The organism is Streptomyces sp. NPDC058231, from assembly GCF_042882275.1.
In the GTDB taxonomy this organism is placed as follows: domain Bacteria; phylum Actinomycetota; class Actinomycetes; order Streptomycetales; family Streptomycetaceae; genus Streptomyces.
Genome location: NZ_JBHVWN010000044.1, coordinates 1 through 55,925, shown reverse-complemented (window position 1 = coordinate 55,925; position 55,925 = coordinate 1). Strand labels below are relative to the sequence as shown.

Sequence of the window (55,925 nt, the reverse complement as noted above, 5' to 3'; positions counted from 1 at the left end):
CGACCGCACCGCACCCCTGCTGAGGAAACTCATCCAGGTGCAGGGCGCGCAGCAGACCAGCAGTGACGCGCCGTTCCGGGACTTCATCAGCGGGGTCGGCAATCCACTGGTCCTGGTGTACGAGTCACAGGTCGCCTCGCTGCTGCTGCAGAAGCAGCAGCAGGAGCTCGGGGACCTGGTCGTCCTCTACCCCGACACCACCGTCTCCAGCGACCACACCCTCGTACCGCTGACCGCCCCGGGCCTGGCCTTCGGTGAGCTGCTCTCCACCGACCCCGCGCTGCGCAGGCTGGCCGTACGGCACGGCTTCCGGCCCCAGGGCGCGGCCGCCGAGTTCACCGCCGCCACCGCCGGCCACAGCGACTACATCGACCGACAGCTGACCGGGATCCGCCAGGCGCCCGTGCCCACCGCCACGGTGCTGCGCGCGATGGCCCGCCGGACCCGCGGCTGACGACACACACCTCCCGGGAGACCTCACCATGACCGGAGCCGAGCCCCAGCCGCTCGTCCTCACCCCGCCCGAGCCCGTCGCCCCCGTCCGTACCGAGCAGGCCGCCGGGCTCGTCCCGGTCGACGACTCCGTACGGGCGGAGATGACCCGGCGGGCCGCCGAGTACGTCGGCGGCCTCGCCGGACTCGACGCCCGCTCGCCCGAATTCACCACCAGGATCGGCGAGATCGCCGCCCTCGGACAGGGCGACATCCGCAGCGCCGCCCAGCAGTCCAACCGGATGCTGGACCGGACCCTCCGCGAGCTCTCGGCCGGGTCCGGGGACGGCGACGCGCAGTCGAGGGTCGGTGCCTCGCTCGTCGAGCTGCGCCGTACAGTCGAGGACCTCGATCCGCGCGACACCCCCGGCCGCGGCGCCCGCCGGCTGCTGGCGAGACTTCCCGGCGGCAACAGGCTGCGCGACCATGTCGCGAAGTACGCCTCCGCGCAGTCCACCCTCAACAGGATCGTGGGCTCGCTCCGCGGCGGCCAGGACGAACTGCGCCGCGACAACGCCGCCCTGCACACCGAGCGCACCCGGCTCTGGGAGACGATGGGCAAGCTCCAGGAGTACGTGGTCCTCACCGAGTCCCTGGACGGCGCGGTCGAGGAGCGCATCCGGGCGGCGGAGGCCGCCGACCCCGCGCAGGCGGACGCCCTGCGGGCCGATGTGCTGTTCCCGGTACGGCAGAAGCACCAGGACCTGCTGACCCAGCTGGCGGTCTGCGCGCAGGGGTACCTGGCGATGGACGTGGTCCGGCGCAACAACGAGGAGCTGATCAGGGGCGTCGACCGGGCCGCCACCACGACCGTGTCGGCGCTGCGGATCGCCGTGATGCTGGCATCGGCGCTGGAGAGCCAGCGCAAGGTGACGGAGCAGGTGCAGGTGCTGCGTTCCACGACGGAGGAGCTGATCCGCGGCAATGCGGAGATGCTCGCCACGCAGAGCGGGGAGGTCCAGCGGATCGCCGCCGACCCGGCGGTGGGCGCGGAGACGCTGCGGACGGCGTTCCAGCAGATCTACCGGACGCTGGACGCGATCGACACGTACAAGGTGCAGGCGACCGAGTCGATGGCGGCGACCGTCGAGTCGCTGACCGCCGAACTCCAGCAGGCGAGCGTGCACCTGGAGCGCAGCCGGTCCGTGGGGGCACTCGACGGCGGTGGTCTCGGATGACGGCCCGGCTGAGACGGCTGCGGCGGCGGATGACGCGCACGCTCGCGGGGCTGCTGGCCACCGCAGTGCTCGTACCGGCTGCGGCATGTTCGGCGGACCGTCCCGCCGCACCCGGCGCGAAGGACGGCGGCGCCCCGCGCGCCGGGACGCTGCGTGTGCTCGCGTCCAGTGAACTCGCCGACATGGAACCGCTGCTGGAGCAGGCGCGGAAGGCGACCGGGGTCACCGTGCGGCCCACCTGGACCGGGACGCTCGACGCCGTCGAGGAGCTCGGGTCCGGGAAGGCGGACGGGGCGTACGACGCGGTGTGGCTGTCGTCCGACGACTATCTGCGGCTCCGCCCCGACGCAGCACGGCGGATCACGTCCGAGACCCCGCTGATGACCTCGCCGGTCGCCCTCGGTGTGAAGCCCGCGGTGGTGGAGCGGCTGGGCTGGGACCCGGCGGACGTCACCTGGGCGCAGGTGCACCGGGCGGTCGCGGACGGACGGCTGACCTATGGCATGACGGACCCGGCACGCTCCAACTCCGGTTTCTCCGCACTGGTTTCGGTCGCCTCCGCACTGTCCGGCGCCCAGTCCGCGCTGACCGACGCGGATGTCCGCAGGGCGAGCGGGAAACTGCGGGAGTTCTTCGCGGGGCAGCGACTGACCTCCGGTTCGTCCGGGTGGCTGGCCACCGCGTACGCCCGTCGCGGCTCCGTCGACGCGCTGATCAACTACGAGTCCGTGCTGCTCTCCCTCAACCGCGACAGCCGCACCGGGCTGACGGTGATCCGGCCGCGGGACGGCGTGGTGACGGCCGACTACCCGCTGAGCCTGCTCGCGACCGCCTCGCCGGCCGCGAAGGACTCGGCGCGCGTCCTGACCACGTACCTCCGTTCACCCGCCGTGCAGCGGCAGCTGACCCGGGAGACGTTCCGCCGTCCGGTCGTGGCCTCCGTCCGTCCCGCGGCGCCGCTCTCCGCCGAGGCGCGGCGTGAACTGCCCTTCCCCGGCTCGCGGTCCGTCGCGGACGGGCTGCTCGACAGCTACGAGAACAAGCTGCGGCGGCCCTCGCGCACCGTGTACGTCCTGGACACCTCCGGGTCGATGAAAGGCGAGCGGCTGCGCAGGCTCAAGGCGGCGCTCACCGGGCTGACCGGGGATTTCCGGGAACGGGAGGAGGTCACCCTGCTGCCGTTCGGGTCATCCGTGAAGCAGGTGCGCACGCACACGGTCGACCCCGCCGGTCCGCAGGCCGGGCTCGCGGCGATCAAGGCGGACACCGCAGCACTGACCGCGAGCGGCGAGACGGCGATCTTCTCCAGTCTGGAATCCGCGTACGAGCGGCTGGGGCCGGACACCGAGTCGGCGTTCACCTCGATCGTCCTGATGACGGACGGTGAGAACACGACGGGCGACACGGCCGGGGAGTTCGCCGCCTTCTACCGCGCGCTCCCGGCGGCGCGGCGTGCCACCCCCGTCTTCCCGGTCGTCTTCGGCGACGCGGACCGGGCGGAGCTGGACCGGATCGCCGCCCTGACCGGCGGCCGGCTCTTCGACGCGACGAAGGACCGGGGACCGGGTTCCCTGGACGGGGCGTTCGAGGAGATCCGTGGCTACCAGTAGAGCGCCCGGCCGGGTCATGGCGTACATCGAGTCCCGGAAGAACCTCACCGGGAGCGCGTGCGGGATCGCCGGGCTCGCGCTCACCTTCACCGGGATCGCGGGCGTGTACTGGCCGGTGGTGATCGCCGGGCTGTACGGGGCCGGTGCGCTGATCGCCCCGCCGGAACGGCCGCCCGCCCCGGACTTCCCCGACCCCTCGTCCCAACTGGAGTCACTGCGCGCCGACTTCGCGACGCTGCGGGAGTACCTGGGCGAGGTGGAGCTGCCGCCCGCCGCGTCCGGGCGGCTCGTCGAGCTCACGGAGCTGCTGGAGGGGCTGCTCACGACCGGCTGGGTCTCGGAGGCGCTGGGCGCCGACCCGGAGGGCATCCACGCCCTGTCGCGCGCCGTGCACCAGGACATCCCGGAGTCCGTCGACACGTATCTGCGGACCCGCTGGTGGACGCGGCTCGCTCCGGGCACGGAGCCGCCCGAGCGCCATCTCGAACAGCAGCTGTCGCTGCTGCACCGGGAGGCGGAGGAGCTGGCCGCGGGGCTGCGGGAGGCCGAGGCGCGCAGGCAGCAGACCCACACGCGGTACCTGGAGGACCGGGGGCGGTCGAACTGAGCTCCGTGCGGGCCGGGTTGACCGTCCCACGGCGGCCCTGCCGGCGCACACGCAGAGGGCGCAGCAGCCTGCCGGCACACATGCACAGGAACGATGGAGCCATGTGAAGGTTTCGTGCACAAGCGTAGGGAGATGCTCGGGCGTTCCTTATAAATGGGGCGGGAAAGGGCGGCCCCCGGAACCGTATCGGGGTTCCGGGGGCCGTTCCGCAGCCGGTCGTTGACGCCACAGGTCAGGGCGGATGTCGAGAGACCCGGCCGCGGGGCAGCGGGGGCGCGCCGTGGAGGCGCACCCGGGCGGGCGACGCCCCTGAAGGCGCCGCCCGGCACGCATCAGCCCAGGCGCCGGACGAGCGCGCGGTACTCGTCCCACAGCTCCTTCGGCGTGTGGTCACCGAAGGTGTTGAGGTGCTCGGGAACCAGCGCCGCCTCCTCGCGCCAGACCTCCTTGTCGACCGTCAGCAGGAAGTCCAGCTCGGCCTCGGACAGGCCCAGGCCGTCGGTGTCCAGGGCGCCCTTGGCGGGCAGGATGCCGATCGGCGTCTCGACGCCCTCGGCCTTGCCCTCCAGGCGCTCGACGATCCACTTCAGGACGCGGGCGTTCTCCCCGAAGCCCGGCCACACGAACTTGCCCGCGTCGTTCTTGCGGAACCAGTTCACGTAGTAGATCTTCGGCAGCTTGGACTGGTCGGGCTTGTCGGCGCCGACCTTGATCCAGTGGTTCATGTAGTCGCCCATGTTGTAGCCGCAGAACGGCAGCATGGCGAACGGGTCGCGGCGCAGCTCGCCGACCTTGCCCTCGGCGGCGGCGGTCTTCTCGGAGGCCACGTTGGCGCCGAGGAAGACACCGTGCTGCCAGTCGAAGGACTCGGTGACCAGCGGTACGGCCGAGGCGCGACGGCCGCCGAAGAGTATGGCCGAGATCGGCACGCCCTTCGGGTCCTCCCACTCCGGCGCGATGATCGGGCACTGGCCGGCCGGCACGGTGAAGCGGGCGTTGGGGTGGGCTGCGGGCGTGCCGGACTCGGGGGTCCAGTCGTTGCCCTTCCAGTCCGTGAGGTGCGCGGGGAGCTCCTCCGTCATGCCCTCCCACCAGACGTCGTTGTCGTCGGTGAGCGCGACGTTCGTGAAGACGGAGTTGCCCCACATGGTCTTCATGGCGTTGGCGTTGGTGTGCTCGCCGGTGCCGGGCGCGACGCCGAAGAAGCCGGCCTCGGGGTTGATCGCGTAGAGCCGGCCGTCCGCGCCGAACCGCATCCAGGCGATGTCGTCACCGATGGTCTCGACGGTCCAGCCGGAGATCGTGGGCTCCAGCATGGCGAGGTTGGTCTTGCCGCAGGCGCTCGGGAACGCGGCGGCCACGTACTTCGGCTCGCCGTGCGGCGGCGTGAGCTTGAGGATCAGCATGTGCTCGGCGAGCCAGCCCTCGTCGCGGGCCATGACGGAGGCGATGCGGAGCGCGTAGCACTTCTTGCCGAGCAGGGCGTTGCCGCCGTAGCCGGAGCCGTACGACCAGATCTCACGGTCCTCGGGGAAGTGCGAGATGTACTTGGTGGAGTTGCACGGCCACGGAACGTCCTCCTGGCCCTCCTCCAGGGGTGCGCCCAGGGTGTGGACGGCCTTCACGAAGAACCCGTCGGTGCCGAGCTCGTCGAGGACCGCCTGCCCCATGCGCGTCATCGTGCGCATCGAGACGGCCACGTACGCGGAGTCGGTGATCTCGACGCCGATCGCGGAGAGCGGGGAGCCGACGGGTCCCATGCAGAACGGCACGACGTACATCGTGCGGCCGCGCATCGAGCCGCGGAAGACACCCTTCTCACCGGTGAAGATCTCCCGCATCTCGGCGGGCGCCTTCCAGTGGTTCGTCGGGCCCGCGTCCTCCTCCTTCTCGGAGCAGATGAAGGTGCGGTCCTCGACGCGGGCGACATCGCTCGGGTCGGAGGCGGCGTAGTACGAGTTCGGTCGCTTGATCTCGTCGAGCTTGGTGAACGTGCCCTTGGCCACGAGCTCCCCGCACAGGCGCTCGTACTCGGCCTCGGAGCCGTCGCACCAGACCACACGGTCCGGCTCGGTGATGGCTGCGATCTCGTTCACCCAGGAAACGAGCTCCTGGTGACGGGTGGGAACAGTGAGGGGAGCCGCGATGGTGCGCGCCACGATCGCTCCTTGTCGAGGGGTCTTTTGGACAGGTGCCCCGTGGGGGCTGCGACCCGGATGCTTCGTAGCCGCTCATCCGGTGCCGACCGCACTCATTTGATCATCCGACCGATTCGCCCATATGTCCAGAGGGCCGCCCACGTGAGCATCGCCACTCGAATTCGCTACCTACGGTTGCGTAGGTAGCATGCGGACATGACTGCTGCTGCCGCCGCACCCGAACCCGCCGAGGCCGAACCAGCCGCGCCCGGCCCCGCCGAGGCAGCACCCCTCCCGGTCAAGCCACGGCTGCGCGGCTGGCTGCACGCGGGGATGTTCCCCGCGGTGCTGATCGCGGGGATCGCCCTGATCGCCCTGACGGACAGCGCCCGCGGCCGGATCGCCTGCGGCATCTACGTCCTGACCGCGTGTCTGCTCTTCGGCGTGAGCGCGGTCTACCACCGCGGCACGTGGGGCCCCCGCGGCGAGGCGGTGCTGCGCAGGCTCGACCACGCCAACATCTTCCTGATCATCGCGGGGACCTACACCCCGCTGACCCTGCTGCTGCTCCCGGAGTCCACCGGACGCCCGCTCCTCTGGGCGGTCTGGGGGGCGGCGGCGGCCGGCATCGCCTTCCGGGTGTTCTGGGTCGGCGCCCCGCGCTGGCTCTACACGCCCTGCTACATCGCGATGGGCTGGGCGGCGGTCTTCTTCCTGCCCGACTTCATGCACACCGGCGGGATCGCGGTGCTCGTCCTGGTCGTCGTCGGCGGGCTGCTGTACAGCGCCGGGGGCGTCATCTACGGCATCAAGCGGCCCAATCCGTCGCCGCGATGGTTCGGCTTCCACGAGGTCTTCCACTCGCTGACCCTGGCGGCGTTCGCCGTGCACTACGTGGGCATCTCGCTGGTGGCGTACAACCACAGCTGAGCGAGGCCCCAGCTCGCCCTCCTCCCGTCCCCCGATGGCCGTGGCCCGCATGCCGCGGCCATTCGGCATTCCCGGGCGCCGACGGCCGCCCGCATCCCGCACCGGGTCACCTCACCACACCCACCTCCGGACACGGAGCGTGCTGGATACACCACCATCCGCCATGACTGCCGTGTCGACGCGCGTGCATATTGACAGCTTCAATCTTTTGAGAGTTACTTTCATTTGACTTAAACTCTCAAAGGAGTGAACCGTGAACCGACGCTGGTGGGCCCTGGGCGCACTGGTCACGAGCATGCTCGTGCTCGGATTCGACATGACGATCCTCAGCGTGGCGCTGCCCACCATGGCCGAGCAGCTCGGCGCCACCATCGGACAGCAGCAGTGGATGACCGACGTGTACGTCATCGTCCTCGCCGCGCTGATGCTCCCGGCCGGACTGCTGGGCGACCGCTTCGGCCGCCGGCGGATGCTCATCGCCGGCCTGGCCGTCTTCCTGACCGGCTCGGTCATCGGCTCCCTCGCCACGAGCGTCGCGCCGGTGATCGCCGCCCGCGCGGTCATGGGCATGGGCGCCGCACTCGTCATGCCGCTCGCCCTCGCCGTCCTGCCCTCGCTCTTCGGCGCGCCCCGGGACCGGGCCAGGGCCGTCGGCATCATCACCGCCGCCTCGGCACTCGGCATGCCGCTCGGCCCGATCATCGGAGGCTGGCTGCTCAACCACTTCTGGTGGGGCTCGATCTTCCTGATCAACATCCCCATGGCCGCGATCGGGATCACCGCCTGCGTCCTGCTGCTGCCCGAGACCCGCGACCCGGCCTCGCCAGAGGTCGACACGGTGTCCACGGTGCTCACCGCGGCCGGTCTCGGCGCCTTGATCTACGGCATCATCGAGGCCCCCGGGCGCGGCTGGGGCGATCCGCTCGTGATCGGCACACAGGCCGGCGCCGTCGCGCTGATCGGCGCACTCGTCGTGCGCGAACGCCGCACCGCACGCCCCATGCTGGACATGGGCCTGCTGCGCCACCGCCCCTTCGTCCTGAACACGCTCGCGGCGACCCTGGGCATGTTCGTGTTCTCCGGCCTGATGTTCGTACTGCCGCCCTATCTGCAGGCCGTGCTGGGCAACGACGCCTTCGGCACCGGCCTGCGGCTGCTTCCGCTGATGGGCGGACTGCTGGTCGCGGCAAAGGCGACCGGGCCCGTCGTGGAGCGCTTCGGCTCACGTGCGGCGATCACCGCGGGGCTCGTGGTGCTCGCTCTCGCGGCGGCGCTCGGCAGCCGTACGAACGCCGGCAGCGGCTACGGCTTCACGGCCCTGTGGCTCCCCGTCGTCGGCCTCGGATTCGGTTTCGCCATGGTGCCGGCGATGTCGGCGGCGCTCGGCGCCCTCCCCGCCGACCGGGCAGGGAGCGGATCCGGGCTGCTGTCCACCGTCCGGCAGACCGGCTCGGCGATCGGCATCGCCCTGCTCGGTTCACTGCTGGCCGCCGCGTACACCGGCCGGCTGCCCGGCGGAGCCCCGCCCGCCGCCTCCGACTCCGTCGTCGCGGCCCACCTGGTCGCCGCCGCACGGGGCGACCACCGCCTCGCGGACGCCGCGGACACCGCGTACCTGCACGGCATGGACGTGATCCTGCTGGTCTGCGCGGGCGCCGCACTGGCCACCGCGCTGCTGGCCGCCACCCTGCTGCCGGGCCGGGACGCGCCCGCGGCCGACCCGGAAACGGCCGCGCTGCCCGGAACGGAGGGCTTGGCTCCGTCACCGGCCGATGCGTGACAATGGCGCACATGGCCGCCACCTCGCACCACACCCCCGCCGGCACCGCGCAGCCCCCGCTCGGGCTGCGCGAGCGCAAGAAGATCAAGACCCGGAGCGCGATCCGCAGCGCCATGTACCGGCTGGTGGCCGAGCAGGGTTACGAGGCGACCACCGTCGAGCAGATCGCCGAGGCCGCCGAGGTCTCACCGTCCACGGTCTTCCGGTACTTCCCGACGAAGGAGGACATCGTCCTCACCGACGAACTCGACCCGGTCCTGGCCCAGGAGATGCGCGCCCGACCGGCGGGCGAGTCGCCGATCGACTCCCTGCGCCATGTGCTCGCCCTGGCAGCGGAGACCGCCCGGGGCGAGGAACGCGAGGAAGCGATCCTCCGGAGCCGGCTGATGGTCGAGGTGCCGGCGATCCGGGCGCGGATGGCGGAGAGCATGTCGGTCACCAGCCGCATGCTCTCCGAGATCCTCGCCGAACGCGGCGGCCGTGACCCCCGGGACCTGGAGGTCAGGGTCTTCGCGACGGCGCTGCTCGGGGCCCTCCAGGAGACCACGCTCTACTGGGCGGAGCGCGGTCACCGCGACGACCTGACGGTCCTGGTGAACCGCACCTTCGACGCCCTGCTGGACGGGTTCGCGCGCTGAGAGGACGCCGGCCGGGACGCCGTGCCCGGCCTGTACGGGGCGCGCGGCCACGACCGTCACGCGGCAGACCGGTGCGCGGGGACGCACCGGTCTCGCGCCGACCTCAGCCGCCGAGTTTCCGGGCCAGCTCCTCCGCGTCCGTCGTCGGCGCGTCACAGACGAAGTGCCGGCAGACGTACGCCGTCGGCCGCCCCTCCGCCTGCGGCCGGTCCATCAGCAGCGGGAACTCCGCACCGCCCGTCTCCCCCGCGGCGACCACCGCGCCCGGCGCCCGCCCCAGCAGCGCCGTACGGTGCAGCTCGCCGCCGACCGGACCGGCGACCGCCACCTCACGCGGGCCGTCGAGCTGCGCCTCGGCGACCGCGAGCCCCCACCCGATGAACCGCGGAACGCGTGGCCCGAGCGCCTTCACCACCCCCAACGCCCCTTCCGCAGCGGTGCGATGGGCCTGCGAACCGGTGTGCGCCGCGTACGAGAGAAGCGCCCCGGCCGCCGCCGTCCAGCCCGCCGGGGTGGCGCTGTCGGTCGGGTCCTGCGGGCGGCGGATCAGCCGTTCGGCGTCGTCCGCGGTGTCGTACAGCTGGCCGCCCTCGCCCGAGAAGTGCTGGAGCACGATGTCGAGCAGGAAGCCGGCGAACTCCAGCCAGGCGCCCTCTCCGGTGACGGCGGCGAGCGCGACGAAGCCCTCCGCCACATCGCCGTAGTCCTCCAGGACGCCCGCGTTGGATCCCGCCCGGCCGTCCCTGGACGTCCGGACCAGCCGGGCCACCTCGCCCATGTGGAGCCGGACCAGCAGGTCCGCCGCCTCGGTGGCGCGTTCGATCAGGTCCGGCCGGCCGAAGTACGCGCCGGTCTCGGCGAGCGCGGCGATGGCCAGTCCGTTCCAGGCCGCCACCACCTTGTCGTCCCTCCCCGGGCGGGGACGCTCCTCGCGCGCCGCGAACAGCCGGGCCCGCACCCCGGCGGCCCGGTCCGCGTCCACCCCCGCGCCGCCACCGGGCAGTTGCAGCACCGACGCGCCCTCCTCGAAGGTGCCTTCCTCGGTCACCCCGAAGTACTCCGCGGCGAACGCGGCGTCCTCCTCGCCCAGCACCTCCCGCAGCTGACCGGGCGTCCACACGTAGAACGCGCCCTCGACGTGCCTGCCGCTGCCGTCGTCGCTGTCGGCGTCGAGCGCCGAGGCGAACCCGCCCTCCGCCGTCCGCAGCTCGCGCACCAGGAAGTCGGCGGTCTCCAGCGCCACCCGGCGGGCCGTTTCCGAGCCCGTCGCCCGCCACAGGTGGGCGTAGACCCGGCAGAGCAACGCATTGTCGTACAACATCTTCTCGAAGTGCGGAACGATCCACTCCCGGTCCACCGAGTAGCGGGCGAACCCACCGCCGAGCTGGTCGTACATCCCGCCCCTGGCCATCGCCCCACAGGTGTCGGCGGCCATCTGGAGGGCACCCTCGGCGCCGGTACGGGCGTGGTGGCGCAGCAGGAACTCGATCGTCATGGACGGCGGGAACTTCGGGGCGCCGCCGAAGCCGGCGTGCTTGTCGTCGTACTCCCTGGTCAGCCCGAGCAGTGCCTGCGCGAGCTCCTGCTCGCCGGGCAGCCCCTCCCCGCCGTGCGCCAGCGACCGGCCGGCGAGGTCGTGGACGATGCGCCCGGCGACCTCGGCGACCTCCTCGGGGCGATCGCGCCAGGCGGCGGAGACACCTTCGAGGACCTGCACGAAGGACGGCATGCCGTGGCGGGACTCGGGCGGGAAGTACGTCCCGAAGTAGAACGGCTCGGCGTCGGCGTTCAGGAAGACGGTCATCGGCCAGCCCCCCTGACCGGTCGCCGCCTGCACGGCCTCCATGTACACGGCGTCGACGTCCGGCCGCTCCTCGCGGTCGACCTTCACGTTGACGAAGTGCTCGTTCATGTACGCCGCGACCGCTTCGTCCTCGAAGCTCTCGTGCGCCATCACATGGCACCAGTGGCACGCCGAGTAGCCGACCGACAGCAGGACGGGTACATTGCGCCGCCGTGCTTCCTCGAAAGCGTCCTGCCCCCAAGGCCACCAGTCGACGGGATTGTCAGCATGCTGAAGCAGATAAGGCGAGGTCACACCAGCCAGCCGGTTCATGCGATCCAGCCTCTCACAACGCCCACCCCCGCAAGTGAGGCCCGCACGGGCTCTGCCTCGCTTGGCCGAACCGCACTCGTGCGCCGACACGTGGTGGACGGCCGCCTCCCCACTCGTCACAACTCACCCGGGACGGGCATTCATTGGGACGGCGCGCCGGGCGGGCTCCGACGAGCCCGGCAAGGGTCGACCGGTCCCAGGGTTGCCGGGTGCGCCGGGACGGAGAAGAAACACAGAAGGGGGAAACCGCACTCCCGCGTGGATGCACACCCGGATCAGCGCGGAGCAGTACGACTCCTGGTCCGATGAACAGTGCGCCGGCATCGAGATCGTGGACGGGATGGCCGTCGTGAACCCGAACGCGTCCGAGCGGCACAACCGGCCGGCCCGGATCCTGGCCGATGCCCTGGCCGATGCCCTGGCCCGGACCCCCTGGGAACCACCTGACAGCGCCGCACCGGGCCGCCGCTCCCCCGGTGCGTACAGCGGCCTTCCGGCCCGAGCGCCCGCCAGGTCCAGGGCTCGCCGGCCGAGGGCAACGGCCGTTCGCCCCGGGTCACTTGCCCGCCATGCTCTCTCGCGCTCGGCCGCCCCACGCAGGACACTTGTCCCGAGCAGGAGCTCTCGGAGGGGGACATACATGCGGGACAGCCACCGGGCCGAAGCCGAACGGCTGTTGGTACGCGCCGTGGAGGAAGAGGTACGCAGGTCGGGAGGGAGGACCGACCCCGGCGCGCTGACGGCGCGCGGCCGGGCCGCCCTCGATTCGCTGGCGGCGGCCGCGGCCGAGGAGTACGCCGCGTACACCCAGGCGCTCGACGCCGCGGAGGCCGGGCGGCAAGCCCTGTCGCAACGGTTCAGCCGGACGACAGTAGGAACCCCGCTGCTGGTGGCGGGAGTTGCCGCGGTCGCCGCGGTCGGGGCCGACCTGGCGCTGGGCACCGCGGCCGGGCCGGCGCTCGGTGCGGGCGCCGTCGTCGCCGTCGCGGGCGCCGCGGCGACCGTCGCCAAGGTGACCGCCTCGCACTGGCCCGCCGCCCACCGGCAGGCAGCCGCCGCCGGACAGCCCGGCGGCGCCGAGCAGCTCCGGCTGCAGTGGCTCGCGGCGCTGGAGGTACGGGGCATCCGGCCGTTCCTGGACCAGCAGCGGATGCTGACCGCGTCGTCCCGTACACCGAAGAAGAAGACCGCCGCCGCGCCGCAGCTGCGTGGCGGGGACCGCAGCGCGGCCGCGCGCAGGCGGTCGCTGCTGGAGCAGTCCTTCGGCCATCTGCCCGCCCCCGGCGGGCCGTTCGCGGGACGCCGTGCCGAGCTGGCGCAGATCGCCCAGTGGGTGCACGCGGCCCGGGCGTCGACGGAGACGAAGCCGACCGTCGTCGTGCTGCACGGCGCCCCGGGCGCCGGACGCACCACGCTCGCCGTACGGGCGGCACACCAGCTGAAGGACCAGTTCCGGGGTGCCTGCGTGGTGGATCTGCGCTCCGATGTCACCGGCGAGAAACCGCTGCCGACCCGCGACGCGCTGCTGCACCTGCTGAACCGGCTCGGCGCCCCCCGTGAACAGCTGCTGTTCCGGGACGGCGCCGCCGCGGACCGGGAGCCGGGAGTCCGGGGAAGGTCCTCCGCCGATCAGCAGGTGCGGCGGCTCGGCGAGCTGTACCACCAGCATCTGACCGGTACGCCGGTGACGATCGTCCTCGACGACGCCGGCGACCCGGAACAGGTCCGCACGCTCATACCGGAGCGCTCCGACAGCCTGGTCCTGGTCACCGCCCGCGCCCCCCTGGACCTGCCCGCCGACACCCCGGCGTGGGTGCACCAGCTGCCCGTGGGCCCGCTGGACGCGGCGGGCGCCGAGGAGCTGCTGCGGGAGTCGGCCGGGGAGCAGGAGGAGGGTCCGTACGACTCGCAGTCGACCGATACGGTCATCGAGCTGTGCGGCGGACTGCCGCTGGCGCTGCGCGTCGCGGGCTCCTCGCTCGGGTCGCGCACCCGTACCTCACTGGCCGCCGGTCTCGGCGCGTACGGTCCGGTCGCCCCGGTCGAGCGGGCCCTGTGGCTGCGCTACACCGACCAGTCCGAGCAGGCCCGGCGGCTGCTGCGCCGGCTCGCGCCGGCCGGGCGCGCCAGCCTGGGCGCGGCGGCCGCCGCGGCGCTGCTGGCCGCCGAGGAGCAGGAGGCCCAGTCACTGCTGACGGCCCTGTGCGGGGCGGGGCTGCTCGATCACGTGCGGGGTTCGCGCTACCGGCTGCACGACCTCGTGCGGAGCTTCGCCCTGGCCAGGCTGGGTGAGGAGGAGGCCCCGGCGGACCGGACCGCCGCGCAGGAACGGCTGATCCAGAACTACGCGGAGCTCGCGGGTGCGGTGATCCGGATGGTGGACGGGAAGATGTCCACCCGGGCGGGGCAGTTCGGTTCGCACGGTTTCAGTTCGCTGGACGCGGCGCTGCGCTGGCTGGACGAGGAGTCGAGCTTCATCACCTCCGCGCTGCGGCATGCGGAGGGCGTCGGCCAGGGCGCCGTACTGGATCTGCTGGGTGCGCTCTGCGACTACTGCCTGCTCCGTGGCGACCTCTACCGGCTGGGCGAGATAAGTGAGCTGACGCAGGCGGTCGACAAGGGACTGCTGGAGCGGTCGGTCCAGTGGCGTACGGGTATCGCGGCCCGGCAGCTCGGAGAGCTGGACAAGGCCCGTACGACACTGTCCTCGGTCGTCGGGCTCTACCGGGAGGCGCAGAACGAGGCGGGCACGGCACTGGCGCTCTGCTCGCTCGGCATCACCCTGCACCACCAGGGCAATCTCACCGAGGCGGCGGCGCGGCTGCGCGAGGCGGTCGAACTGCAGGCGTCGGACGAACAGGCCGAGGACCGGGCGTGGTCGCTGCACGCACTGGCCGCCGTCGAGCGCGACCGGGCGCATCTCGCCGAGGCCCTGGCCCTGCTCGGCACGGCGCTCGCGCTGCACCGGGAGGGCGAGTCGTTGCACGGCGAGGCGTGGACGCGTTTCCAGCTGGGCCAGGTACTCCTGCGGATGGGTGATGTGCCGGGGGCGGAGGGGGAGCTGCGTACGGCCCTGGACCTGTACGGACTCACTCGTGACGAGCGCGGCGAGGCGTGGGCGCTGACCCAGCTGGCCCGTGCCCGGCTGCTCGACGGCGACCCGGTCCCGGCGGCCGACCGGCTGCGCGAGGCGCTGTCCCGCCACCGCGACAACGAGGACGCGCGCGGCGAGGCGTGGACGCTGTACTACCTGGGCCAGGCCCTGGAGGAGGCCGGCGACACCGATCAGGCGGTACGCGAGCTGGAACGGGCGCGCACGATGTTCTCCCGGATGCGGGACGTGTACGGGCTGGCGTGCGCGCGGCACCACTCGGGCCGGGTCACCCGGGACCAGCGGGCCGCCACGACGGGCAATCTGCGCAACTCCGGGTTCGCCCGCCAGCTCCTGGCCGACGCCCGGGCCGACTTCCGGCGGATCGGCGTGCCGCACGGCGAGGCGTGGACCTGTCTGGAGCTGGCCCTGATCGACGCGGGCAACAACCGCGCCCCGCAGGCGCTGGGCCTGTGCGACGAGGCGGTGGAACTGTTCGGCTCGTACGGCGACACCCGGGGCGCCGACTGGGCGCGCTTCCTGCGCTGCACCCTGCTGCCCTACGCGTCGGCGGGCGGCACGGAGGTGGGATCGGTGGTGGCGCAGCAGGAGCTCGCCGACCTGCTCCGGGCCGTTCACCCGACCCGTGACAGCAAGCTGACGGACTGCGCGGAGGCGTTCACGGTGGTCCTGAACCGGGGGGTCGACCTGGAGGACGGCTGGCAGGCCTGGCGTCTGGGCATGACACCGGACCGGCACGCCCGGGAAATCATGGGCGTGCCGGTGGGGGCACGTCCGTAGGCAGCGCCTCAGCGCCTCCGGCCGGGGGTGCCCCCGGGCACCGGGCGGGCCGGAGGCCGGCCCGTCCGGTGTCCCGCGAGGACTCGGCTACCGGGCGCGCCCGGCGGCGCTCCCCGGGACCTCGGAGTCGGCGGGCACCGCGTCCGGGTCCGGCGCCTCCTCGAAGTTCACCCTGCCCATGTGCCGGTTCATGGACTTCATCAGCAGCCATACGCCCGCCGCGAGCGCCGCGAAGACGATGAAGCCGAGGACGCCGGGTGTCACCTTGTTCTTGTCGAATTCCTCGGCGAGAGGAACGACGTGGGTCAGTGCCTGGGTCGCGTACATATCAGGCATTGTCGCGGATGCCCGCGAAGAGGTCGCTCTCGGGGAGGGAGGTATCGACGAGGGACTTCGCCAGCTCGTACTCCTCGGTCGGCCAGACCTCGCGCTGGACGTCCATCGGGACCCGGAACCAGCCGCCGTCCGGGTCGATCTGCGTGGCGTGCGCGATCAGCGCCTTGTCCCGGATCTCGAAGAACTCCGCGCACGGGATGTGCGTGGTCAGGGTCCGCTCGACGCGCTCGAACTCCTTCCAGCGCTCCAGCCAGTCACCGTAGGGGGACTCCAGGCCACGGGCGAGCAGCGCCTCGTGCAGCGCCACCGTGCGCGGACGGTTGAAGCCCTGGTTGTAGTAGAGCTTCTGCGGCTGCCAGGCGGGGCCGAACTCCGCCTCCGGGTACTTCTCGGTGTCGGTGGCGCCCTCGAACGCGATCATCGTGATCTTGTGGGTCATGATGTGGTCGGGGTGCGGGTATCCGCCGTTCTCGTCGTACGTGGTGACGACCTGGGGCCGGAAGGCACGGATGGAGCGGACCAGCCGCCCGGCGGCCTTGTCCTCGTCCTCCAGCGCGAAGCAGCCCTCGGGCAGCGGCGGCAGCGGGTCGCCCTCGGGAAGCCCCGAGTCGACGAAGCCGAGCCATTCCTGCCCGACGCCCAGGATCTCCCGGGCCTCGTCCATCTCCTTCTTCCGTACCTCGCGGATGTTCTCCTCGATGTAGGCGTCACCCTGGAGTCGCGGGTTGAGGATGGAGCCACGCTCACCGCCCGTGCAGGTCACGACCAGCACGTCCACCCCCTCGGACACGTACTTGGCCATGGTGGCCGCGCCCTTGCTCGACTCGTCGTCGGGGTGGGCGTGTACGGCCATCAGTCGAAGCTGCTCAGTCAAGACTCGATCCTCAGTGATTGGTCGCCATTGAGTGGTGCCGTCCCGGAAGGACGTCGGTGTCGGGGTGGCGGTCGGGGGCGTGCTGGAGGCTTCTATAGTGACCGAACCGGGGGACGGAAAATTCCGGGATCCCCGGCTTGGAGGGAACGATCATGACTGCGGTGCGTGAAGCACTTCCGGAGGGCCGCTACGGGCGCTCCGTGGACGAGCGCGCGGACCGCAAGCTCAGGATCATCGGATCGGTGCTGGGCGCCGCACTGCTCGGCGTGGTCGGCTGGATCGGCTACACCTACGTGGCGGGCCAGGACATCAGCGCCGAGGTGATCAAGTTCAAGATCGTCTCGGATGACCGGGTAGACGTCCACCTCGAGGTCCGCAAGGACCGGGACGCCAAGGGTTACTGCACGCTCCGCTCGCAGCGTGTGGACGGTGACGACGTGGCCCGCAAGGACGTCCGTTTCGACGACCGCTCCGGCCGGATCGACCGGATCATCTCCCTGCGCACGACGTCGCGGGCGACCAGCGTCGAGCTGCTGGGCTGCACCGCTGACGGCGGGTCGTCGCAGTGAGCGGTCCGGACCGCCCCTGACCTGCGCCTATCGTCACCGGTTCGCGTTGACGCAGTCGTAGCGCCTTACCTTCTCCCCCTTTTCCTGCGGAATTGTTAGGCTCGTGGTTTCGCCCACCCGTGGAGGCACATGCTTCTGGGTAGGGCGATGCTTTGTATTCCCCGTACCGACGCTTGTATATCCAGTACCGACTAGGAGCACCTGTGACCCAGACCAGCGAAAACGTCACCTGGCTCACGCAGGAGGCGTACAACCAGCTCAGGGCCGAGCTGGAGTACCTGTCTGGTCCCGCGCGCACGGAGATCGCCGTCAAGATCGCGGCGGCCCGTGAGGAGGGTGACCTCCGGGAGAACGGCGGGTACCACGCGGCCAAGGAGGAGCAGGGCAAGATGGAGCTGCGCGTGCGCCAGCTCACCCAACTCCTGGAGCACGCGAAGGTCGGCGAGGCGCCGGCCGACGACGGTGTGGTCGAGCCCGGCATGGTCGTCACCATCGCGTTCGACGGCGATCTCGACGACACCATGACGTTCCTGCTCGCCTCGCGCGAGTACCCGAGCGCGGACATCGAGACGTACTCCCCGCAGTCTCCGCTCGGTACCGGCGTGAACGGCAAGAAGATGGGCGAGGACGCCGAGTACGAACTGCCGAACGGCAAGAAGGCCTCGGTGAAGATCCTCGCGGCGAAGCCGTACTCCGGCTGAGCCGACGCAGCACCCGCAGAACACAGGAAGCCCCGGCCGCGGACGGCCGGGGCTTCCTGGCGTTCCTCAGGCGGTCGCGGAGCGGTACTTGCGGACCGCGAGTGTCCGGAAGACCACGATGATCAGCACGGACCAGATCAGCGAGGCCCAGACGGGGTGCTGCATGGGCCAGGCGCCGGAGGTGGAGAGGCCGGGGTTGCCGAAGAGTACGCGGCAGGCCTGGACGGTCGCGCTGAACGGATTCCATTCGGCGATCGGCTGGAGCCAGCCCGCCATGTTCTCGGTGGGCACGAACGCGTTCGAGATGAACGTGACCGGGAAGAGCCAGATGAGGCCGCCCGAGGTGGCCGCCTCGGGGGTGCGGACCGAGAGCCCGATCAGCGCCCCGATCCAGGAGAAGGCGTAGCCCAGCATGAGCAGCAGCGCGAAGCCGCCCAGCACCTTGGCGAAGTTCTCCTCGGTGCGCCAGCCGACCAGCAGGGCGACGACCGCGAGGACCACCAGGGTCAGCGTCGTCTGGACGAGGTCGGCGAGCGTACGGCCGGTGAGCACCGCACCGCGTGCCATCGGCAGCGAGCGGAACCGGTCGATGAGGCCCTTGTGCATGTCGTCCGCGATGCCCGCGCCGGCGCCCGCGGTGGCGAAGGTGACGGTCTGGGCGAAGATCCCCGCCATCAGGAAGTTGCGGTACGTCGCGGGATCGGTGGAGCCGCCGATGGTCATGGAGCCGCCGAAGACGTAGCTGAACAGCACCACGAACATGATCGGCTGGATGAGGCCGAAGATCACCATCTCGGGGATCCTGGTCATGCGGATCAGATTCCGCCGGGCGACGACGAGGGAGTCGCGGACCGACCGGCCGATGCCGCCGCCCGCCCGTGGTGTCACCGCGAGGTGCGGCAGGTCCGTCGTGGCGGTCATTTCCCGGCCTCCTGCCCGGCGCTCGGGCCGGTCTGCGCCATGGGCCTCGGACCGGCCCCGTTCTCGTCGGTCGCGGTCTGCTCGGCCGCATGGCCGGTGAGCGAGAGGAACACGTCGTCCAGGGTCGGGCGGCGCAGTCCGATGTCGTCGATCTCGACCCCGCAGGTGTCGAGATCGCGGATGATCTCGGCGAGCAGCCTGGCGCCGCCGGTGACGGGGACGGTCAGCTTGCGGGTGTGCCGGGCGACGGTGACCTCGCCGGCGCCGAGGCTCGCGAGGACGGACCTGGCCGGGTCGATCTGACCGGGCCGGTGCACGACGACCTCGACCCGCTCGCCGCCGGTCCGGGCCTTGAGCTGGTCGGAGGTGCCGCGGGCGATGACGAGGCCGTGGTCGATGACGCAGATGTCGTGGGCCAGGTGGTCGGCCTCCTCCAGATACTGCGTGGTCAGCAGCAGCGTCGTACCGCCCGCGACGAGTTCCTCGATGACCTCCCACAGCTGCTGGCGGTTGCGCGGGTCGAGTCCGGTCGTCGGCTCGTCCATGAACATCACGGGCGGGGAGACGACGAGCGCCGCCGCCAGGTCGAGGCGGCGGCGCATCCCTCCGGAGTACGTCTTCGCGGGCCGGTCGGCCGCGTCGGCGAGGTTGAACCGCTCCAGCAGCTGCCCCGCCCGGGCCTTGGCGTCGCGCCCGCTCATCTGGTAGAGCTGACCGACCATCCGGAGGTTCTCGCGGCCGGTCAGATACTCGTCGACCGCGGCGAACTGGCCGGAGAGCCCGATGGAGCGGCGCACCTCATCGGGTCTCTTCAGTACGTCGATGCCCGCCACGACGGCTCTGCCGCTGTCCGGCCGCAGCAGCGTGGTCAGCACGCGTACGGCGGTGGTCTTACCGGCCCCGTTCGGGCCGAGCAGGCCCAGGACCGTGCCCTGCGGCACATCGAGGTCCACACCGCCGAGTGCTCGTACGTCGCCGAAGGTCTTCACCAGGCCTTCGGCGTAAATGGCGCCTGGCATACCGGACTCCCCCAGTGCGTTTGGGTGACTTCCTCAACAGATCCTAGGATTCTGCGCCTTTCGCCGCCCAGGGAACGCTTGTACCCGGTCCGTCCGCGTGTCAGCCCGTCACCAGGTACCCTGCCTCCCGCAGCGCCGCGGTGACCTCGTCGCAGTGTTCGGGCCCCTTGGTCTCCAGCTGCAGTTCGACCTCGGCCTCGGTGAGCCCGAGCTGCGGGTCGGTCCGCACGTGGCCGATGTCCAGGATGTTGGCGTCGGCGACCGTCAGCGTGCCGAGCAGCGTGGCCAGCGCTCCGGGGCGGTCCGTGAGCCGGACCCGCAGGCTCAGATAGCGGCCCGCCGTCGCCAGGCCGTGGGTGAGGATGCGCTGCATCAGCAGCGGGTCCACGTTGCCGCCCGACAGCAGGGCGACGACCGGTCCCCGGAACGACTTCGGATCGCTCAGCAGCGCCGCGACCGGGCTCGCCCCGGCGGGCTCGACCACCAGCTTCGCCCGCTCCAGGCAGAGCAGCTGCGCGCTGGACAGCTCGGCCTCGGAGACCGTGCGGACCTCGTCGACCAGCTCCTGGACGAGCCCGAACGGCACGTCCCCGGGGCGCCCCACCTTGATGCCGTCCGCCATCGTGTGCAGCGAGCCGATCGACACCGGGTGGCCCGCGGCCAGCGACGGCGGGTAGCAGGCCGCGCCCGCCGCCTGCACGCCGACGATCCGCACGTCCGGCCGGACCGCCTTCACCGCCACGGCGATGCCCGCGGCGAGACCGCCGCCGCCGATCCCGACGACGATGGTGCGGACCTCGGGGCACTGCTCCAGGATCTCCAGGCCCACGGTGCCCTGTCCGGCGATGATGTCCGGGTGGTCGAAGGGGTGGATGAAGACCGCGCCGGTCTCCTGCGCGTACTCCTGGGCGGCGGCGAGCGTCTCGTCGACGACACTGCCCTGCAGCCTGACCTCCGCGCCGTACTCCCGGGTCGCGGCGACCTTCGGCAGCGGCGCCCCGACCGGCATGAAGACCGTTGACCGTACGCCGAGCAGCGCAGAAGCGAGTGCGACACCCTGCGCATGGTTTCCGGCGCTCGCGGCGACGACACCCGCCGCACGCTCCACCGGGGAGAGGCCGGAGATCCGCACGTACGCGCCGCGAAGTTTGAACGAGCCGGTCCGCTGGAGGTTCTCGCACTTGAAGTGGACCGGCGCACCGACCAGCCCGGACAGGTGGCGGCTGCCCTCCATCGGGGTCACCCGGGCAACGCCGGAGAGCATCTTCCACGCACCTCGGACGTCGTCGAGGATCACCGGGGGAAAGGGGCGCGGCGTACGGAAGTTCATAATCGCAAGTCTCGCAGCTGGACGCGGGGCCGGATGCCGCACCGCTGCCGTCCTGCGCCGTTGTCCACAGGTTTGTGCAGCGCTGGTACACGTTGCCCCGTGGCCGCGTACTCTGTCCCCCACCCATCCGACACCGCACGAAGAGAGCCCCCGGCCATGCCCCCTCAGGACATGACGACAGCTGCGTCTCCTTCCGGGGGCGCCGCCCCCGAATCCCCGGGTCCCGATCACCTCCTGGATGTTCTGCAGCACCAGGTGGCCGTCTTCGCCCGCCGTGCCGAGCAGACCCGCCTCGGCGGTGTCGGCCAGGTCCGCAATTCCATGGACCGGGCCGCCTACCTGCTGTTGAACCGGCTGGACCGGGAAGGCCCGATGGGCGTCAAAGCGCTGGCCGCGGGCATGGGGATCGACTCCTCGACCGTGACCCGTCAGGTCGCGCCGCTCGTCGACACGGGCCTGGTCAAAAGGACTTCGCACCCGGAGGACGGCCGCGCCGTCGTGCTGCAGCTGTCCCCGCGCGGCCAGGCGCGGCTCGACGAGGTACGGGCGTCGCGCCGGGAGCTGATGGCGCAGGTGACCGGGGAATGGACGGCGGAGGAGCGCGAGACGTTCTGCACACTGCTGACCCGGTTCAACGGGGCGCTGGCCGCGCGGCAGCAGCAGCCGACCGGGGACTGAGGACGGGTCCGGACGGCCCCGCCCGGCGCCGGCGGGCGGCCCGGGTCCGGGTATCCGGGGCGGCCCCGCCGTCGCGGCCGTCACCGCCCCTCCCGGCGTTCCGCGGGGCGGCGGCCGGAATACGCCTGTCGAACCCCTTGACCCGGGACCCTCCGCGGCGCTCCGATGTGGGGGTGCGAGATCGGCAGGCGGGGCTTCAGCGGCGGCGCGGCCAGGAGTTCGAGGCCTTCGTGGCGGGCGCGGCCGGCCGGCTGCTGCATACCGCCACTCTGCTCACCGCCGAGCCCGCGCAGCCTCCCGGGAGCAACGAACGGGCGCGGCGGCTGCTGACCGCCGCCCTGGCCCGTACGTACGCGGCCTGGGACCGGCTGCACGGCGAGGATCCGTACGAGCGCACCCGGCAGGAGCTGGCCGTCCGGTTCGCCCGCGATGCCTGGCGGCACCACCGGCCGCGCGGCGGTCTGCTGGACCCGCTGACCCCGCAGGAGCGGCTGATCCTGGTGCTGCGGCTGTACGAAGGGGTCGCCGAGGAGCAGACCGCCGCATTGCTCGGCCTTCCGGCGGACCGGGTGCGGGCGATCTGCAACAGGTCGGTGGCCACCATGCGTGGCGCCCGCACCCCGACCGCGCGGCGGCGGGCCGTACGGCTGCTGAAGGCCGCGCCATGAGCCGCCACAGTCAGAAGGAGGACCAGGTCCGGCGGATGCTGGACGGGCCGCATCCGCAGGTCCCGGCCGATCTGGCGGAGCGGGCGGCGGAGCGCGGCGGCCGGATGCTGCGGCGGCGCCGCGCGGCCCGTGCGCTGGCGGTGGCCGCGCTCGTCGCGGCGGTGCTCGCGTTCACGGTGTGGGCGGTGGTCGCCGAACCCTGGCACGTGCAGCCCGCGGAGACGACCCCGCCCCTGGGCCGATGGTAGGGCGCGGACCCGCTCCGGAAGGGCGGCCTGCGGGAGACCGTCACCACCGGGAGACCGGCCGGACGGGCGCCGGGCGGGCCGGCTGCCCGGCCCGCCCGGTGCGCGGAGGGACGTGCGCTATCCGAGCGCCTGCGTCAGGTCGGAGAGCAGATCGTCCACGGACTCGATGCCGACGGAGAGGCGGACCAGGTCGGCCGGTACCTCCAGCGCCGAACCGGCCACCGATGCGTGCGTCATCCGGCCCGGGTGCTCCAGCAGGGACTCGACGCCGCCGAGGGATTCGCCGAGCGTGAAGAGCTTCGCCCGGTTGCAGACCTCGACCGCCGCTTCCTCGCCGCCCTGGACGCGGAAGGAGACCATGCCGCCGAACGCCTTCATCTGCTTGGCGGCGATCTCGTGCCCGGGGTGCTCCGGCAGCCCCGGGTAGAGGACCTGGGTGACCTTCGGGTGGCGGGTCAGCAGTTCGGCGACCTTGGCGGCGTTCTCGCAGTGCCGGTCCATCCGGACCGGCAGCGTCTTGATGCCGCGCAGCACCAGCCAGGAGTCGAACGGTCCGGCGACCGCGCCCATCGCGTTCTGGTGGTACGCCAGTTCCTCGCCCAGCTCCGCGTCGGCGGCGATCAGCGCGCCGCCGACGACGTCGGAGTGGCCGCCCATGTACTTGGTCAGCGAGTGCACGACGACGTCCGCGCCGAGTGCGATCGGCTGCTGCAGGTAGGGGCTGGCGAAGGTGTTGTCGACGACGAGCCGGGCGCCGGCCGTGCGCGCCACGTCCGCGACCGCGGCGATGTCGGTGATGCCGAGCAGCGGGTTGGACGGGGTCTCGACCCAGATGACCTTCGTACGGTCGTTGACCGCGGCCCGGACCGCCGCGGCGTCCGAGGTGTCCGCGACGGAGAAGTCGACACCCCACCGCTTGACGACCTTGGCGAAGAGCCGGAACGTGCCGCCGTAGGCGTCGTTCGGGATGACGACGTGGGCGCCGGGATGCAGCAGTGTGCGCAGCAGGCAGTCCTCAGCCGCCAGCCCGGACGCGAAGGCGAGCCCGCGGCGGCCGCCCTCGACGGCCGCCAGGTTCTCCTCCAGTGCGGTGCGGGTCGGGTTGGCGCTGCGGCTGTACTCGTAGCCGCCGCGCAGTCCGCCGACGCCGTCCTGCTTGTACGTGGACACCTGGTAGATGGGCGGAACAACGGCGCCGGTGAGGGGATCGGCGGTGTTGCCCGCGTGGATCGCGAGGGTCTCGAAGCTGTGCTGGTCGCTCATGGGGCCAGAGCGTAGTTCGTCACCGGGGTGATCCACGTCCACTGCGCCGTCCGGTGACAATGGGCCCATGGAGATTCTCTGGTTCCTGATCGCGTTGTGCATGCTCGCCGCGGTCGTCGGCCCCTTCGTGCTGCGCCGCCGCTCCGGTGTCCGCCTGGTCGCGCCCGGCTCCCCCGACGCCGCCGACCCGGACACGTACGGCTTCCTGCGCCAGGAACAGCTGGACGTCCGGATGCCGGGGCCCGACCAGGACCTCCTCGACGTCCTCGACGTCGTGCAGCGCACCCAGGACTGGCGCGCCGCGTCGCAGTTGCTGGCCGGCACCCCGACAGAGGGCGAAGTGCGCTGGCAGCGGGTGCAGGCGTTCGCCGGCGCGGCCTCGCTGGAACTGATGCAGGCACCGGGCACCGGCGGTGCCTGGCTGCGGTCGTGGCGGGCCGAGTCGCCCGAGGACGCGGGCGGGGCGGCGGTGCACGCCGAGTTCCTGGTCCAGCAGGCGTGGCGGTCGTCGACCGCGGGTACGGACGAGCACCGGATCATCCTGGAGGAGGCCCGTACGGCCTGCGGCGAGGCCGCCCTGCTGGCGCCCGGCGACCCGGTCCCGTACATCGTCGAGCTGGCCGCCGCCCGCGGACTCGGCTACTCCCACGAGCAGTTCGACCAGCTCTGGGTGAAGATCATCGACCGGGCCCCGGCCCACATGGGCGCGCACATCGCGGCGCTGCACTTCTGGTGCGAGAAGTGGCACGGCTCCCGCGAGGAGGCCGAGCGGTTCGCGACGGCGGCCGCGGCCCGTGCCCCGCAGGGTTCGCTGCTCGCCGCCCTGCCGCTGTTCGCGGTGTACGAGCACCTGCCCGAGGTCAACCTCGTCCAGGGCTTCTACCGGAGCGTGGTGGTGACGAAGGCGGTCGAGGGCGCGTTGTTCGCGGTGCATTCCGCACGCCCCGACGACCCGATGCTCGCCCATGTCCGTCATCTGCTGGTGCTGTTCCTGGTCCGGATGGAACGCTGGGCGGAGGCCATGCACCAGTTCCTCCACATCGACGGACACGTGGGTGCGCTGCCGTGGACGGAGAATTCCGACCCGGCCGCCGCATACGCCGTCTACCGGGCGCTCGCGGTGGCCGGGTACGAGGCGAACGGCGGCAGCCCGGCGACGCTCCCGCGCTAAGGGCAGTCCCGTGATGCCTGGCGGGCGTCACGAACGGTTCCACCGCTGGTCAGCCCCCCTGTCCCGCCGCTGAACCATGGAACGAGATCACCGCACGGGCTCCCCACCACTACATGGCCCACTACTCGGCGCTCCAGTACTGGTGCGCCAAGCGGTCCGCAAGGCGGCGAAGGCCGCGAAGGCGCGGGGCTGACACAGGCCTCCGCGATCGCGGCCGGCGCGGCGGCTGACCGGTGAGCCCGGGCCGGGGAAACACCCGGCCCGGCGTGCGCCGATCCGGTCGGCGGCGACGGCCCACGGATGTGCTCGGCCAGGGAATTCCGGCGGAGCACATCCGCGCAGTGGGCACGGTGGGCGTCTCCACCAAGTCGGCATGCGTCAGGCCGACTTGGGCCGCAATGACCGACGCCAGGAGTCCTGCTCTGCTAGCGTCGTCGGCCGGACGGCACCACGCGGGAACGGTGCGCGGAGGCCGCCCCTGCCCGGGTTCCGCATACGCGGGCGGCCGGCGACTGCCCGACCGTCGATCTGCCGGTGGACCGCGCGGCGGCGCCACCGGCCCGAGGAGTTCCGCACCGATGACGCGTGACGACGGCGACAGCGCGGTGGCCCTGAGCGGGCGCCCCTGGTTGATGGCGAACGAACTACTGGCTTTCGCGGTGGAATTGGCGGCGCTGGGCTGCCTTTCCTGGTGGGGCTTCACGACAGGCGACGGGGTGGCCGCCCGGTGGCTGTTGGGGATCGGTGCGCCGGCGGTGGCCATCGTGCTGTGGGGGCTGTTCGCCGCTCCGCGCGCCCGGATCCGTCTTCCGCTGTGGGGAGTTCTGCTGGTGAAGGCCGTGGTGCTCGGCGGCGGGGTGTACGCGCTGTACCGGGTGGGTCACCCGGTGGCGGCGTCGGTGGCCGGCGCCGTGGTGGTCGCGAACACCGGGCTGGCCGAGTACTTCCGGTTCCGGCCGGGCGATGTCGCGGCCCGTCGGCCCTGAACGGCTCCGGCCGGGTGCGCGTCCCCTGCGGTCGGAGCCACGTCAGCGCCGCGGCTGCGGCGCCGCCGCCCGCAGCGCGGCCGCGGTCACCGACGCGTCGTAGTCCGGTCCCACTCCGTCGACGAACACCACGTCACCCGCCATGTTCCGGGTCCGCAGCGGCAGCAGCTCCTGGTAGGCGGCCGACTCGTACCAGCCGCGGGCGGCCGCCATGCCGGGGAAGCCGACGACGACGAGCGCACCGGACCAGTCGCCCTCGACGACCTCGACCTGCGTGCCGTGGACGAGGAAGCGGCCGCCGAAAGGAACCATGGTGGACTGGATGCGCTCGATGTAGCTGAGCACCTCCTCGCCCGGGTGGCCGGTGGTGGGGTACAGGTGCCCGATCACGTAAGCGGTCATGGTGCAGCCCTCCTGGTCTCCGTGCTGCCGGGGCCCGGCCAGCCGGTGCGCACCATGCTGCCCGGCGGTGTACCGGGCGTCGATTACCTCCGGGGTAGGGGCGGGTTCAGTCGGTGACGCCCAGGTCCTCCCGCATCAGTTCCCGCATCGCGTCGAGGAACGGCCCCGCCTCCCGCAGCCTCTCCAGGGCCCGCTCCGCGGTCTCGCCGCCCTGGGCGAGGCCGCGGTCCAGGCGTTTGACGACCGCGTCGGCGTCGGCGAGTACCTGGTTGAGCTCGCGGGACGCCTGCAGGATCCGCTCGGGGACGATCATCTGCGCCTCGGCGTAGCGGTCGCGGTGGTCGAGGCGGGCCTCTTCGAGCTGGATGCGTTCCTGCTCGGCGTAGACGCCGTCCCTGATCCGGTGCAGGGCGTCCTTGAGGAGCGTGTGGAACTGCCGGGAGGCGCGGTTCATGGCGGTGTAGTGGTCGCGCCGTTCCTCGAACGCCCTTCGCTCGCGGGCCGTTCCGGCTTCTTCGGCGCGCTCTCGCGCGGTCAGCCGTTGCGCGAACACCGGCGCGAACAGGGTGCCCAGGACGCCGACGACTGCGGTGATCATGGCGGTTATGGCAGCGGTCATGGCTGCGAGATTAGTGCCGGTGACGGAAGGGAAGGGACATGATGCAGCCATGACAATCTTATGGCGCACGGAACCACCCCGCACCCCGCCGCGCGCCGGGGAGCTGCGCCGCAGTCTCGCCGCCGGACTGGACTGCTATCTCTCGCTGCTGACCGGCGGCCTGGTGGCCCGGCCGCACATCGAGACGGCCGGCGGACCCGAGGCCGCCGGACTGCTGCTGGGCCCGGCGCTCGCGTTCTCGTTCCTCAACCAGGTGGTACTCACCGCGCTCGTCGGCGCGGGCGCGGGCAAGCTCATCATGGACATACGGGTCGTCAGCCTGCCCGGTGCCGGGCGTCCCGGACCCGGGACGCTGACCCGGCGCTGGCTGTACGGCCTGGGCCGGGTGCCATTGCAGCCCTGGTACTGGCTGCACCCGTACCGCTCCGGTACGGACGTCGGCCGGCACCCGGCGGGCGGCGGCACGTCCGGGTGCCCGCACGCGGACCGGTTCGCCGATCCGTCCGGGGTCCGCCAGGTCCGGCGGGGCGACCTCGCCGCGTACCGGACGTCGGGCGCGGGACAGCAGCGGCGGCGTTAGCCGCGACGCCACCGCCCCGCGCCGGGAGGTGTGCGGGCGGGTCAGGCCGCCGCGTTCTCGGTGATCGTGACGCGGCCCTTGCGGATGGTCGCCAGTCGCGGCGCCCTGCGGGCGATCGCGCTGTCGTGGGTGACCATGATGAAGGTCAGCCCGTGCTCCTTCCACATGGTCTCCAGCACCTCCATGATCTCGTCGCGCATCGACTCGTCGAGATTGCCGGTGGGCTCGTCGGCGAGCAGCACCTTCGGCTGCTTGACCAGGGCCCGCGCGATCGCCACGCGCTGCTGCTGGCCACCGGACATCTCGCCGGGGAGATGTCCGAGCCGCTCACCGAGTCCGACGGACTCCAGCGCCTCCGCTGCGCGCCTGCGCCGCTCCGACGCCTTGCCGCCGAGCGGGACGAGCGCCGTCTCGACGTTCTCCTGCGCGGTCAGCGTCGGGATCAGGTTGAAGCTCTGGAAGACGAAGCCGATGTTCTGTGCGCGCACCTTGGTGAGCTTGGCCTCGCTGAGCTTCGCGAGGTCCACACCGTCGAGTTCGACGCTGCCGGACGTAGGGCGGTCCAGGCCGCCCAGCATCTGCAGCAGTGTGGACTTGCCGCCGCCGGTGGGGCCCTGGATGACCAGGCGACCACCGTCCTCGATGGTCAGATCGACACCGGCGAGCGCATGGACGGTGGACTTGCCGCGCGCATAGCGCTTGGTGACGCCGCTGAGCGTGTACATGGGTCAACTCCTGCTGAACTGAAGGGGGTAGGGCGTCCGGACGGGCTATTCGACGCGGCGCAGCGCATCCGCGGGGCGCAGCCGCGAGGCCCGCCAGCCGCCGAACGCGCCCGCGATCAGCCCGCCCGCCACGGCCAGTCCGACGGCGATCAGGATGATGGAGAGGGAGACCGGCGCGGTCAGCGCGATGTCGAGGGCCTTGGACGCGGACTGCCTGCCGGGGCCGCCGAACATGCCGCCGCCGGCGCCCCCCATGCGGCCGGCGCCGCCGCCCGATCCGCCGAGCTGGGCGGTGAGGGTGGGGCTGATGGCGGTCACGATGTAGGCGCCGCCGAGACCGACCGCGATGCCGAGGACACCGCCCATCAGACCGTTGACGAGCGCCTCGCCGACGACCTGCCGGGTGACCCGGCCGCTCTTCCAGCCGAGCGCCTTCAGCGTGCCGAACTCGCGCACCCGGCGGCTGACCGCGGAGGAGGTGAGCAGGCCGGCGACGAGGAACGCGGCGATCAGGACCGCGATGGACAGCCACTTGCCGACGCTGGAGGCCAGGTCGGACGCGGTGGACAGGGAGCCGGAGACCGTGTCGGCGAGGTCCGCGGAGGTGGTGACCGTCGTACCCGAGATGTTCTTCTGGATGGCGGACTTGACGCTGTCGATCTGCTGCGAGTCAGCGGCCTTGACGTAGACCGTGGTGACCTTGTTCTTCGAGTCGGCGAGGGTCTGCGCCTGCTTCAGCGGTATGTAGAGGTTGGCGGCGGCGTCGCCGCTGTCCGCGGTCGACACACCGACGATCGTGAACTTGGTGCCGGAGATGGTCACGGTCTTGCCGACCGCGAGCTTCTTCTGCTTGGCGTACGAGGCGTCGACGACCGCGACCGCGGCGTCGGTCTCGGTGGTCTTGAAGGTACGGCCCTTGGTGATCTTCGAGGAGGTCAGCGGGCCGAGGTCCTGCTTGGTGACGTCGGTCCCGTAGACGGTGTACGAGTTGACGTCGAACGAGGCACCGCCGCCCCGGACTTCACCCTGCGGCTGGCTGTTGCCGCCGCCGAAGCCGCGCTGGCGGCCGGAGCCCGCGTTGCCGTTCTGCTTGAACTCGCCGCGCTTGAACTGTCCGTCCACCTTCAGGACGTTCAGGCTCAGGCCGCCGACGGCGTCCGCGACGCCACTCTGCTTGTCCACCTTGTCGACGGTGGTGGACGACAGGGTCTGGAAGCCCTGGACCATGACCCGGTCCGAACTCTGCTTCGAGTCGTCGCCCTTGGCGTCGAAGTTGAACCTGGGGCGTTCGCCGGTGGAGCCGGGGGCGGCGGCGGCCTTGGTGACCGTCATGTCCGTGCCGAGGCCGTACAGCGATTCCAGGACCTTGTCCTGGGCCTTGCTCATGCCCGAGGAGACCGAACTGACGATGATGACCAGCGCAATGCCGAGGGCGAGCCCCGAGGCGACGACCAGCGCCGCCTTTCTGCGGCGGCGCAGCTCGCGCCGGAGGTAGGTGAAGAACATGGCGTGAGGCTATGAACCGGTTGTGATGGCGAGTTAAGGCCACCATGAGATCCCGATGAGAAGCGCCGGACACGCCGAAGGCGGCGGCACCGGGGATCCGAGGGGATCCGGGTGCCGCCGCCTTGCGTACGGAACGTCGGGGTCATGCCGTTCCGGGGGTGGAGAGGGGCGTCCGACGGGGTCAGACCGCGGAGCCCGCCTGCCAGTCCGCCCAGCTCATGTTCCAGCCGTTGAGGCCGTTGTCGGGGGTGATGGTCTTGTCCGGGGAGTTCTTGACGACCACCACGTCGCCGACGATCGAGTTGTTGTAGAACCAGGCGGCGGGCTGATTGGCGTCGTTCGCGCCCTTCACGTCGGCGAGGCCGACGCAGCCGTGGCTGGTGTTGGCGGTACCGAAGACCGACCGCGCACCCCAGTAGTTCCCGTGTACGAAGGTGCCGGACGAGGACAGCCGCATGGCGTGCGGCACGTCCTTGATGTCGTACTCACCCTTGCCGTCGTCGTCGGTGAAGCCGACCGTCGCACCGTTCATCCGGGTCTCCTTGAACTTCTCGGAGATCACCATCTGACCGTTGTACGTCGGGTTGGTCGGGGAACCGGACGAGATCGGTATGGTCTTGATCGTCTTGCCGTTCTGGGCGACGGTCATGGTGTGCGCCGCGGCGTCCACCGTCGAGACCTGGTTGCGGCCGACCTTGAAGGTGACCGTCTTCTGCTGCACACCGAAGACGCCGTCCGCGCCCTCGACGCCGTCGAGCGCGAGCTTCAGCGTGACGGTCGAGCCGCCGGTCCAGTACTGCTCGGGGCGCAGGTCGAGGCGCTGCGCGTTGAACCAGTGGCCGACGACCTGCTGGCCGCTGCTGGACGTCACGGTGACACCGGCCTGGACGGCCTTGCGGTCCGTGATCGGCTTGTTGAAGTTGATCGAGACCGGCATGCCAACGCCGACCGTGGAGCCGTCCTCGGGGGTGAAGTTCCCGATGAAGCTGTTGGCGGGCGACACGGTGGTGAACGACGAGTTCTCGTGGGCCTCGCGGCCCTTCGAGTCCTTCGCGGTCGCATTGATCTTGTATGTGGTCGAGCGCGCCAGCTGAGCGTCCGGCTGCCAGCTGGTGCCGTCGGCGGCCAGGGTGCCCTGGACGCTCGCACCGTCCGCGGTGGTCATGGTGACCGCGGTCAGCTTGCCCTTGGCCACGGTGATCCTGGCGGCGTTGTTGATGCTCGCGTTGGTCGCGCCGTTCTTCGGCAGGATCGCGATCTGCGCCTGCGAAGCGTCCTGGGCTGCCGCCCGGTCGACCTCTGCCGCCTGCGACTTCTTCGAGCTCTCGGCGCTACTTCCGCCCTTGTCGCCGTCGCTGCAGGCAGTGAGCACCAGCACGCCGCCGAGCAGTACGGACGCGGCCGTCAGGCCCCTGCGCCGCTTGCTGTCCGTCATCACACGCTTCTCCATACGTTGCCGAAAAATCCCCATATAACCCCGAGCGGAGCCGCCGACAGGCGGATCCCCGTCAATGCTTCAAGAACACCCGGGAAGGGCCCTCCGTTCCACATCGGTCACAGATGTGGGGAACACCACTCATCGACGCAGCCATCGCGTCCGTGGTTCCCGGGGGCGGGCGGGCGGCCGGTCACGGCCCGCCGGAAGCGGGCCGAGGCCGTCGCTTCCGCGCTGCGGGCCCTGTCCCCGGCGGGGATGCGAGCCCTAGGCCCGCGGTCCTCCGCCTCGTTCTTCCTCCCCAGTGTGCCGGACGTCGTCGTCGTCCTCGCCGGCGTCGCTTCCGTCGTCGCCCTCGTCGAGGTCCCAGTCGTCCGGGTCCTCGGGGTCGTAATCGATGATCTCGCTGCTCCAGGAAGCCTGTGCCAGCTCGATCCCCGGCACCTCACCGACCAGGTCGAACGGGTCGACCAGGGAGGCGAGGGCCTCCGCACCGTCTTCCCGCACCGCGGACTCGGCATGCATGCGTTCCTCCGCGGGCCCCTCACCCGGCTCGTCGAACTCTGCGGCGATGCCCTCCAGCGCGGCAGCGCCGAGGGCGTCCGCGTCGGTGATCTCCACCACCATCTCCACGCGAAGACGGATAAAACGCGATGTCTCTGAAGTGCTCATACGCCGGAGCGTAGAGCCATCGACCCCTGTGGCTTTCCTGCGACCCGCTGCTTTCATTAGCATCGGCGCACGCGACCAACTCACCGCCGCAACAAGGGGGATCGATACCCGTGTCCGTTGCCCGCCGCCTGCTCCTGACCGCCACCGTCGCGGGCACACTGCTGTGCGCCCTCTGGTTCGTGCCCTCGGCGAACGCGACGGAAGGCACGGCCGGTGCGCCGGGCCCGGCCGACCGGGCCGGGGCCGAGGCGGCCGGACCCGCGCCAGACCGCACCGGAACCGGAGGGGCCGACACCACTGCGTGGCTGATCGGTGGCACCGCGTTGCTGGGAGCCGGCGCGACGTACGTCGTCCGCTCGCCGCGCCGCTCCGCACGGCCGGACCCGGCCGGCGGCCGGGTCTGAGGGCCGGCCCGGTCCGGCCCCGAGGCGGCAGAGCTCAGCCCAGCGTTCCCGTCACCGGCTCCACCGCGGCCACCAGCTTCCCGTCCCGTACGAACGCCTCCGCGGCGGCCAGGTCCGGCGACAGGAACCGGTCCGGTCCGGGACCTTCCACACCCGCTGCCCGCAGCGCCTCGATCGCTGCCAGGGACGCGGGCGCCGGGGTGAGCCCCTGGGCGGCGCGAAGCTCGATGGCGCGGGTCGCCGCATACAGCTCGACGGCGACGATCCGTCCGAGGTTCTCCACTGCCGTACGGAGCTTGCGCGCCGCGGACCAGCCCATGGAGACGTGGTCCTCCTGCATCGCGGACGACGGGATCGAGTCCGCCGAGGCCGGGACCGCGAGCCGCTTCATCTCGCTGACCAGGGCCGCCTGCGTGTACTGGGCGATCATCAGCCCCGAGTCGACGCCCGGGTCGTCGGCGAGGAACGGCGGCAGCCCGTGCGAACGGTTCTTGTCCAGCAGCCGGTCGGTGCGGCGCTCGGTGATCGAGCCCAGGTCGGCGGCGGCGATCGCCAGGAAGTCGAGTACGTACGCCACCGGGGCGCCGTGGAAGTTGCCGTTGGACTCGACGCGCCCGTCCGGCAGGACGACGGGGTTGTCGACGGCCGAGGCCAGTTCGCGGTCGGCGACGGTCCCGGCGTACGCGAGGGTGTCCCGCCCGGCGCCGTTGACCTGGGGCGCGCAGCGCACCGAGTAGGCGTCCTGGACGCGCGGCGCGTCGTCCTGGTGATGACCGGTGAGGCCCGAACCGGCGAGCACCCGCAGCATGTTGTCGGCGCTGACGCCCTGACCGGGGTGCGGCCGTATGGCGTGCAGCTCCGGGGCGAGGACCTTCTCCGTGCCGAGCAGCGCCTCCAGGCTGAGCGCGGCGGTGATGTCGGCGGAGGTGTACAGCTCGCGCAGGTCGGCGAGGGCCATCACGAGCATGCCGAGCATGCCGTCGGTGCCGTTGAGGAGGGCGAGGCCCTCCTTCTCGCGGAGTTCGACCGGGGTGATGCCGTGCGCCGCGAGGAGCTCACCGGCCGGGCGCACAACGCCGTCGGGGCCCTCCGCGTCGCCCTCGCCCATCAGCGTCAGGGCGCAGTGCGAGAGCGGTGCCAGGTCGCCGGAGCAGCCGAGCGATCCGTACTCGTGCACCACGGGGGTGATGCCGGCGTTCAGTACGTCGGCCATGGTCCGGGCGACCTCGGGGCGCACGCCGGTGTGGCCGGAACAGACCGTCTTCAGACGCAGGAACATCAGCGCCCGGACGACCTCGCGCTCGACGCGCGGGCCCATGCCGGCCGCGTGCGAGCGGACGATGTTGCGCTGGAGCTGCGCCCTGAGTTCCGGGCTGATGTGCCGGCTGGCGAGCGCGCCGAAACCGGTGGAGACGCCGTAGACCGGCTCGGGCTTGGCGGCCAGCGCGTCCACGATCTCCCGGGCGGCGGCGAGCGCGTCGAGGGCGGCTGCGGAGAGCTCGACGCGGGCACCCGCGCGAGCCACGGCGATGACGTCCTCAGCAGTGGTTCCGGACGTCCCCACCACGACAGTGTGCATATCCATATTCAGAAGCGTACGGATTGAATCCCTTCATGTCACTAGTGGTCGTGCGGTTGACCCCTTACCCGTCCTGCCCGTCCGCCGACGGCGGCCCCGGGTGCTACGGCCGGTTGCCTCGCAGCCGGCGACGGTCGTGGGCGGACTTCGGCGGCGAGTCGGCCAGCCGGATCACCTCCCCGTCCCGCCCGGCCACCACCGGTTTCACCGAGCGTGCCGCCTTCGCCCGGTACTGGGCGGCGTCTGCCAGCCTGAAGAGCCGCCGGGCCGAGCGCACCGGTCCGATCGGGTCGCCGGTGGACGCGATGCCGCACGCCACCCCTTCGCCGTGCTCCAACTCGGCGGCGCGGTCGCACAGTTCGGTGGCCACCCGGATCACCTCGTCGGCCGTGGGCCCCACCGCCAGCAGGCAGAACTCGTCCCCGCCGAGCCGGGCGGCGAGCGCTCCGGGCAGCATCGCGCCACATCGGGAGAGTACGGAGCCGAAACGTTCCAGCAGCCGGTCGCCGACCGCGTGGCCGAGCGTGTCGTTGACCCCCTTCAGACCGTTCAGATCACACACGGCCAGGCTCACCACCGAACCGTCGGCGCGGTGCTGCTCCAGCGCCTCGTCGAGCCGTGTGTCCACGGCCCGGCGGTTGGCGAGCCCGGTCAGCGGGTCGGTGAAGGCGAGTCTGCGCACCTCTTCGAGGCGCTCGGTCTGGGAGATTCCGGCGGCGACGACGGCGGCCAGCACGGTCGCGAAGTCCGCGTCCTCCCGCCCGAACACCGGCTCCCCCACCGCGCGCGCCACATAGAGCTCGCCCCAGGCCCGTCCATGCAGCACGATCGGCGCCACCACGCAGCAGCCCCGCCCGCGCCGCCGCAGGGCCGCCACCCGCTGGTGGCAGTACCCGCTCCCGTACCCGTGCGCGCCGGCGATCTTCGCCCCCGGGCCGGTACCGTCGGCCTCCTCCTCGCCGAGCGGCCCCTCGGCCGTCTCCACCCAGGCGTCCGGCTCGCCGCCCCCCGCCCACCGCTCGTGCAGGAACTCGGTGATCTCCGGGAACTGGTGCACCGGGTACGTCTCGGCGTCGGGGAACTCCTCCTCCCCCTCGGCCCGTTCGCCCGCGTTCACCAGCACCCGCAGCCGCCCCGGCCCGCGCTCCCACACGGAGAGCGCGGCGAAACTGCCGCCCAGCGCCTCGCACGCCCCGAGCGCGGCCGCCCGCCAGGACTCGCGGGGGCCGTGCGCCGCAGCCATCGACTGCGCAAGCGAAACCACGGCCCGCAGCCGCGCATCATCACCACCCATCGTCACACCTTATGTAGGTTTGTGATGATTTGATCAACTTGGGGCTCTTAATCATCCGCGCTCCGCGTCGGAAGGATCACCTGCCGCTACTCACCCGGCCAGTTCGGCTTGCGCTTCTCGTTGAACGCGGCCACGCCCTCCGCCCGGTCGCCGGAGAAGGCGACCGACCGCCAGGCGGCGTCCTCCACTTCCAGCCCGGCCCGCAGGTCCAGCCCGTGCCCGAGCCGCAGCGCACGCTTCGCGGCGCGCAGCCCCACCGGCGAGTTGGCGGCGATCCGCCCCGCGAGCGCCAGCGCCTGCGACCGGTCCTGCCCGGCCTCCACCAGCTCGTCGACCAGACCCAACTCCCTTGCCTCGGCCGCGTCCACCCGGCGGGCGGAGAAGATCAGCTCGGCGGCGCGCGCCGCACCGACCCGGCGCGGCAGCAACTGCGTACCGCCGCCGCCCGGGATGACACCGACCGAGACCTCGGGCAGACCCACCACGGCGGTCCGGTCGGCGACGATGAGATCGCAGGCCAGGGCGAGCTCGAAGCCGCCTCCCAGCGCGAACCCGTGCACGGCGGCGACCGTCGGCATCGGCAGGTCCAGCACTCCGGTGTAGGAGGCACGGGTGGTCGGCCGCTGACGGAGCAGTTCGGCGTCGGTGAACGAGTTCCGCTCCTTGAGGTCGGCGCCCACGCAGAAGGCGCGCTCATGGCTGGAGGTGAGGACGGTGACCCGTACGCCCTCGTCGGCGGCGAGAGCGGCGCAGGCGGCGGCGATCGAGCGGGCCATCTCCGTGGACACGGCATTCATGGCCTTGGGCCGGTCCAGGACCAGCTCGGCGACGTGCTCCCGGCCCTCGTGGACCCGTACGGCGACGAACTCCCCGAACCGCTGCTCGGACGTGACGGTCATGACTGCACCCCTCCGGTTAACGAGCGTTACCGGAGGGATCCTAGGTGCTGTCCCGCGGCCTGCGGCGGGCGCCCGGCAACCGTCAGTGGCTGCCGCGCCGGGCCAGCAGCCACGGCTCCACCACGCCGAGACCGCGCACCGGCCGCTGCCACATCGGCTGGAGCCCGTACCGGTACTTCGGCACCGCCAGCGGCTCCACGCCGCCCTGGCGCTCCTTCTCGGCCGCCGCCGCCTCCTCCGCCGCCTGCGCCTCGGAGGCCGGCGCGTCGCCCGTACGCGTCAGCTCCTCGGCGAACGCACCGTCCACCAGCACGGCATCCTTCGGGGCTATCGACGTGAGCCGGCTGGCGAGGTTCACCGTCGTACCGAAGACATCGCCCATCCGGGTGGTGACCGTGCCGAAGGCGATGCCGACGCGCAGCGCGGGCATCGTCTCGTCGTGGGCCATCGCCTCGATCAGGCGCAGCGAGATCTCCGCCGCCGTGCCCGCGTCGTCGGCGGCGAAGAGAACCTCGTCGCCGAGGGTCTTGATGAGCCGGCCGCCGTGCGCGGCGACCAGGTCGGCGCAGGTCGTCTCGAAGGACTCGACGAGCTCACCGAGCTCCTCCTCCTCCAGCCGCCGGGTCAGCCGGGTGAAGCCGACCAGGTCCGCGAAGCCGACGGCGAGCCTGCGGTCGACCATCTCGTCGTCGTCGGCGGCCTGCACCACACGGCCGGTCGCGGCGGCGAGCTGGCGCCGCCAGACGTAGATGAGGAACTCCTCCAGCTCCGGCAGCAGCAGCTCGACCAGGGGGTACGTGACCTCGGTGCGCGTCATCCCGGGCTCGGGCGGCTCGGTCAGCCCCTCCAGGAAGGAATCGATCTGCCATTCCGCCAGCCGGGCGGTGGTCTGCCCGGTGGACCGGGCGACCTGCACCGCCATCGGCTCGCTGAGCAGCCCGGCCTCGACGAGTCCGGCGAGCCGGCGCAGCGCCAGCACGTCCGCCTCGGTGAGCGCCTTGGCCTGGCCGATGTCGGCGAACCCCATGGCCCGCCAGAACCGGGACGCCAGGTCCATCGAGACTCCGGCGGTACGGGCCGCCTGGAACGGGGTGTAGCGACGGTCGGCGCCCAGGATCAGCTGTTCCAGCCGGATCGCGAGAGGATCGTCGGTCGGTTCGACCGTGTGGTCGACGGCGTGATGCGGTGTCGCGTGGACCGAGGGTTCCGACGGGGGCTCCGCGCCCGCGCCGGAGGTCGTGTCGTCGACGGTCACCAGCCGCCTCCTGCCCGTTCCCTGCGCACTGCCCTGCCGATCTGTCGGTGGATCGCCTCAACGATACGGCAGGTGTGCGCTACCTCACCTGGATGACTCGGCAACGAACTGCTCCCCGGCCGGGGCCGGGGGCGTGCGGGTCCGGACGGGCGGGTGTTCTCCCGGACTCCGACGGCCGCGGGTCCGGGCCCGGCAGGCCCGGACCGGTGGCGGCCGGGCCCGGCGTGGCGGCCCCGGTACGCGGAGTCACGGCCGGGCCCCGGCCGCGGGGCCCGCCTCAGGTGAGGCCGCCCTCCGCGCCCCTGAGATGGACGATGTCACCCGCCGACACCGGTTCCCGGAGGCCCTCGCCGGTGGAGAGGACCAGCCGGCCGTCACCGTCGACGGCCACCGCCTCACCGGTCAGGGACCGGTCGCCGGGGAGCTGGGCCCGTACCGTCCGCCCCAGCGTCGCGCAGCCCGCCGCGTACGCGGCCTGCAGGCCGCTCTCCGCCGCGTCCCCGTCTGCCGCCCGCCACTCCCCGTACCAGTGCTCCAGAGAGCGCAGCACGCCCCTCAGCAGCGTCTCCCGGTCGGTGGAGACCGCTCCGGCCAGGGCCAGCGAGGCCGCCGTCGGGGCGGGAAGTTCGTCCGCCCGCAGCGAGACGTTGAGGCCGATGCCGACGACAACGCCGTCACCTGCGCGTTCGGCCAGGATGCCGCCCGTCTTGCGCTCCTCGCCCGCCACCGTGACCAGCAGGTCGTTGGGCCACTTCAGCGCCGTGTCGACCCCCGCGGCCTTCGCCAGGCCGGTCGCCGCCGCGACACCCGCGAGCAGCGGCAGCCAGCCCCACCGGTGGACCGGCACGTCCTCACCAGGGGTGAGGTAGACGGAGAAGAACAGGCCGGAGCGGGCGGGCGCCGTCCAGGTCCGGTCCAGACGGCCGCGTCCCGCGGTCTGTTCCTCGGCGATCAGGACCGTGCCCTCGGCGAGCCCCGCAGCCCGCGCCGCGAGGTCGGAGTTGGTGGAGCCGATGGTGTCCACCACGTCGAGCGAGGTCCACAGTCCGCCAGGCCGCAGCAGCCCACGGCGCAGCGCGGGGACGTTCAGGGGCGGCCGGTCCAGGTCCGACCAGCGGTTCGGTGAAGCATCCGGAGGTGTCATGCAAGCCACCCTAGGTGTGGCAAACGACGCACTGCCGAACGGTATCCGCGCCGATACGCTACGGATCAGTAGCTGCTGCACACCTGATCAGCGGCTGCCGGATCCGGCCGTCGCCACGCACGCACCGTGCCCGCGGCCGCTGAACCCGCCCGACCGTCGTCCCCGTGAACAGGCAGGGAGCCGCCACCCGATGTCCGAGCCGGAAGAGATCGACATCCACACCACCGCTGGCAAGATCGCGGACCTGCAGCGCCGTATCGGTGAGGCGACCCACGCGGGTTCCGCACGTGCAGTCGAAAAGCAGCACGCCAAGGGCAAGTTGACGGCCCGCGAACGGATCGATCTGCTGCTCGACGAGGGTTCCTTCGTGGAGCTGGACGAATTCGCCCGGCACCGCTCCACCAACTTCGGCATCGAGAAGAACCGCCCGTACGGTGACGGCGTCGTCACCGGTTACGGCACGGTCGACGGCCGCCCCGTCTGCGTGTACTCGCAGGACTTCACCATCTTCGGCGGCTCGCTCGGCGAGGTCTACGGTGAGAAAATCGTCAAGGTGATGGACTTCGCGCTGAAGACCGGCTGCCCGGTCATCGGCATCAACGACGGCGGGGGCGCACGCATCCAGGAGGGTGTGGTCGCGCTCGGGCTCTTCGCCGAGATCTTCCGCCGCAATGTGCACGCCTCGGGCGTCGTCCCGCAGATCTCGCTGATCGTCGGACCGTGCGCGGGCGGCGCGGTCTACTCCCCCGCGATCACCGACTTCACGGTCATGGTCGACCAGACCTCGCACATGTTCATCACGGGTCCGGACGTCATCAAGACGGTGACCGGTGAGGACGTCGGCTTCGAGGAGCTGGGCGGAGCCCGTACGCACAACACCACGTCGGGCGTCGCCCACCACATGGCGGGCGACGAGAAGGACGCCATCGAGTACGTCAAGTCGCTGCTCTCCTACCTCCCGTCGAACAACCTCTCCGAGGCGCCCGCCTTCCCGGAGGAGGCCGACCTCGCGGTGACCGACGAGGACCGCGAACTCGACACCCTCATCCCCGACTCGGCGAACCAGCCCTACGACATGCACACCGCCATCGAGCACGTGCTGGACGACGGCGAGTTCCTGGAGACGCAGGCCCTGTTCGCGCCGAACATCATCACCGGCTTCGGGCGGGTCGAGGGCTACCCCGTCGGCGTCGTCGCCAACCAGCCGATGCAGTTCGCGGGCTGCCTGGACATCAACGCCAGCGAGAAGGCCGCGCGCTTCGTCCGCACCTGCGACGCGTTCAACGTGCCCGTGCTCACCTTCGTCGACGTCCCCGGCTTCCTGCCCGGCGTGGACCAGGAGTACGGCGGCATCATCCGGCGCGGCGCCAAGCTGATCTACGCCTACGCCGAGGCGACCGTCCCGCTGATCACCGTCATCACCCGCAAGGCGTTCGGCGGCGCGTACGACGTCATGGGCTCCAAGCACCTGGGCGCCGACATCAACCTCGCCTGGCCGACCGCGCAGATCGCGGTGATGGGCGCGCAGGGTGCGGTGAACATCCTGCACCGGCGCACCATCGCAGCCGCCGAGGATCAGGAGGCGACCCGCGCCGAGCTGATCGCCGACTACGAGGACGCGCTGCTCAACCCGTACGTGGCGGCCGAGCGCGGCTACGTCGACGCGGTGGTCATGCCGTCCGACACCCGGGCACACGTGGTGAAGGGGCTGCGCCAGCTGCGCACGAAGCGGGAGTCGCTGCCCCCGAAGAAGCACGGCAACATCCCCCTCTAGAAAGGGTCCTGACCATGATCAAGGTCGTACGGGGCAACCCGACCCCGGAGGAACTGGCCGCCGCACTGGCGGTGGTCCAGGCACGCGCCACGGCGACGGCCGAGGTGCCGTCCGGCGCGCCCGAGCAGCCCGAGCAGTGGTCCGACCCGGGCCGTATCGCCCGGCGCGAGCGTCACCGGCCGGGCCCGCGGGCCTGGGCGCGGACGTACTGGCCCGTCTAGGGCCGCTCGTTCGGATCGGGCCGGTTCAGCCGCCCGCCCGTGCGTGTCCGCCGGAGGCCCGGAACCCCCCTGCCGGGTTCCGGGCCTCCGGCATCGGTTGCCCCGGAACGATCTGGTCCGTACGCCCCAGGGCGCCTGAGTACCCGTACTCAGGCGCCGCGACGGCGCCCGCAGCAGGATCGGGACCATGCTGTGGTCCGACCCCGAGGACAAGCCTCCGAAAGAGCTGCGCGACGCCCAGGACATGATCCGGCGGGTGTGGCTGGTGCTGGCGTTCGCCGTGGTGGCCGCGATGCTGGTGCTGGGCACGCGCTGAGGCCGCGCACGCGTGGTTCTGCGGCGCTCCCGGCCCTTCTACGATGGCCGGTATGACTGATCAGCGCCGTCTCGTGCTCGCCTCCGCCTCCCCCGCCCGCCTCGGTCTGCTGCGCAATTCCGGGTTCGCGCCCGAGGTGATCGTCAGCGGTGTGGACGAGGACGCGCTGTCCGCACCGACCCCGGGCGAGCTGGCGCTCGTCCTCGCCGAGGCCAAGGCCGCCGCCGTGGCCGGCCGCCCCGAGGCCGCCGGCGCGCTGGTCATCGGCTGCGACTCGGTCCTCGAACTCGACGGCGAGGCGCTCGGCAAACCGGCCGACAGCGAGGAGGCCACCGCCCGCTGGAAGTCCATGCGCGGCCGGGCGGGCATCCTGCAGACCGGCCACAGCCTGATCGACACGACCACCGGACGCACCGCTTCCGCGACCGCGTCCACCGTCGTCCGGTTCGGTGAGCCGACGGACGCCGAGATCGCCGCCTACGTCGCCTCCGGCGAGCCGCTGCATGTCGCGGGGGCCTTCACCCTGGACGGCCGGTCGGCACCGTTCGTCGACTCCATCGAGGGCGACCCCGGCAACGTCATCGGGCTGTCGCTGCCGCTGCTGCGCCGGCTCCTGGGCGAACTGGGGCTCTCCGTGACGGACCTGTGGGTCTGAGCCGCCCGGTCGGCTTACGCGGGTGCCGGGGCGCCGTCCTCGACGCCGCCCTTCCCGTCCGGCTCGCCGCCGCTCCCGACGCCCGTGGTTCCGTACGCCACCAGCGTCAGCACGATCAGTCCGAGCACGACCATCATGAAGGCGAACGCGGCCCAGCCGATCAGGCCGACCGTCAGCGCGCCGAGCACCCCGTGCACCACGGCGCAGCTGATCAGGGCGGCCCGGCCGGCCCGGCCGGGTGCCCGGTCCCGGACGCCGGTCAGCAGCAGGACGAGCCCGCACAGCAGCAGGTAGACGCCGGCGACGCCGCCCATCACCCACGCCCCCGTGGACATCGCGGAAGGGTCGAGTCCGGCGACCGACATCTGCTGGTTGTCGACGACCGTCGCCAGGAGGCCGTTGACGAGCACCATGCCCACGGCTTCCACGAACAGTACGATCGCGGCCACGAAAGCCACCGGTCTGCGCACCATGGCGCTCACCCCCTGTTACCTGCAGTACGTGCGATAGCGCGGACCCTACTAACGGGTAATCCTTCGGACAAGAGTTCAGACCGTCCTGCCCGGCTCCATTCCCGCCCGACACGGACCGCACCCTTCTCACCGACCGTGTGTTGTCGTGCCCCAAGTGCGTCGGGCAAAGAAATCCTCGCCCATTAGTGGGGACCCGACAAAGAAATACCGGCGAGTGCCGTTCGTACGAACAGAGACCTGGACCACACCTCGTGGCTACTGTGCGGTCATGAAACCCGGCGTACCGTGGTGCCACAAGGGATTTCGCGCTTCGAGCGGGCCTCGAATCACGCTCCGTGTGGGCAAGCTCACCAATGGGGACGGGTCGTAAGGCCGTGTCGGTAGTCCCTAAACTCAGCTTGTTTCAAGGAGGGAGCCATCGTGCGCAAGGTGCTCATCGCCAACCGTGGCGAAATTGCTGTCCGTGTTGCTCGGGCATGCCGGGATGCCGGGATCGGGAGCGTGGCCGTCTACGCCGACCCGGACCGGGACGCTCTGCATGTGCGTGCGGCCGACGAGGCATTCGCTCTGGGCGGTGACACCCCGGCCGCCAGCTACCTGGACATGGCCAAGGTGCTTCAGGCTGCCAAGGACTCGGGTGCGGACGCCATCCACCCGGGCTACGGCTTCCTGTCGGAGAACGCCGAGTTCGCCCAGGCCGTGCTGGACGCCGGGCTGACCTGGATCGGCCCGCCGCCGCAGGCCATCCGGGACCTCGGCGACAAGGTCGCCGCCCGGCACATCGCGCAGCGCGCCGGTGCCCCGCTGGTCGCCGGCACCCCGGACCCGGTCTCGGGTTCCGCCGAGGTCGTCGCGTTCGCGCAGGAGCACGGGCTGCCCATCGCGATCAAGGCCGCCTTCGGCGGTGGCGGCCGCGGGCTGAAGGTCGCCCGCACGCTGGAGGAGATCCCGGAGCTGTACGACTCCGCGGTCCGCGAGGCCGTCGCGGCGTTCGGGCGCGGCGAGTGCTTCGTCGAGCGCTACCTCGACAAGCCGCGGCACGTCGAGACGCAGTGCCTGGCCGACAGCCACGGCAACGTGGTGGTCGTCTCCACGCGTGACTGCTCGCTGCAGCGCCGCCACCAGAAGCTGGTCGAGGAGGCACCCGCCCCGTTCCTCTCGCAGGCGCAGAACGCGGAGCTGTACGCGGCGTCGAAGGCCATCCTGAAGGAGGCCGGGTACGTCGGTGCGGGCACCGTGGAGTTCCTGGTCGGCACCGACGGCACCATCTCGTTCCTGGAGGTCAACACCCGCCTCCAGGTCGAGCACCCGGTCACCGAGGAGGTCACCGGTCTCGACCTGGTCCGTGAGATGTTCCGGATCGCCGACGGCGAGAAGCTCGGCTACGACGACCCGGCCGTACGCGGGCACTCGTTCGAGTTCCGGATCAACGGCGAGGACCCGGGCCGCGGCTTCCTGCCCGCCCCCGGCACCGTGACGACGTTCGCCCCGCCGACCGGACCGGGCGTCCGGCTGGACGCGGGCGTCGAGTCCGGCTCGGTCATCGGCCCGGCCTGGGACTCCCTCCTCGCCAAGCTCATCGTCACCGGCGCCACCCGTGAGCAGGCACTGCAGCGCGCCGCCCGCGCACTGGCCGAGTTCAACGTCGAGGGCATGGCGACCGCGATCCCGTTCCACCGCGCCGTCGTCGCCGACCCGGCCTTCACCAGCGACCCGTTCCGGATCCACACCCGCTGGATCGAGACCGAGTTCGTCAACGAGATCAAGCCCTTCGCCGCCCCCGCCGCCGGCGAGGCGGAGGAGGAGACCGGCCGTGAGACGGTCGTCGTCGAGGTCGGCGGCAAGCGTCTCGAGGTCTCCCTGCCGTCGTCGCTGGGCATGAGCCTGGCCCGTACCGGACTCGCGGCAGGCGCCCGGCCCAAGCGCCGCGCGGCGAAGAAGACCGGTTCGGCCGTCTCCGGTGACACCCTCGCGTCCCCGATGCAGGGAACGATCGTGAAGATCGCCGTCGAGGAGGGCCAGCAGGTCAACGAGGGCGATCTGATCGTCGTCCTGGAGGCCATGAAGATGGAGCAGCCGCTCAACGCGCACCGCGCCGGCACGGTCAAGGGCCTCGCCGCCGAGGTCGGCAGCTCGATCTCGTCCGGCGCCGTCATCTGCGAGATCAAGGACTGATCCGGGCACACGCCCGGGCCGGGGCCCCTGCGAGGTCGTACGACGACCGAGCGGGGGCCTTCGCCGTTGCGGGCTCCTGGCTGAGCTCGGCCGTCCGGCCGAACCCGAGGACGCCGACCACCTCCTGCGTACCGCGGCGGCCGGAGCCTGCGACCGGAACCGGGAATCGGGGCCAGGGGTTGGGGCCGGGGTTCCGCCGCGGACGCCGGCTGGAGGCATCCTCCGCCCGCGCAATGGCATCCTTGACCCCGTGGCGGGAAGACGGAGGAGTGCGCAATGGTGACGACCGCGGCACAGACGCCGGTCCGGCCCATGCGCGCCGACGCGCGCCGCAACTACGACCGGCTGCTGGGCGAAGCCCGTGCGGCGTTCGCGGAACACGGTACCGACGCGTCGCTGGAGGACATCGCGCGCCGGGCAGGCGTGGGGATCGGCACCCTCTACCGGCACTTCCCGAACCGGCACGCGCTGATGAACGCGGTCTTCCAGGAGGCCGTCGCCTCACTGCTCACGCGCTCCCAGGAGCTGGCGGAGGCGGACCGTCCGTGTGAGGGCCTGGTGGAGTGGCTCGGCGCGATCATCACTCATGCGGGCGAATACCGCGGACTCGCGCAGGCGCTCATGTCGACCTCGCGGGACGAGAATTCAGCACTGTCCGACTGCAATGTGCCGCTCCGCGAGGCGGGGGCGCGGCTGCTCACCCGGGCGCAGGACGGCGGCACGGTGCGCGCGGACGTGTCGATCGGTGACTTGATGCAGCTGACGAATGCGATCGCGCTCGCGGCCGAGCAGGCGCCGGAGGATCCGGAGTTGGCGGGACGGCTGCTGACGCTGACCCTGCAAGGGCTGAAGGGCCCGCGCTCGGGGGCAGGCTGAGGGAGCGGTGCATCCGCCCGCTTCGGCGGAGCCCGGGCCCGGGCGAGTGGTGGCAGGCACCGCGGCCCCGGCGGCGACCCGACCGGCGCCCCTGATGACGTCGTGCCTGAGGAGGTCGTTCCCGAGTACGTCGTGCCTGAGGGACGCGGACCCGTGAGGGCGGCACCCGGGGCCCCGCCCCGGCGGGCGCTCCCGGCGCCGGGGCGGCACCTCACCGCGTCGCCGGAGCGCTCTGAAGCGCCTCGCACGAGGACGCTCTTCCGCCTTGCGGCGCACCGCATCCGACGCCGCGCCCGCCGAGCCACCGGGTCAACGGGTGTCGACGGGTCAGACCTCAGCTGCCGCCGGCCTCCTCGGCAGCTCCCGGCTGCCCCTCAGCGGCGACGCAGGTCCGCCACCCGGGCCCGGTCACCCGGGGACTGATCCGCCAACGACCCTGCCGTGCTGCGCAGTTGCGACCCGGGGCCACCGTGCGTGCGCCGCTGTCCGGGCAGCGGCATCTCGCGCCGCGCCTGCCGTCCCGAAGGGACGGATTCGCCCCCGGCGGAGCCCACCCCCGCACCGGCCACCGCGATCTGCACGCCCTGGTCCGCCAGTGCCTGCAGTTCGGTGGCGGAACGGTCGTCGTGGGCCGGGGGTTCGTCCGTCACCAGACGGGTGATCAGGTCCGTCGGCACCGTCTGGAACATGGTGTCGGAGCCGAGTTTGGTGTGGTCCGCGAGGACCACCACCTCCGCGGCGGCCTGCACCAGCGCACGGTCGACGCTCGCCGAGAGCATGTTGGAGGTGGACAGCCCCCGTTCCGCGGTGAGTCCGCTTCCGGACAGGAACGCGCGTGACACCCGCAGCCCCTGGAGCGACTGTTCCGCGCCACTGCCCACCAGGGCGTAGTTGGAGCCGCGCAGGGTGCCGCCGGTCATCACCACTTCCACCCGGTTGGCATGGGCCAACGCCTGCGCGACCAGCAGGGAGTTGGTGACGACGGTCAGACCGGGGATCCGCGCGAGCCGGCGGGCCAGCTCCTGCGTGGTCGTACCGGCTCCGACCACGATGGCCTCGCCCTCTTCGACGAGACCGGCGGCCACGTCGGCGATGGCCGTCTTCTCCGCGGTGGCGAGATGGGATTTCTGCGGAAAGCCGGACTCCCGCGTAAAACCGCCCGGCAAGACCGCACCGCCGTGCCGGCGGTCGAGGAGTCCTTCTGCCTCCAGTGCCCGCACGTCCCGCCGTACGGTCACTTCGGAGGTCTGGACGACGCGGGCGAGCTCACGGAGCGATACTGCCCCGTTGGCACGCACCATTTCGAGGATCAACTGACGACGTTCTGCAGCGAACACAAAACTGACAGTAACGTGACCACCCGAGTGTTTTCAGCAGTTTGCGCCGAATTGCAGAAGTTGTACACACAAGGGGCCGCCAAGTGATATAGGCGGCCCCGTTGTTGTTCCGTACTGATCACGCACCGACTGACGGCTCGCCCGAGTTGCAGGGGTTTTGCCGAGGAATGCCGGGTTCCTACGCCTCGCCGGCCCGCTTCCGGGTGTGCAACTGACGCGCCACTTCGGCGATCGATCCCGACAGGGACGGGTACACGGTGAAAGCGTTTGCGATCTGTTCCACCGTCAGATTGTTGTCGACCGCGATCGAGATCGGGTGAATCAGCTCGCTGGCCCGCGGCGCGACGACGCAGCCGCCGACCACGATGCCGGTGCCGGGGCGGCAGAGGATCTTGACGAAGCCGTCCCGGATGCCCTGCATCTTCGCGCGCGGGTTGCGCAGCAGCGGAAGCTTCACCACGCGTGCGTCGATGGCGCCCGAGTCGACGTCGGCCTGCGTGTAGCCGACGGTGGCGATCTCGGGGTCGGTGAAGACGTTCGAGGAGACCGTCTTGAGGTTCAGCGGGGCCACCGCGTCACCGAGGAAGTGGTACATCGCGATCCGCCCCTGCATCGCGGCGACCGAGGCGAGCGCGAAGATACCGGTGACGTCACCGGCCGCGTACACGCCGGGGGCGCTGGTGCGGGAGACCTTGTCGGTCCAGATGTGGCCGGACTCCTTGAGCCGGACCCCGGCCTCCTCCAGGCCCATGCCCGCGCTGTTCGGGATCGCGCCGACCGCCATCAGGCAGTGCGAGCCGGTGATCACACGGCCGTCGGCGAGCGTGACCTCGACCCGGTCCCCGACCCGCTTCGCCGCCTGCGCGCGCGAGCGCGCCATGACGTTCATGCCGCGTCGCCGGAAGACGTCCTCCAGCACGGCGGCCGCGTCCGGGTCCTCGCCCGGCAGCACCCGGTCACGGGACGAGACCAGGGTGACGCGCGAGCCGAGCGCCTGATAGGCGCCGGCGAACTCGGCACCGGTGACCCCGGAGCCGACCACGATGAGCTCCTCGGGGAGCTCGTCCAGGTCGTACACCTGGGTCCAGTTCAGGATGCGTTCCCCGTCGGGGAGCGCGTCCGGGATCTCCCGGGGGTGGCCGCCGGTCGCGATCAGCACGGCGTCTGCGGTGAGCGTCTCCTCCGAACCGTCGGCCGCGGTCACCACGACCTTGCGGGAGCCGTCGGCGGCCTGCAGGCCCTCCAGACGGCCGCGGCCGCGCATCACCCGGGCGCCCGCGCGGGTGACGGATGCGGTGATGTCGTGGGACTGGGCGAGCGCCAGGCGCTTCACCCGCCGGTTGACCTTGCCGAGATCGACGCCGACGACCCGCGCCGCCTGCTCGATGTGCGGCGTGTCGTCGGCGACGATGATGCCCAACTCCTCGTACGAAGAGTCGAAGGTGGTCATCACCTCTGCCGTCGCGATCAGGGTCTTCGAGGGCACGCAGTCGGTGAGTACCGAGGCGCCGCCGAGGCCGTCGCAGTCGACGACGGTCACCTCCGCGCCGAGCTGGGCGCCCACCAATGCCGCCTCGTACCCGCCGGGTCCGCCGCCGATGATCACGATCCGGGTCACGAAAAGTCCGCCTCGCGTATGTCATCCCGCGGCCGTCTGCCGCCCCGGCCGGGGGTCCGGGGGATCGCCCCGGGGGTATGCAGTACGTACTCCATTGTCCCGCACGCGCCAAGATGCTTCGCCCCGGGGCCCTCCATACGGGAGCCGGGCAGGCGACAGGGCCTCTCGGCGGGGGTCCCGGCGACGCCGTCACCGGGGACTTCCTCACAGGAATCGCCGCTCTCCGGGTCACCTCCCGTACCCTCGGTTCCATGTCGCTCTACGCCGCGTACGCCGGCAACCTCGACGCGCGGCTGATGACGCGCCGCGCACCGCATTCCCCGCTGCGCGGCACCGGCTGGCTCAACGGCTGGCGGCTGACCTTCGGCGGGGAGCAGCTGGGCTGGGAAGGCGCGCTGGCCACCGTGGTCGAGGCGCCCCGCTCGCAGGTCTTCGTGGCGCTGTACGACCTGGCGCCGATGGACGAGGACTCCATGGACCGGTGGGAGGGTGTCGGCCTCGACATCTACCGGCGGATGCGGGTGCGGGTGCACACCCTGGACGGCGAGGAGCCGGCCTGGATGTACGTGCTGAACGGGTACGAGGGCGGTCTTCCGTCCGCCCGCTACCTGGGCGAGATCGCGGACGCCGCCGAGTCGGCGGGCGCGCCCCACGACTACGTGATGGAGCTGCGCAAGCGCCCCTGCTGAGCCCGCACCCGGCCGGCTTTCGTATGAACGTACGAGGACGGGCGCGGAGACTGTGCGCAGGGGCATCTACGCGCGTAGGGAATCACCGGCTACGCTCATCCGCGTGAACGCATCTGTTATTCCGGACAACATCCAGGGCGACCCGCACGCCGCCGCTGCCGACGCCGCCGCCCGTCTGCGCGAGCTGACCGGCGCCGAGACCCACGACGTCGCGCTCGTGATGGGGTCCGGCTGGGCACCTGCGGGCGACGCGCTCGGCACGCCGGAGGCCGAGTTCCCGGTGACCGAGCTGCCCGGCTTCCCGGCGCCCGCGGTCCAGGGCCACGGCGGCACGGTCCGCTCGTACCGGATCGGTGAGAAGCGTGCCCTGGTCTTCCTCGGCCGCACGCACTTCTACGAGGGCCGCGGCGTCGCCGCCGTCGCGCACGGGGTCCGTACCGCGGTCGCCGCGGGCTGCAAGACCGTCGTGCTGACGAACGGCTGCGGCGGTCTGCGCGACGGCATGCGCCCCGGACAGCCGGTCCTGATCAGCGACCACATCAACCTGACCGCGGCGTCCCCGATCGTCGGCGCCAACTTCGTCGACCTGACGGACCTGTACTCGCCGCGGCTGCGCGCGCTGTGCAAGGAGGTCGACGAGACCCTCGAAGAGGGCGTCTACGTGCAGTTCCCCGGCCCGCACTACGAGACTCCGGCCGAGATCAACATGGTCCGCGTGATGGGCGGCGACCTGGTCGGCATGTCCACGGTGCTGGAGGCGATCGCGGCGCGGGAGGCGGGCGCGGAGGTGCTCGGCATCTCGCTCGTCACGAACCTGGCGGCCGGTCTGAGCGGCGAGCCGCTGAACCACGAAGAGGTCCTCCAGGCCGGCCGGGACTCGGCGACCCGGATGGGGTCGCTGCTGGCACGGGTGCTCGACCGCATCTGACCGGGGCTCGCGCCCTCGGTGGGCGGCGCCCCGCGCCGTCCTCAGCGGAACCGGACCCGACCGCCCCGTCGTCCTTCCGCTCCTCGGGACCCGCCGGTCCCAGGAACCGGGGAAGACCGGATCCGGGGGCTGCCGGTCCGCCGTCCCCGGGCCGCCCTCCGTCCGTTTCCGGCCCGACCGGCGGCCAAACCGGGACCGCGGCCCGACCCCGGTTTGGCGGAGGGACGGGCGGGGGAACAGCCCTCGCGCGGCGGAACCGCCCACCCGCGCCCGGAAAACATCTCACCCCGCAGAAAGGCGGACGCCGTGCAGCAGGACCTCATCACGCAGGCCAGGACCTGGCTCGCCGAGGACCCCGACCCGGAGACCCGCGACGAGCTCGCCGGCCTCATCGACGCCCAGGACCTCGACGCGCTCGCCGCACGGTTCGCCGGCACGCTGCAGTTCGGTACCGCCGGGCTCCGCGGTGAACTGGGGGCCGGGCCGATGCGGATGAACCGATCGGTCGTCATCCGTGCCGCGGCCGGGCTCGCCGCCCATCTGAAGGCGCAGGGACAGGCCGGCGGCCTGGTCGTCATCGGGTACGACGCCCGCTACAAGTCCGCCGATTTCGCGCGTGACACCGCGAGCGTGATGACGGGCGCCGGTCTCCGGGCGGCGGTCCTCCCCCGCCCGCTCCCGACTCCCGTCCTCGCGTACGCCATCCGGCACCTGGGCGCCGTCGCCGGCGTCGAGGTGACCGCGAGCCACAATCCGCCGCGCGACAACGGCTACAAGGTCTATCTCGGCGACGGCTCGCAGATCGTCCCCCCGGCGGACGGCGAGATCGCCGCCGCGATCGCCGCGGTCGGCCCGCTGGCCGGCGTGGACCGCCCCGGGAGCGGCTGGGAGATCCTCGGTGACGAGGTCCTGGACGCCTATCTGGCGCGTACGGACGCAGTGCTCGACGCCGGGTCCCCGCGTACCGCGCAGGTCGTGTACACCGCCCTGCACGGCGTCGGCACCTCGGTGCTGACGGCGGCCTTCGCCCGCGCCGGGTTCCCGGAGCCGGTGCTCGTCGCCGAGCAGGCCGAGCCGGACCCGGCGTTCCCCACCGTCGCCTTCCCCAACCCGGAAGAGCCCGGTGCGATGGATCTCGCCTTCGCCACCGCCCGTCGCGCGAACCCGGACCTCGTCATCGCCAACGACCCGGACGCCGACCGCTGCGCCGTCGCCGTCCCGGACGCGTCCGCCGACGGCGGCTGGCGGATGCTGCGCGGCGACGAGGTCGGCGCGCTGCTCGCCGCCCATCTGGTCACCCGCGGCGCCGCCGGCGTCTTCGCGGAGTCGATCGTGTCCTCGTCGCTGCTCGGCCGGATCGCCGAGAAGGCGGGGAACGGATACGAGGAGACGCTGACCGGCTTCAAGTGGATCGCCCGCGTCGAGGGCCTGCGGTACGGGTACGAGGAGGCGCTCGGCTACTGCGTCGACCCGGACGGCGTACGGGACAAGGACGGCATCACGGCCGCCCTGCTCGTCGCCGAGCTGGCCTCCGTGCTCAAGGAGCAGAAGCGCACGCTCCTCGACCTCCTCGACGACATCGCGGTCGAGCACGGACTGCACGCCACCGACCAGCTGTCGGTCCGGGTCGAGGACCTGTCGGTCATCGCGGACGCCATGCGGCGGCTGCGCGAGAACCCGCCGGCCGCGCTCGCGGGCCTCGCCGTCACCTCCGCCGAAGACCTCTCGGAGGGTACGGAGCAGCTGCCGCCCACCGACGGGCTCCGCTACCAGCTGCGTGGCGCCCGGGTGATCGTCCGTCCGAGCGGAACCGAGCCGAAGCTGAAGTGCTACCTGGAGGTCGTGGTGCCGGTCGGTCCGGCGGACGGACTGCCCGCCGCGCGGGCGAAGGGCGCCGAGCTGCTGGCGGGAATCAAGCGGGACCTGTCGGCGGCCGCCGGCATCTGAGCGACGCCGCTCCCGCGCGGCGGGGCGCCGCGGCTGTCGTCGCGCGCCCCGCCGGGGATGACGGGGGCAGACCTCAGCCCATCGCCAGCAGCACCACGAGCAGTACGGCCCCCACCACCGCGGGCGCGATGATCTCGTACGCCCACCGCACCACGACCGCGCCGTCGGCCGCCGTACCGGCGGAGCCGCCGCCGCCCCGCTCGGCCATCTCCTGCAGATCCGCCACCGCCTGGTCCGCGGTGGCGGTCCGCGCCTTCGTGTCGCGCACATCCGCATGCACCGACGTCCGGGTGAACGGATCGTCGCTCGCCCGCCGCATCTGCTGCCGCGACACCCTCTTCCGCTGACGCAGCGACACCGGCACCGCCCACAGCTGGTACTTGGTGCCGTCCTGGGTGAACAGCTCGCTGGAGAACCCGGCGCGCACGAGCGCGACGACGGGCCACTGCGCCGTGATCGTCCGGAACGGGTTGCGGATCCGGATCTGCCAGCTGTTCGCCGCCACGAGCGGCCTCAGCGTGAACGCGACGATCAGTGGCACGAGCGTGAGCAGCCCGGCCAGCGCCAGCCACTGCGTCCGTCCCTCACCCCGGATCAGCGCGTCCCCGCCGATCCAGACCACCAGCAGGAGCAGCAGGGCACCGCTCACCACACCGGCGGGCGACCGGAAGGTGCGGTCGGCGTAGGGCGGCTCGGCGGAGGGCGTGGGGCTCGTCATGCGCCGATTGTGCCTGACGTACGCAAGCCCCGCGGAGGTGACCGCCCCGGACTCGTACACCCCCTCCCCCTGTACAGGCCGCTACGCGCGTAGATATGCTCCTCTGGTGACCATGCCCACCACTGCACCCGCATTCTCCGACGCCACCGCGTCCGACAGTGCGCTGCGCCGCTTCCTGCACGGGCTGCCCGGCGTCGACGCCGTCGGCCTCGAAGCGCGCGCCGCGTCCCTCGGAACCCGTTCGATCAAGACGACGGCCAAGGCGTACGCCATCGACCTCGCCATCTCGATGATCGACCTGACGACGCTGGAAGGCGCGGACACCCCGGGCAAGGTCCGGGCTCTGGCCGCCAAGGCCGTCCATCCCGACCCGACCGACCGCACGACCCCGCGCACCGCCGCGGTCTGCGTCTATCCCGACATGGCGGCGACCGCCGCCGCCGCTCTCGCCGGTTCCGGTGTGAAGGTGGCGTCCGTCGCGACGGCCTTCCCGGCCGGCCGTGCCGCGCTCGACGTGAAGCTCGCCGACGTCCGCGACGCCGTGACCGCCGGGGCCGACGAGATCGACATGGTGATCGACCGGGGCGCCTTCCTCTCCGGCCGCTACCTCAAGGTGTACGAGGAGATCCTCGCCGTGAAGGCGGAGTGCGCCCGTGCCGACGGCACCGACGCCCGCCTCAAGGTCATCTTCGAGACCGGTGAGCTCTCCACGTACGACAACATCCGTCGCGCCTCCTGGCTCGGAATGCTGGCGGGCGCGGACTTCATCAAGACGTCGACCGGCAAGGTCGGAACCAACGCCACGCCCGCGAACACCCTGCTGATGCTGGAGGCCGTGCGCGACTTCCGGCAGCAGACCGGCGTGCAGATCGGTGTGAAGCCGGCCGGCGGCATCCGCACCTCCAAGGACGCGATCAAGTTCCTCGTCCTGGTCAACGAGACCGTCGGCGAGGACTGGCTGGACAACCACTGGTTCCGCTTCGGCGCGTCGAGCCTGCTCAACGACCTGCTGATGCAGCGCCAGAAGCTGGCCACCGGCCGCTACTCCGGCCCCGACTACGTGACGGTGGACTGATCACCATGGCATCTGTATTCGACTACGCACCCGCTCCGGAGTCCCGCTCCGTCGTCGACATCGCGCCCTCGTACGGCCTGTTCATCGACGGCGAGTTCACCGACGCGGCCGACGGCAAGGTCTTCAAGACGGTCTCCCCCTCTTCCGAGGAGGTGCTCTCCGAGGTCGCGCAGGCGGGAGCGGCAGACGTCGACCGGGCCGTGAAGGCGGCCCGCAAGGCCTTCGAGAAGTGGTCGGCGCTGCCCGGCTCCGAGCGCGCGAAGTACCTCTTCCGGATCGCCCGGATCATCCAGGAGCGCTCCCGCGAGCTCGCCGTCCTCGAAACCCTCGACAACGGCAAGCCGATCAGGGAGACCCGCGACGCGGACCTCCCGCTGGTCGCCGCGCACTTCTTCTACTACGCGGGCTGGGCCGACAAGCTCGACCACGCGGGCTACGGCGCCGACCCCCGTCCGCTCGGCGTCGCGGGCCAGATCATCCCCTGGAACTTCCCGCTGCTGATGCTGGCCTGGAAGATCGCCCCGGCGCTCGCCACCGGCAACACGGTGGTCCTCAAGCCCGCCGAGACGACCCCGCTGTCCGCTCTCTTCTTCGCGGACATCTGCCGCCAGGCGGGCCTGCCCAAGGGCGTCGTGAACATTCTGACCGGGTACGGGGACACGGGCGCGGCCCTGGTCGAGCACCCGGACGTCAACAAGATCGCCTTCACCGGCTCGACCGCGGTCGGCAAGGCCATCGCCCGGCAGATCGCGGGCACGGACAAGAAGGTCACCCTGGAGCTGGGCGGCAAGGGCGCCAACATCGTCTTCGACGACGCCCCCATCGACCAGGCCGTCGAGGGAATCGTCACCGGCATCTTCTTCAACCAGGGCCAGGTCTGCTGCGCGGGCTCGCGCCTGCTCGTCCAGGAATCGATCCAGGACGAACTCCTGGACTCCCTGAAGCGCCGGCTGTCCACGCTGCGCCTGGGCGACCCGCTGGACAAGAACACCGACATCGGTGCGATCAACTCCGCGGAGCAGCTCTCGCGGATCACCGCGCTGGTCGGGACGGGCGAGGCGGAGGGCGCCGAACGCTGGTCCGCCCCCTGCGAACTCCCGTCCTCCGGATACTGGTTCGCCCCGACGCTGTTCACGAACGTCACCCAGGCGCACACCATCGCCCGCGACGAGATCTTCGGGCCGGTGCTGTCCGTCCTGTCGTTCCGTACGCCGGACGAGGCGGTCGCCAAGGCCAACAACAGCCAGTACGGGCTGTCGGCCGGGATCTGGACGGAGAAGGGCTCCCGCATCCTCGCGGTGGCGAACAAGCTCCGGGCCGGCGTCGTCTGGGCCAACACGTTCAACAAGTTCGACCCGACTTCGCCGTTCGGCGGCTACAAGGAGTCGGGCTTCGGCCGCGAAGGCGGCCGTCACGGCCTGGAGGCGTACCTCGCCCCGTCGAGCCCGGAGGGCGAGCGATAAATGACTGCAGCCGAGCGCAGTGACCGACTCACTGTCTTCAAGACCTACAAGCTGTACGTCGGGGGCAAGTTCCCCCGTTCCGAGAGCGGCCGGGTGTACGAGGTGACGGACTCCAAGGGCAAGTGGCTGGCGAACGCCCCGCAGTCCTCGCGCAAGGACGCGCGTGACGCGGTGGTGGCCGCCCGCAAGGCGTTCGGCGGCTGGTCGGGCGCGACGGCGTACAACCGCGGCCAGATCCTCTACCGCATCGCGGAGATGCTGGAGGGCCGCCGGGACCAGTTCGTGCGCGAAGTGGCCGACGCGGAGGGGCTGTCGAAGTCCAAGGCGGCGGCCGTCGTGGACGCGGCGATCGACCGCTGGGTCTGGTACGCGGGGTGGACCGACAAGATCGGCCAGATCATCGGCGGGGCGAACCCGGTCGCGGGCCCCTTCTTCAACCTCTCCACCCCTGAGCCCACCGGGGTGGTGGCGGTCCTGGCGCCCGGCAAGTCGTCGTTCCTCGGCCTGGTGTCGGTCGTCGCCCCGGTGATCGCGACCGGCAACACGGCGGTCGTCGTCGCCTCCGCCGACGCGCCGCTCCCGGCCCTGTCGCTGGGCGAGGTGCTGGCCACCTCCGACCTGCCCGGCGGTGTCGTGAACATCCTGTCCGGAGGGACGGCGGAGCTCGCCGTCCCGCTCGCGGCCCACCAGGACGTGAACGCGATCGACCTCACGGGCGCCGGAGCCGAGCTGGCGAAGGAGCTGGAGATCGCGGCGGCGGACAACCTGAAGCGCGTCCTGCGCCCGTCCACCGCCTCCCGCCACCCCGGGAAGGACGCACAGGACGCCGCTCGTCCACAGGCTGTGGACGGAGAGGACTGGTCGGCCGACCCGGGCACGCGACGCCTGACGGCCTTCCTGGAGACCAAGACGGTCTGGCACCCGACGGGCGCGCTCGGCGTCTCGGGTTCCTCCTACTGACCGACGCACCCGCGGCCCGCCTCCCCGGATACTCCCCGGGG

The 55,925-nt window shown here is 71.7% G+C and carries 52 protein-coding genes (1 of these 52 running past the window's edge); 29 read left to right on the top strand and 23 right to left on the bottom strand.

The window, feature by feature from the left end:
• The 4 genes in view from ACFVXE_RS25865 to ACFVXE_RS25850 are tightly spaced (at most 28 nt apart) and all read left to right on the top strand, a layout consistent with a single transcriptional unit that may run on beyond the window.
• Positions 1-454, top strand: the end of a protein-coding gene (locus ACFVXE_RS25865) for a hypothetical protein (RefSeq protein ID WP_389674533.1). 656 nt of this gene lie to the left of the window's left edge; only the last 454 of its 1,110 coding nucleotides appear in the window; its start codon lies beyond the left edge, outside the window; its stop codon occupies positions 452-454.
• A gap of 28 nt (positions 455-482) precedes the next feature.
• Positions 483-1,670 (top strand): toxic anion resistance protein, encoded by a 1,188-nt coding sequence (locus tag ACFVXE_RS25860; RefSeq protein ID WP_389674531.1) that lies wholly within the window; start codon positions 483-485, stop codon positions 1,668-1,670.
• Positions 1,667-3,280, top strand: coding sequence for a substrate-binding domain-containing protein (locus ACFVXE_RS25855; protein WP_389674529.1), 1,614 nt, complete (start codon positions 1,667-1,669; stop codon positions 3,278-3,280). The genes ACFVXE_RS25860 and ACFVXE_RS25855 overlap by 4 nt, the downstream gene beginning before the upstream one ends.
• 16 nt (positions 3,281-3,296) lie before the next feature.
• On the top strand, positions 3,297-3,887 hold the full coding sequence (locus ACFVXE_RS25850; protein WP_389674554.1) for a hypothetical protein: 591 nt from the start codon (positions 3,297-3,299) through the stop codon (positions 3,885-3,887).
• 332 nt (positions 3,888-4,219) lie between these two features.
• On the opposite strand, the gene ACFVXE_RS25845 is transcribed toward ACFVXE_RS25850, so the two are convergent.
• Entirely contained in the window at positions 4,220-6,046 is a 1,827-nt protein-coding gene (locus ACFVXE_RS25845; protein ID WP_389674527.1) for a phosphoenolpyruvate carboxykinase (GTP), read from the bottom strand.
• 195 nt (positions 6,047-6,241) lie between these two features.
• Here ACFVXE_RS25845 and ACFVXE_RS25840 point away from each other — a divergent pair, with 195 nt between their 5' ends.
• The 3 genes from ACFVXE_RS25840 (at position 6,242) to ACFVXE_RS25830 (ending at position 9,373) form a co-directional block, all read left to right on the top strand.
• Positions 6,242-6,955 carry a hemolysin III family protein gene (locus ACFVXE_RS25840; RefSeq protein ID WP_389674526.1) on the top strand — a complete coding sequence of 238 codons (714 nt, stop codon included), beginning with the start codon at positions 6,242-6,244 and terminating at the stop codon, positions 6,953-6,955.
• Between the two features lie 253 nt (positions 6,956-7,208).
• Positions 7,209-8,735 (top strand): DHA2 family efflux MFS transporter permease subunit, encoded by a 1,527-nt coding sequence (locus tag ACFVXE_RS25835; RefSeq protein WP_389674524.1) that lies wholly within the window; start codon positions 7,209-7,211, stop codon positions 8,733-8,735.
• Between the two features lie 11 nt (positions 8,736-8,746).
• Entirely contained in the window at positions 8,747-9,373 is a 627-nt protein-coding gene (locus tag ACFVXE_RS25830) for a TetR/AcrR family transcriptional regulator (RefSeq protein WP_389674523.1), read from the top strand.
• Between the two features lie 103 nt (positions 9,374-9,476).
• Here ACFVXE_RS25830 and ACFVXE_RS25825 read toward each other — a convergent pair whose 3' ends face one another.
• On the bottom strand, positions 9,477-11,489 hold the full coding sequence (locus tag ACFVXE_RS25825; protein ID WP_389674522.1) for a thioredoxin domain-containing protein: 2,013 nt from the start codon (positions 11,487-11,489) through the stop codon (positions 9,477-9,479).
• A 640-nt stretch (positions 11,490-12,129) separates the two neighbouring features.
• Between ACFVXE_RS25825 and ACFVXE_RS25820 the strand changes: the two genes are divergently transcribed.
• On the top strand, positions 12,130-15,381 hold the full coding sequence (locus tag ACFVXE_RS25820) for a tetratricopeptide repeat protein (protein WP_389674521.1): 3,252 nt from the start codon (positions 12,130-12,132) through the stop codon (positions 15,379-15,381).
• An 87-nt stretch (positions 15,382-15,468) separates the two neighbouring features.
• Here the strand turns inward: ACFVXE_RS25820 and ACFVXE_RS25815 are convergent, their stop codons facing one another.
• Complete coding sequence (locus ACFVXE_RS25815) at positions 15,469-15,708, bottom strand: hypothetical protein (RefSeq protein WP_389674519.1); 240 nt, start codon at positions 15,706-15,708, stop codon at positions 15,469-15,471.
• Between the two features lies 1 nt (position 15,709).
• The gene (gene mca, locus ACFVXE_RS25810; protein WP_389674518.1) at positions 15,710-16,591 is read right to left on the bottom strand and encodes a mycothiol conjugate amidase Mca; all 882 of its coding nucleotides are present in this window, start codon (positions 16,589-16,591) and stop codon (positions 15,710-15,712) included.
• A 152-nt stretch (positions 16,592-16,743) separates the two neighbouring features.
• On the opposite strand from mca, the gene ACFVXE_RS25805 reads away from it, so the two are divergent.
• On the top strand, positions 16,744-17,160 hold the full coding sequence (locus ACFVXE_RS25805) for a DUF4307 domain-containing protein (protein ID WP_389674517.1): 417 nt from the start codon (positions 16,744-16,746) through the stop codon (positions 17,158-17,160).
• A gap of 203 nt (positions 17,161-17,363) precedes the next feature.
• Positions 17,364-17,861 (top strand): transcription elongation factor GreA, encoded by a 498-nt coding sequence (gene greA, locus ACFVXE_RS25800; RefSeq protein ID WP_389674516.1) that lies wholly within the window; start codon positions 17,364-17,366, stop codon positions 17,859-17,861.
• A gap of 66 nt (positions 17,862-17,927) precedes the next feature.
• On the opposite strand, the gene ACFVXE_RS25795 is transcribed toward greA, so the two are convergent.
• The 3 genes from ACFVXE_RS25795 to ilvA form a co-directional block, all read right to left on the bottom strand.
• Positions 17,928-18,782: an ABC transporter permease gene (locus tag ACFVXE_RS25795; RefSeq protein ID WP_389674514.1), complete on the bottom strand. Its 855-nt coding sequence runs from the start codon at positions 18,780-18,782 to the stop codon at positions 17,928-17,930.
• Positions 18,779-19,801 carry an ATP-binding cassette domain-containing protein gene (locus ACFVXE_RS25790; protein WP_389674513.1) on the bottom strand — a complete coding sequence of 341 codons (1,023 nt, stop codon included), beginning with the start codon at positions 19,799-19,801 and terminating at the stop codon, positions 18,779-18,781. The genes ACFVXE_RS25795 and ACFVXE_RS25790 overlap by 4 nt, the downstream gene beginning before the upstream one ends.
• 100 nt (positions 19,802-19,901) lie before the next feature.
• A complete protein-coding gene (gene ilvA, locus ACFVXE_RS25785; RefSeq protein ID WP_389674512.1) occupies positions 19,902-21,131 on the bottom strand; it encodes a threonine ammonia-lyase in 1,230 nt (409 codons plus the stop codon).
• 156 nt (positions 21,132-21,287) lie between these two features.
• Between ilvA and ACFVXE_RS25780 the strand changes: the two genes are divergently transcribed.
• The 3 genes from ACFVXE_RS25780 to ACFVXE_RS25770 all read left to right on the top strand — a co-directional run bounded on the left by ACFVXE_RS25780 (position 21,288) and on the right by ACFVXE_RS25770 (position 22,725).
• Positions 21,288-21,809, top strand: coding sequence for a MarR family winged helix-turn-helix transcriptional regulator (locus tag ACFVXE_RS25780; RefSeq protein WP_389674510.1), 522 nt, complete (start codon positions 21,288-21,290; stop codon positions 21,807-21,809).
• 173 nt (positions 21,810-21,982) lie between these two features.
• Positions 21,983-22,477: a sigma factor-like helix-turn-helix DNA-binding protein gene (locus ACFVXE_RS25775; RefSeq protein ID WP_389674509.1), complete on the top strand. Its 495-nt coding sequence runs from the start codon at positions 21,983-21,985 to the stop codon at positions 22,475-22,477.
• Entirely contained in the window at positions 22,474-22,725 is a 252-nt protein-coding gene (locus tag ACFVXE_RS25770; protein WP_389674508.1) for a hypothetical protein, read from the top strand. The genes ACFVXE_RS25775 and ACFVXE_RS25770 overlap by 4 nt, the downstream gene beginning before the upstream one ends.
• Positions 22,726-22,842: 117 nt before the next feature.
• Here the strand turns inward: ACFVXE_RS25770 and ACFVXE_RS25765 are convergent, their stop codons facing one another.
• A complete protein-coding gene (locus tag ACFVXE_RS25765) occupies positions 22,843-23,988 on the bottom strand; it encodes a cystathionine gamma-synthase (RefSeq protein ID WP_389674507.1) in 1,146 nt (381 codons plus the stop codon).
• 67 nt (positions 23,989-24,055) lie between these two features.
• Between ACFVXE_RS25765 and ACFVXE_RS25760 the strand changes: the two genes are divergently transcribed.
• Both ACFVXE_RS25760 and ACFVXE_RS25755 read left to right on the top strand, forming a co-directional pair.
• Complete coding sequence (locus tag ACFVXE_RS25760) at positions 24,056-25,159, top strand: hypothetical protein (RefSeq protein WP_389674505.1); 1,104 nt, start codon at positions 24,056-24,058, stop codon at positions 25,157-25,159.
• Between the two features lie 578 nt (positions 25,160-25,737).
• The gene (locus ACFVXE_RS25755; RefSeq protein ID WP_389674504.1) at positions 25,738-26,145 is read left to right on the top strand and encodes a YrdB family protein; all 408 of its coding nucleotides are present in this window, start codon (positions 25,738-25,740) and stop codon (positions 26,143-26,145) included.
• A gap of 42 nt (positions 26,146-26,187) precedes the next feature.
• On the opposite strand, the gene ACFVXE_RS25750 is transcribed toward ACFVXE_RS25755, so the two are convergent.
• Both ACFVXE_RS25750 and ACFVXE_RS25745 read right to left on the bottom strand, forming a co-directional pair.
• The gene (locus tag ACFVXE_RS25750) at positions 26,188-26,547 is read right to left on the bottom strand and encodes a DUF1330 domain-containing protein (RefSeq protein ID WP_389674502.1); all 360 of its coding nucleotides are present in this window, start codon (positions 26,545-26,547) and stop codon (positions 26,188-26,190) included.
• Positions 26,548-26,653: 106 nt separating this feature from the next.
• Entirely contained in the window at positions 26,654-27,166 is a 513-nt protein-coding gene (locus ACFVXE_RS25745; RefSeq protein ID WP_389674501.1) for a hypothetical protein, read from the bottom strand.
• Positions 27,167-27,215: 49 nt separating this feature from the next.
• Here ACFVXE_RS25745 and ACFVXE_RS25740 point away from each other — a divergent pair, with 49 nt between their 5' ends.
• A complete protein-coding gene (locus ACFVXE_RS25740; RefSeq protein ID WP_389674499.1) occupies positions 27,216-27,746 on the top strand; it encodes an RDD family protein in 531 nt (176 codons plus the stop codon).
• Positions 27,747-27,787: 41 nt separating this feature from the next.
• Here ACFVXE_RS25740 and ACFVXE_RS25735 read toward each other — a convergent pair whose 3' ends face one another.
• The 4 genes from ACFVXE_RS25735 to ACFVXE_RS25720 all read right to left on the bottom strand — a co-directional run bounded on the left by ACFVXE_RS25735 (position 27,788) and on the right by ACFVXE_RS25720 (position 32,084).
• The gene (locus ACFVXE_RS25735) at positions 27,788-28,471 is read right to left on the bottom strand and encodes an ABC transporter ATP-binding protein (RefSeq protein WP_389674497.1); all 684 of its coding nucleotides are present in this window, start codon (positions 28,469-28,471) and stop codon (positions 27,788-27,790) included.
• Between the two features lie 45 nt (positions 28,472-28,516).
• Entirely contained in the window at positions 28,517-29,977 is a 1,461-nt protein-coding gene (locus ACFVXE_RS25730) for an ABC transporter permease (RefSeq protein ID WP_389674495.1), read from the bottom strand.
• Between the two features lie 181 nt (positions 29,978-30,158).
• Complete coding sequence (locus ACFVXE_RS25725; RefSeq protein ID WP_389674494.1) at positions 30,159-31,427, bottom strand: Ig-like domain-containing protein; 1,269 nt, start codon at positions 31,425-31,427, stop codon at positions 30,159-30,161.
• 252 nt (positions 31,428-31,679) lie between these two features.
• A complete protein-coding gene (locus tag ACFVXE_RS25720) occupies positions 31,680-32,084 on the bottom strand; it encodes a hypothetical protein (protein WP_389674492.1) in 405 nt (134 codons plus the stop codon).
• A 110-nt stretch (positions 32,085-32,194) separates the two neighbouring features.
• Between ACFVXE_RS25720 and ACFVXE_RS25715 the strand changes: the two genes are divergently transcribed.
• Complete coding sequence (locus ACFVXE_RS25715) at positions 32,195-32,488, top strand: hypothetical protein (protein WP_389674490.1); 294 nt, start codon at positions 32,195-32,197, stop codon at positions 32,486-32,488.
• 34 nt (positions 32,489-32,522) lie between these two features.
• Here the strand turns inward: ACFVXE_RS25715 and hutH are convergent, their stop codons facing one another.
• The 5 genes from hutH to ACFVXE_RS25690 all read right to left on the bottom strand — a co-directional run bounded on the left by hutH (position 32,523) and on the right by ACFVXE_RS25690 (position 38,659).
• Positions 32,523-34,073 carry a histidine ammonia-lyase gene (gene hutH, locus ACFVXE_RS25710; RefSeq protein ID WP_389674489.1) on the bottom strand — a complete coding sequence of 517 codons (1,551 nt, stop codon included), beginning with the start codon at positions 34,071-34,073 and terminating at the stop codon, positions 32,523-32,525.
• A 97-nt stretch (positions 34,074-34,170) separates the two neighbouring features.
• Positions 34,171-35,361 (bottom strand): diguanylate cyclase domain-containing protein, encoded by a 1,191-nt coding sequence (locus ACFVXE_RS25705; RefSeq protein WP_389674488.1) that lies wholly within the window; start codon positions 35,359-35,361, stop codon positions 34,171-34,173.
• 86 nt (positions 35,362-35,447) lie between these two features.
• On the bottom strand, positions 35,448-36,260 hold the full coding sequence (locus ACFVXE_RS25700; protein WP_389674487.1) for an enoyl-CoA hydratase/isomerase family protein: 813 nt from the start codon (positions 36,258-36,260) through the stop codon (positions 35,448-35,450).
• 82 nt (positions 36,261-36,342) lie between these two features.
• Positions 36,343-37,515, bottom strand: coding sequence for an adenylate/guanylate cyclase domain-containing protein (locus tag ACFVXE_RS25695; RefSeq protein ID WP_389674485.1), 1,173 nt, complete (start codon positions 37,513-37,515; stop codon positions 36,343-36,345).
• Positions 37,516-37,792: 277 nt separating this feature from the next.
• Positions 37,793-38,659 (bottom strand): biotin--[acetyl-CoA-carboxylase] ligase, encoded by an 867-nt coding sequence (locus tag ACFVXE_RS25690; protein ID WP_389674483.1) that lies wholly within the window; start codon positions 38,657-38,659, stop codon positions 37,793-37,795.
• A gap of 190 nt (positions 38,660-38,849) precedes the next feature.
• Between ACFVXE_RS25690 and ACFVXE_RS25685 the strand changes: the two genes are divergently transcribed.
• The 4 genes from ACFVXE_RS25685 (at position 38,850) to ACFVXE_RS25670 (ending at position 41,625) form a co-directional block, all read left to right on the top strand.
• Positions 38,850-40,433, top strand: a complete 1,584-nt coding sequence (locus ACFVXE_RS25685; RefSeq protein WP_389674481.1) for an acyl-CoA carboxylase subunit beta — start codon at positions 38,850-38,852, stop codon at positions 40,431-40,433.
• 14 nt (positions 40,434-40,447) lie between these two features.
• Complete coding sequence (locus ACFVXE_RS25680; RefSeq protein ID WP_389674479.1) at positions 40,448-40,654, top strand: acyl-CoA carboxylase subunit epsilon; 207 nt, start codon at positions 40,448-40,450, stop codon at positions 40,652-40,654.
• Positions 40,655-40,841: 187 nt separating this feature from the next.
• Positions 40,842-40,970 (top strand): morphogenic membrane protein MmpB, encoded by a 129-nt coding sequence (gene mmpB, locus ACFVXE_RS25675; protein ID WP_389674477.1) that lies wholly within the window; start codon positions 40,842-40,844, stop codon positions 40,968-40,970.
• A 43-nt stretch (positions 40,971-41,013) separates the two neighbouring features.
• The gene (locus tag ACFVXE_RS25670; protein ID WP_389674475.1) at positions 41,014-41,625 is read left to right on the top strand and encodes a nucleoside triphosphate pyrophosphatase; all 612 of its coding nucleotides are present in this window, start codon (positions 41,014-41,016) and stop codon (positions 41,623-41,625) included.
• A gap of 14 nt (positions 41,626-41,639) precedes the next feature.
• Here ACFVXE_RS25670 and ACFVXE_RS25665 read toward each other — a convergent pair whose 3' ends face one another.
• A complete protein-coding gene (locus ACFVXE_RS25665) occupies positions 41,640-42,098 on the bottom strand; it encodes a hypothetical protein (protein ID WP_389674553.1) in 459 nt (152 codons plus the stop codon).
• Between the two features lie 420 nt (positions 42,099-42,518).
• Between ACFVXE_RS25665 and ACFVXE_RS25660 the strand changes: the two genes are divergently transcribed.
• Both ACFVXE_RS25660 and ACFVXE_RS25655 read left to right on the top strand, forming a co-directional pair.
• Positions 42,519-44,273, top strand: coding sequence for an acetyl/propionyl/methylcrotonyl-CoA carboxylase subunit alpha (locus ACFVXE_RS25660; protein ID WP_389674473.1), 1,755 nt, complete (start codon positions 42,519-42,521; stop codon positions 44,271-44,273).
• A 276-nt stretch (positions 44,274-44,549) separates the two neighbouring features.
• Entirely contained in the window at positions 44,550-45,149 is a 600-nt protein-coding gene (locus ACFVXE_RS25655) for a TetR/AcrR family transcriptional regulator (RefSeq protein WP_389674471.1), read from the top strand.
• 374 nt (positions 45,150-45,523) lie between these two features.
• On the opposite strand, the gene ACFVXE_RS25650 is transcribed toward ACFVXE_RS25655, so the two are convergent.
• Positions 45,524-46,486, bottom strand: a complete 963-nt coding sequence (locus ACFVXE_RS25650) for a DeoR/GlpR family DNA-binding transcription regulator (protein ID WP_389674469.1) — start codon at positions 46,484-46,486, stop codon at positions 45,524-45,526.
• Positions 46,487-46,664: 178 nt separating this feature from the next.
• The gene (locus ACFVXE_RS25645) at positions 46,665-48,104 is read right to left on the bottom strand and encodes an NAD(P)H-quinone dehydrogenase (RefSeq protein ID WP_389674467.1); all 1,440 of its coding nucleotides are present in this window, start codon (positions 48,102-48,104) and stop codon (positions 46,665-46,667) included.
• A gap of 251 nt (positions 48,105-48,355) precedes the next feature.
• On the opposite strand from ACFVXE_RS25645, the gene ACFVXE_RS25640 reads away from it, so the two are divergent.
• From ACFVXE_RS25640 to ACFVXE_RS25630, 3 genes are all read left to right on the top strand, one after another.
• The gene (locus tag ACFVXE_RS25640; protein ID WP_389674465.1) at positions 48,356-48,793 is read left to right on the top strand and encodes a gamma-glutamylcyclotransferase; all 438 of its coding nucleotides are present in this window, start codon (positions 48,356-48,358) and stop codon (positions 48,791-48,793) included.
• 103 nt (positions 48,794-48,896) lie between these two features.
• Positions 48,897-49,721 carry a purine-nucleoside phosphorylase gene (locus ACFVXE_RS25635; protein WP_389674464.1) on the top strand — a complete coding sequence of 275 codons (825 nt, stop codon included), beginning with the start codon at positions 48,897-48,899 and terminating at the stop codon, positions 49,719-49,721.
• Between the two features lie 306 nt (positions 49,722-50,027).
• Complete coding sequence (locus tag ACFVXE_RS25630) at positions 50,028-51,668, top strand: phospho-sugar mutase (RefSeq protein WP_389674463.1); 1,641 nt, start codon at positions 50,028-50,030, stop codon at positions 51,666-51,668.
• 73 nt (positions 51,669-51,741) lie between these two features.
• Here ACFVXE_RS25630 and ACFVXE_RS25625 read toward each other — a convergent pair whose 3' ends face one another.
• Positions 51,742-52,386, bottom strand: a complete 645-nt coding sequence (locus ACFVXE_RS25625) for a PH domain-containing protein (protein ID WP_389674462.1) — start codon at positions 52,384-52,386, stop codon at positions 51,742-51,744.
• Positions 52,387-52,498: 112 nt separating this feature from the next.
• Here ACFVXE_RS25625 and deoC point away from each other — a divergent pair, with 112 nt between their 5' ends.
• The 3 genes from deoC to ACFVXE_RS25610 are packed head-to-tail and all read left to right on the top strand — an operon-like array spanning position 52,499 to position 55,884.
• Positions 52,499-53,461 carry a deoxyribose-phosphate aldolase gene (gene deoC / locus ACFVXE_RS25620; RefSeq protein ID WP_389674551.1) on the top strand — a complete coding sequence of 321 codons (963 nt, stop codon included), beginning with the start codon at positions 52,499-52,501 and terminating at the stop codon, positions 53,459-53,461.
• Between the two features lie 5 nt (positions 53,462-53,466).
• Positions 53,467-54,924 carry an aldehyde dehydrogenase family protein gene (locus ACFVXE_RS25615; RefSeq protein WP_389674460.1) on the top strand — a complete coding sequence of 486 codons (1,458 nt, stop codon included), beginning with the start codon at positions 53,467-53,469 and terminating at the stop codon, positions 54,922-54,924.
• The gene (locus ACFVXE_RS25610) at positions 54,925-55,884 is read left to right on the top strand and encodes an aldehyde dehydrogenase family protein (protein ID WP_389674459.1); all 960 of its coding nucleotides are present in this window, start codon (positions 54,925-54,927) and stop codon (positions 55,882-55,884) included. It abuts the gene before it with no gap.
• Positions 55,885-55,925 lie beyond the last annotated feature (41 nt).

Bases quoted from the DNA above. Each gene is read 5' to 3' on its own strand.
- ACFVXE_RS25690 (WP_389674483.1), bottom strand. From the start codon at position 38,659: ATGACACCTCCGGATGCTTCACCGAACCGCTGGTCGGACCTGGACCGG.
- deoC (WP_389674551.1), top strand. From the start codon at position 52,499: ATGCCCACCACTGCACCCGCATTCTCCGACGCCACCGCGTCCGACAGT.
- ACFVXE_RS25610 (WP_389674459.1), top strand. From the start codon at position 54,925: ATGACTGCAGCCGAGCGCAGTGACCGACTCACTGTCTTCAAGACCTAC.
- ACFVXE_RS25705 (WP_389674488.1), bottom strand. From the start codon at position 35,361: ATGGGTGGTGATGATGCGCGGCTGCGGGCCGTGGTTTCGCTTGCGCAG.
- ACFVXE_RS25745 (WP_389674501.1), bottom strand. From the start codon at position 27,166: ATGACCGCTGCCATAACCGCCATGATCACCGCAGTCGTCGGCGTCCTG.
- ACFVXE_RS25825 (WP_389674522.1), bottom strand. From the start codon at position 11,489: ATGAACCGGCTGGCTGGTGTGACCTCGCCTTATCTGCTTCAGCATGCT.
- ACFVXE_RS25795 (WP_389674514.1), bottom strand. From the start codon at position 18,782: ATGACCGCCACGACGGACCTGCCGCACCTCGCGGTGACACCACGGGCG.
- ACFVXE_RS25860 (WP_389674531.1), top strand. From the start codon at position 483: ATGACCGGAGCCGAGCCCCAGCCGCTCGTCCTCACCCCGCCCGAGCCC.
- ACFVXE_RS25720 (WP_389674492.1), bottom strand. From the start codon at position 32,084: ATGAGCACTTCAGAGACATCGCGTTTTATCCGTCTTCGCGTGGAGATG.
- mmpB (WP_389674477.1), top strand. From the start codon at position 40,842: ATGCTGTGGTCCGACCCCGAGGACAAGCCTCCGAAAGAGCTGCGCGAC.
- ACFVXE_RS25615 (WP_389674460.1), top strand. From the start codon at position 53,467: ATGGCATCTGTATTCGACTACGCACCCGCTCCGGAGTCCCGCTCCGTC.
- ACFVXE_RS25815 (WP_389674519.1), bottom strand. From the start codon at position 15,708: ATGTACGCGACCCAGGCACTGACCCACGTCGTTCCTCTCGCCGAGGAA.
- ACFVXE_RS25780 (WP_389674510.1), top strand. From the start codon at position 21,288: ATGCCCCCTCAGGACATGACGACAGCTGCGTCTCCTTCCGGGGGCGCC.
- ACFVXE_RS25820 (WP_389674521.1), top strand. From the start codon at position 12,130: ATGCGGGACAGCCACCGGGCCGAAGCCGAACGGCTGTTGGTACGCGCC.
- ACFVXE_RS25655 (WP_389674471.1), top strand. From the start codon at position 44,550: ATGGTGACGACCGCGGCACAGACGCCGGTCCGGCCCATGCGCGCCGAC.
- ACFVXE_RS25840 (WP_389674526.1), top strand. From the start codon at position 6,242: ATGACTGCTGCTGCCGCCGCACCCGAACCCGCCGAGGCCGAACCAGCC.
- ACFVXE_RS25670 (WP_389674475.1), top strand. From the start codon at position 41,014: ATGGCCGGTATGACTGATCAGCGCCGTCTCGTGCTCGCCTCCGCCTCC.
- ACFVXE_RS25750 (WP_389674502.1), bottom strand. From the start codon at position 26,547: ATGACCGCTTACGTGATCGGGCACCTGTACCCCACCACCGGCCACCCG.
- ACFVXE_RS25830 (WP_389674523.1), top strand. From the start codon at position 8,747: ATGGCCGCCACCTCGCACCACACCCCCGCCGGCACCGCGCAGCCCCCG.
- ACFVXE_RS25685 (WP_389674481.1), top strand. From the start codon at position 38,850: ATGTCCGAGCCGGAAGAGATCGACATCCACACCACCGCTGGCAAGATC.
- ACFVXE_RS25760 (WP_389674505.1), top strand. From the start codon at position 24,056: ATGGAGATTCTCTGGTTCCTGATCGCGTTGTGCATGCTCGCCGCGGTC.
- ACFVXE_RS25770 (WP_389674508.1), top strand. From the start codon at position 22,474: ATGAGCCGCCACAGTCAGAAGGAGGACCAGGTCCGGCGGATGCTGGAC.
- ACFVXE_RS25790 (WP_389674513.1), bottom strand. From the start codon at position 19,801: ATGCCAGGCGCCATTTACGCCGAAGGCCTGGTGAAGACCTTCGGCGAC.
- hutH (WP_389674489.1), bottom strand. From the start codon at position 34,073: ATGGATATGCACACTGTCGTGGTGGGGACGTCCGGAACCACTGCTGAG.
- ACFVXE_RS25805 (WP_389674517.1), top strand. From the start codon at position 16,744: ATGACTGCGGTGCGTGAAGCACTTCCGGAGGGCCGCTACGGGCGCTCC.
- ACFVXE_RS25855 (WP_389674529.1), top strand. From the start codon at position 1,667: ATGACGGCCCGGCTGAGACGGCTGCGGCGGCGGATGACGCGCACGCTC.
- ACFVXE_RS25665 (WP_389674553.1), bottom strand. From the start codon at position 42,098: ATGGTGCGCAGACCGGTGGCTTTCGTGGCCGCGATCGTACTGTTCGTG.
- ACFVXE_RS25640 (WP_389674465.1), top strand. From the start codon at position 48,356: ATGTCGCTCTACGCCGCGTACGCCGGCAACCTCGACGCGCGGCTGATG.
- ACFVXE_RS25740 (WP_389674499.1), top strand. From the start codon at position 27,216: ATGACAATCTTATGGCGCACGGAACCACCCCGCACCCCGCCGCGCGCC.
- ACFVXE_RS25755 (WP_389674504.1), top strand. From the start codon at position 25,738: ATGACGCGTGACGACGGCGACAGCGCGGTGGCCCTGAGCGGGCGCCCC.
- ilvA (WP_389674512.1), bottom strand. From the start codon at position 21,131: ATGAACTTCCGTACGCCGCGCCCCTTTCCCCCGGTGATCCTCGACGAC.
- ACFVXE_RS25850 (WP_389674554.1), top strand. From the start codon at position 3,297: ATGGCGTACATCGAGTCCCGGAAGAACCTCACCGGGAGCGCGTGCGGG.
- ACFVXE_RS25765 (WP_389674507.1), bottom strand. From the start codon at position 23,988: ATGAGCGACCAGCACAGCTTCGAGACCCTCGCGATCCACGCGGGCAAC.
- ACFVXE_RS25725 (WP_389674494.1), bottom strand. From the start codon at position 31,427: ATGGAGAAGCGTGTGATGACGGACAGCAAGCGGCGCAGGGGCCTGACG.
- ACFVXE_RS25730 (WP_389674495.1), bottom strand. From the start codon at position 29,977: ATGTTCTTCACCTACCTCCGGCGCGAGCTGCGCCGCCGCAGAAAGGCG.
- ACFVXE_RS25625 (WP_389674462.1), bottom strand. From the start codon at position 52,386: ATGACGAGCCCCACGCCCTCCGCCGAGCCGCCCTACGCCGACCGCACC.
- ACFVXE_RS25680 (WP_389674479.1), top strand. From the start codon at position 40,448: ATGATCAAGGTCGTACGGGGCAACCCGACCCCGGAGGAACTGGCCGCC.
- ACFVXE_RS25700 (WP_389674487.1), bottom strand. From the start codon at position 36,260: ATGACCGTCACGTCCGAGCAGCGGTTCGGGGAGTTCGTCGCCGTACGG.
- ACFVXE_RS25735 (WP_389674497.1), bottom strand. From the start codon at position 28,471: ATGTACACGCTCAGCGGCGTCACCAAGCGCTATGCGCGCGGCAAGTCC.